The sequence below is a fragment of the Teichococcus aerofrigidensis genome, from assembly GCF_054073225.1.
Genome location: NZ_JBSXMU010000022.1, coordinates 1 through 45,837, shown reverse-complemented (window position 1 = coordinate 45,837; position 45,837 = coordinate 1). Strand labels below are relative to the sequence as shown.

The window sequence follows — 45,837 nt, the reverse complement described above, 5'->3', positions numbered from 1 at the left end:
GCCGAGCACCGCGCGCGCATTGGGCAGGGTGCGCTCCAGCCCGACATTGCCGCCCGCCACCGTGACCAGCCGCAGGTCCAGCTCCGGCGAGGCCAGGGCCAGCCAGAGCGCGACGGCATCGTCCGTTCCCGGGTCACAGTCGATGAGGACCGCGCGGCTCACCGCCGGCCCCCGGGCGAGGTCGGCGCGATGGCGCCGGGGCGCCGGCCGGTCGTGGCGGGAGGCGGCGGGAGGGAAGCCTCGGGCATGGGCGTGGATGGTCCTGCTTCGGAACGGCCGGCTTCGTTGCGGCGGGCGGCGCAGCATGCCAGTTTGCCCCGCCCCGGGCCACCCGGCCCGCCCGCCCGACGCAGCGAGAGACCCGACCGATGCCCCGCCTCCGCGACCTCCTGCTCGCGGCCGCCCTGGCCGCCACGCCCGCCACCGGCGCCTCGGCGCAGGAGCTGCTGCGGATCGGCATGGAATCCGGCCCGACCAGCCTCGACCCGCACTATGCCAGCATCATCACCAACATCGCCTACAGCCGGCATGTCTTCCAGCCGCTGGTGCAGCAGGACCACCGCCAGGCGCTGCGGCCCGCCATCGCCTCCGAATGGCGCGCCGTCGACGACCTGACCTGGGAATTCCGGCTCGACCCACGCGCCCGCTTCCATGACGGCGCGCCGGTGACGGCGGAGGACGTGGCCTTCACCCTGGGCCGCGCCGGCGACGTGCCGAACTCGCCCTCCTCCTTCCGCGTCTACACCCGTCCCATCCAGGCGGTGGAGGCCGTGGACGCGCAGACGATCCGCATCCGCACCGCGCAGCCGACGCCGCTGCTGCCGAACTACCTCTCCCTCGTCATGATCGTCTCGAGGAAGCATGGCGAGGGCGCCACGACGGCCGACTACAATTCCGGCAAGGCGATGATCGGCACCGGCCCCTACCGCCATGTCTCGTGGCAGCCGGGCAGTCCGCTGGTGGTGGAGCGCAGCGCCGGCTTCGCCGGCCCCGCCCCGGCCTGGTCGCGGGTCGAGTTCAGGCCGCTCGCCAATGCCGGCGCGCGCACCGCGGCGCTGAATGCGGGGGATGTCGACCTGATCGAGATCGTCCCGCCCGACCAGTACAGGACCTTCGCCGCCGATGCCCGCTTCACCGTGGCGCAGAGCCCGTCCAACCGCCTGCTCTTCCTGACGCTCGACAGCGACCGCGAGGACAGCCCGCATGTCCGCGCCCGCGACGGCGGCCCGATCGCCAATCCGCTGCGCGACGCCCGCGTGCGCCGTGCCCTGTCGATGGCGATCAACCGGGAAGCGCTGGTGAGCCGCATCCTGCAGGGCCAGGGCCTGCCGGCCGGAGACCTCGGGCCGGAGGGATATTTCGGCACCTCGCCGGATCTGAAGCCGCAGCCCTATGACCTCGAGGGGGCCAGGAGGCTGCTGGCCGAGGCCGGCCATCCGCAGGGCTTCGCCGTGCAGGTGAACGGGCCGAACGACCGCTTCGTCAACGACGAGCAGGTGGTGCAGGCCATCGCGCAGATGTGGACCCGCCTCGGGCTGGTGGCGACGGTCGAGACGCGGCCGCGCGGGGTCTGGCTCTCCGAGGCGGCGCAGCTCCGGTACTCGGTGAACCTCGCCGGCTTCTCGCCCAATCCCGAGGTGCTCGGCATGCTGGAGACGCAGATCCACAGCTGGAACACCACGCTGGGCCTCGGCACCGCCAATCGCGGCCGCTTCAGCAACACCGACATCGACGGGCTGATCCAGAAGGCGCGGCAGACGATGGACAATGCCGAGCGCGAGCGGCTGACACAGCAGGCGACGCGCGCCGCCATCCGCGACCAGACGGCGCTGATCCCGCTCTACTTCCAGGTCAATACCTGGGCGATGCGGAAGGGCGTCACCTACGAGGCGCGCACGGACGAGATGACCCTCGCGACCAGCGTCGGTCTGGCGCGCTGAGAGACGGGCGGAGCGGCCCCGGCCGGCGCTCGCCGCCCGGCCGCAACCCCGGCGGCCGGCTCGTGTTGCCAAGCGGTCCCGCCGGGCGGTCTCGCCGGGCGGGACCGCGGAAAGGGGAGCGAGGATCATGACCCAGGGCAGTGCCGCGGCGCGCGGCGAGGAGGGCGTGGCGCCCACCGGGCTCGCGCGCTGGCGCATGGTGGGGCCGGGCGTCGTCGTCGCCGTCACCGGGGTGGGCGCCGGCGACCTGGTCGCGACGCTGATCGCCGGCAACCGCTTCGGCTACACGCTGCTCTGGGCGGCCGTGCTCGGCTGCGTCGTCAAGATCGCCATGGCCGAGGGCGTGGGGCGCTGGCACCTCGCCACCGGGCGCACGCTGTTCGAGGGCTGGCGCGACCTCGGCGCCTGGACCTCGGTCTATTTCCTGCTCTACGTCGTGATCTGGGGCTTCGTCTACGGCGCCACGGCGATGTCCTCCACCGGCCTCGCCCTGGCGGCGCTGTTTCCCGTCCTCGATATACGCGGCTGGGCCATCGTCTCCGGCCTGCTCGGCTTCCTCTTCGTGGCGCTCAACCGGTATGCGGTGTTCGAGCGGGTGATGAAGTTCTTCATCGCCCTGATGTTCGTCACCGTGGTCTCGCTCGCCGTGCTGGTCGCCCCGAACATCCCGAACGCGCTCTCCGGCCTGATCCCGCGGTTGCCCGAGGGCGCGGCGATCTACACGCTGGGGCTGATCGGCGGGGTCGGCGGCACCATCACCCTCGCCTCCTATGGCTACTGGGTGAACGCGAAGGGCTGGCGGACGCCGGGCTGGATCCCGATGATGCGCTTCGACAACCAGATCGGCTACATCACCACCGGCATCTTCGTCGTCGCCATGATGATCGTCGGCGCCGAACTGCTCTACAACAGCGGCATCGCGCTGCGCGGCGGTGACCGCGGCCTGCTCGACCTCGACGACGTGCTGCGCGAGCGCCTCGGCCCCTTCGTGGCCACGATGTTCCTGATCGGCTTCGCCGCCACCACCTTCTCCTCCATCCTGGGCGTCTGGCACGGCGTCAGCGTGCTCTTCGCGGACTTCGTGGCGCGGGTGCGCGGCCAGAACCCGGAGGAGGCCGAGCTGGAGCGGAGCTGGGCCTTCCGCGCCTACCTCTTCTGGCTGACCTTCCCGCCCATCTCGCTGCTCTTTCTCGACCGTCCCTTCGCCCTGGTCATCGCCTTCGGCGCGCTCGGCGCCCTCTTCATGCCCTTCCTGGCGCTCACGCTGCTCTGGCTGCTGAACTCGCACCGCGTCCCGCAGGCCTGGCGCAACGGCTGGCTGAGCAATGGCCTGCTGCTGCTGTCCGCCATCCTGTTCCTGATCCTCGCGGGCACGGAGATCGTGAACTTCCTCACCTGATCCCGGCATGCTCGCGGATCGTCGCCTCGTCTGGTAATATGACCAATGAGGTTCGGGCTCCTGCGGGAGGGGTCGCGAAGTCAGCGAGGGAGCCGAGCGAGATGGATGCGGGGAACGGAACCAAGCCGGTGCAGGGCATCGCCCTCTCTCCCCTGGCCCCACCCGCCAACCTGACGGCGGAACTGGTCCGCCGGCTGGCCGCCGAGATCCGCGCCGGACACCTGCGGCCCGGGGATCGGCTGCCGACCGAACAGGCGCTGATGCGCCAGGCCGGCGTCTCCCGCACCGTGGTCCGCGAGGCCGTCGCGGCATTGCGGGCGGAGGGGCTGGTGCTGACCCGCCAGGGCGTCGGCGCTTTCGTCGCCGACCCTTCCACGCGTGGCCAGGTGCGCATCGATCCGGGCGAGATGCGCTCCCTCACCGACATCCTGCAGGTGATCGAGCTGCGCATCGCCATCGAGACGGAGGCCGCGGGCCTCGCCGCCGAGCGGCGGGACAGGGAAGCGATGGAGCGCCTGACCGCCGCTGCGGCCGCATTCGACCGCGCGGTGGAGGCGGGCGAGGGTGCCGTGCGCCAGGACCTCGACTTCCACCGGGCCGTCTTCGCCGCCACCGGCAACAGCTTCTTTCCCCGCTTCCTGGAATTCCTCGGCCCCATGCTCATCCCGCGCCAGACGGTGCGGCCCCAGCTGGAGGATGCCGAGGCCCGCACCGCCTATCTGCAGCGGGTCCAGGAGGAACATGAGCGCATCACGGCCGCGATCGTCGCCGGCAAGGCCGCCGAGGCGCGCACGGCGATGCGCCGCCACCTGACCGCCAGCCGCGACCGCTATGCCAAGCTCGCGGGCCAGCTCGCCGCCGCCGCGGGCTGAGGCGCGGACCGTCAGTCGCGCGGAATGACCGGCAGGTCGGCCAGATAGGCCAGGAGGCTGCGGCCCAGCGCCTCCACATCCTCAATGGTGGTGAATTCATCCGGCGCCCGCGGCAATTGCCCGCGTCGTGACAGCCCACCCATCAGGATCTCTTCCAGGCCCGCCTGCTGGACGAAGCCCAGGGGCGAGGGGGCGAGGCTGCCCCAGCGCCGGAAAGCCTCCTGCCGGAAGCCGAAGCCCCATCCCAGCGCCTGCTGCCAGCGGCCGGCATGGGCGCCGCGATCGGGTTCGGCCACCGGTTCCATGTGTCGCAACACCCGCCCGGTCAGCGTCACGCCCGCCGGCGCATCGCGCAGCGCCGCGCTCAGCTCCGCCAGGGCGGCATGATGGCCCTCCTCCGCGGTGAAGCGGCGCAGCACCGTGATCGTGCAGGATGGCAGGCCGCCGCGCCGGCCCTCGCTGGCGCGCACGGAAACGATGCGCAGGCTGGGCCGCAGCAGCGGCTCGCCTTCCCGCTCGGGCGGGGCGGGAATGGTGGAGCGCCGGGCGGCGACCTCCTCGCGCAGCGCCATCAGCCGGCCGAGCACCGGCCCCCCCGCCTCGGCCGGGGAACCGCCAAGGGCCTGCCCAGGGGCCTGCCCAGGGGCCTTCCCTGGGGCCTGTTCAGGGCTGATGCGGATCTCGTACTCCAGCGCGCCCAGGGCGCCCGCCCAGATCTGCGGCGCCGCGAGACCATCCAGGGCGAGCAGGTGCCCTTCCAGCAGGCCCTGCCCCGCCATGTGCCGCAGCCCGGCATGGCGCTGCTCCCCGTGATCGGCGGTGAAGGCGAGCACGAGGTCGTGGCGCAGCCCGAGGCCCACGGCATCGGCCGCCCGCAGCGCCGCCCAGAGCGCGGCGATGGCGCCTTTGCAACGGGTGGTGCCAAGACCGTAGAGCCGGTTCCCTTGCCGCGTCAGGGCCAGGGGCTCCCGCGTCCAGCCCGTGCCGGCCGCCGCGGTGTCCATGGGCAGGTGGATGGTGCAGGCGGGATGCCCGGTCCGCCGCGCGCCGAGCAGGCTGATGACGGGGCCACGCGGGCAGAGCGCCTCCGGCGTCTCCACCCGGCGCAGCCCGAACCCCAGGGGAGCGAAGAGGTCGCGCAGGGTGTCGCAGAAGAGCTCGCAGCCTCGGTCCGCCGCCGGCGCGGTGTCCACGGCGACCAGGCGCGAGAGCATGTCGATCCAGCCGGTGGCGCCGAGCAGGGGCGCGGCGAGACTCAGGCGGTCGATGCTCCTGTCGTTGGTCAGGATGTCGGTAGTGTCATCCCAGGGCATCCAGGCCGCCCCATTCCCTGCTCGCGGAAAGGCGGCCTGCATCCCCGATGGTGGCGGCGGGCCCTCCCGGACCCTGCCTTATCAAAGGTCAGGAGATCGCAGCAGTCACGCTGCCTTGCTCGCACGGGAACTTGACCAACCGACGCGAAGACCGAAGCTTCGCCAATTACCGGGGATAGGGGCGCCGGCTCCGTTCTATGCCGCCCGGTCGATGGGGAACGAAACGATTCCCCCCCGTCATCGGCTCGACGCGGATATGCGGCTCGTCCGCGTCCGGACGCCGCGCGGCCTCGGCGAAGCGGCCGGCGGCATGACCCGCCACCTCGAACTGCGTCTCGCGCCCGAGGATGCGGATGCGGCCGATGTCATCCCGCTGCACCTGGCCGCGGCGGCACAGGAGGGGCAGGATCCAGCGCGGATCGGCGCGATTGTCGCGGCCGACATTGATGCGGAACCAGACGCCCTCGCCGAGCGGCGCGGCGCCGCGCTCCCGCGCCGGGCGGCGCGGCGCCGCCGGGTGACGCTCGCACTGGCGCCACGCCCTCGCAGGACGCGGCCCCTCCCGCAGCGCCGCCGGCCGCCACGCCGCCACCACAGACCAGTCCAGCGGAGCCCGGTGGCAGGCCGGGCTGACGCGCCATGGCGAGCAAAGCCAGCCTGCGGGGTCTCGACGGTCTGAACTTCTTCATGGCGAATGTTCAGACCGGCTTCGGCCCCTTCGTCGCCGTCTATCTCACCACGCAGGCCTGGACCGAGGTCGAGATCGGCTTCGCGCTCAGCCTCGGCACGCTGACCACCATGCTCAGCCAGGTCCCCGCCGGGGCCCTGGTCGATGCCACCCGGCACAAGCGGCGCGCGGCGGCGCTGGCGCTGCTGGGCATCGCCGCCTCCGCGGTGCTGCTCGCCGCCTGGCCGGCCACGCTGCCGGTGCTGCTGTCCGAGATCCTGCACGGGGTGGCGAGTTGCGTGCTGACGCCGGCGATCGCCGCCATCAGCCTCGCATTGGTCGGCCGACAGGCGCTGGGCGAGCGGCTCGGGCGCAATGCCCGCTTCGCCTCGCTCGGCGGCGCCGTCGCGGCGGGCGGCATGGGGCTGATCGGCACCTATCTCTCCAGCGCCGCGGTCTTCTGGATGACCGCGGCGCTGACCGTGCCCAGCCTGATCTCCCTCGCCTTCATCCGGGAGCGGGACATGGCGGCCGCCATCGCCGCCGCGCAGTCCAGCAGCGGCGAGCGCTCGCGGATCTGGCCCCTGCTGCAGCAGCGCGGCGTCTTCATCTTCGCCGCCTGCGCCATGCTCTTCACGCTCTCCAACGCCGCCATGCTGCCGCTCGCCGGCAGCATGGCCACCCGGCACGCCGGCGACGAGGCCAACCTGATCATCGCGGCGAGCATCGTGGTGCCGCAGCTCGTGGTGGCCGCGATCTCGCCCTGGGTCGGCCGGGTGGCGGAGCTGCGGGGCCGGCGGATCGTGCTGATCATCGGCTTCGCCATGCTGCCCCTGCGCGGCCTCCTGCTGGCGCTGGTCGATCAGCCGGCCGGCCTGGTCTTCATCCAGGCGCTGGACGGCATCAGCGCCGCCGCGCTCGGCGTCATGCTGCCGCTGATCGCCTCCGACCTGACGCGCGGCACCAACCACTTCAATCTCTGCATGGGCATCTTCGGCCTGGCCGTCGGGGTCGGCGGGACGCTGAGCACGACGATGGCCGGCCTGGTGGCGGTCTGGATCGGGTCGGGCGCGGCTTTCGCTCTGCTGGCGGTGATCGGCCTGCTCTGCACCCTCCTCGCCTGGCTCGCCATGCCCGAGACCCGCGAGGAAATTCCGGCCGGAGCCGTGGCGGCCGGCTGAGGGGGGGGCGGATCGCCCGCCCCCGCCCGCTCACTTCTCCTTCTGGTTCTTCAGCAGGTTGCCCTGCTCCCCCGGACCCGTCGTCTTGTCGCCCGGGCGCGTGGTCTCCGCGTCCTTGGTGCTGTGGCCGGTCATCATCCCGGTCAACTTGCCGAGCTTCGGCGCATCCTTGGGCGGTGTCTTCGGATCGTCGGCCATGCCGGTGCTCCTTCCTACGGTGACCGGGGATCAACCGGCACGGCACAGGCAGGGTTGCCTCAGCCCTCCCGGCGAGGGTCCAGGATGTCGTCCACCACGTCGCCCAGCAGGTTCAGCCCCAGCACCGCCAGGGCCAGGGCCACGCCCGGCACCGCGGCCATGTACCAGTGGGTGCGGAGCGCCTCGCGCCCGGCGCCGATCATCGAGCCCCAGCTCACCAGGTTGGGATCGGAGAGGCCGAGGAAGGAGAGCCCCGCCTCGGTCAGCATGGCGGTGGCCATCAGCACCGAGGCGGTGACCAGGATCGGCGACAGGGCGTTCGGCAGCACATGGGCCAGCAGCAGGCGGCTGCTGGAGGCGCCGCAGCAGAGCGCGGCATCGACGAAGTCGCGCGCCCGCACCGCCATGACCTCGGCCCGCGCCAGCCGGGCGATGCCCGGCCAGGAGGTGAGGCCGATCGCCAGGATGACATGGCCGATGGACGGTCCCAGCACCGCCACCACGGCGATGGCGAAGAGGAAGGGCGGCATGGTCTGGAACACCTCGGTCAGCCGCATCAGCAGCATCTCCGCCCGGCCGCCGAGGAAGCCGGCGAGCGCACCGACCGCCGTGCCGATGGTGAGCGACACCGCCGCCGCCGAGAGCCCCACCAGCAGCGAGACGCGGGCGCCGTGGAAGATGCCGCTCGCCAGGTCGCGCCCCATCAGGTCGGTGCCGAGCCAGTAGTCCGGGTCCTGGCCGGGCCAGAGGCTGGGCGTGGCGACCATGTCCAGCGGGTCGTCGGGGTAGAGCCAGGGCGCGGCCAGCGCCATGGCGCCGAGCCCCAGCACCAGCAGCAGGCCGATCAGCCCGTGCGGGGTGAGCAGCAGCCTCCACCCTCGGCTCATGCCGCGCGCACCCGCGGGTCGGCCAGGCCATAGAGCAGATCGACCAGGAAGTTCACCAGCACCACCGTGACCGAGCTGGCCAGCACGATGCCGAGCAGCAGGTTGAGGTCGCGCCGCAGGATGGCGTCGAAGGCGAGGCGCCCGAGGCCAGGCCAGGAGAAGACCGTCTCCACCAGCACGCCGCCGCCGATCAGCGCGCCGGCCTGCAGCCCCACCATGGTCAGCACCGGCAGCAGGGCGTTGCGGCCGGCATGCACCGCATCGACCTGCCAGGGCGAGAGGCCCTTGGCGCGGGCGGTGCGGACATAGTCCTGCTTCAGCGCCGTGAGCATCGAGGCGCGCATCAGCCGGGCATAGAGCGCGGCGTAGAAGAGCGAGAGGGTGCAGACCGGCAGCACCATGTGCCGCGCCGTGTCCAGCGCCAGGGCGAGGCCCGACAGATCGGCGCCGGGGTCGCGCATGCCGCCCACCGGCAGCCACTGCAGCCGGACGCCGAACAGCACGATGCCCATCAGCCCGACCCAGAAGAGCGGCGTCGCATAGGCCAGCAGCACGCCGGCCGAGATGATCCCGTCGAGCCAGCTTCCCGCGCGCCGCGCGGCAAGGCCGCCGAGCAGCATGCCGCTGCCGGAGGCGAGCAGGATGGCGGGCACCATCAGCAGCAGCGTCGCCGGCAGGCGCTCCAGGATCAGCGTCAGCACCGGCAGGCCGAGGCGGTGGGAATGGCCGAGATCGCCGGTGACGACATTGCCGAGATAGTGCAGGAACTGCATCCAGACGGGCTGGTCGAGGCCGAAGCGGGCGCGCAGCTCCGCCATCATCTCCGGCGTCGCCGCGCCCTGTTCGCCGGCCAGCACATCGGCCAGATCGCCGGGCGCCGCCTGCATCAGCAGGAAGTTCACCAGCACCACCCCGAACAGCACCGGCACCGCCTGCACCAGCCGCCGTGCGGCCAGCCAGGCCACGCCGCCCGCCATGCCGCTCAGCCCTCCAGCCAGGCGTGCTTGAGGGAGGAGTAGGCGGCGTCCGGCCCCGTGGCCACGTCGCGCAGGGTCTTGGCGTGCACGGTGAAGAAGTGCAGCTCGATCAGCGGCAGGTTGGGCAGGTCAGTCGCCGCCAGCGCCTGCATCTCGCGGAACAGGCGGGCGCGCTCGGCCGGGTCCACGGCGCGCTGCGCCGCCTCGATCACCTGGTCCATCTCCGGATTGCTGTAGCCCGAGGCATTGGTCCAGGGCGTGCCCTTGTTGATCGCCTTCGACCAGAACAGCCGCTGCACGCCGATCTGAGGATCGGAGAAGGACGAGGCCCAGGAGCTGGAGATGTCGAACTCGTAGTCCGTGAAGACACGGCGCAGGTAGCTCGGCGTGTCCTGGCTGCGCAGTGTCAGGTCGATACCGACGCGGCGCAGCGCCTGCCGCACATACTCGCCCGTGCGGCGGTAGTCATCGCCATAGGGCAGGTAGTCGTGGCTGAGGGCGAAGCGCATGCCGTCCGCGCCACGACGGAAGCCGGCCTCGTCCAGCAGCGCCTCGGCCTTCTTCACGTCGAAGGGATACTTCGGCACGTCCGGATTGTGGAACCGCGTCAGGCTGGACGGCACCGTCGAGACCGCCGGCTTGCCGAAGCCGTGCCAGACGGTCTTGGCGATGATGTCGCGATTGATGGCATGGGCGATCGCCTGCCGCACCCGGCGGTCCTGGAGCTCCGGCTTGCGCAGGTTGAACTCGAGGAACAGCCAGGGCGAGATCCATTCGTAGCCCCGTGTCTCGACGGCGAGGCCGGGCAGGGCGCGCAGCCGCGCCACGTCGCTCAGCGGCACCGGGCTGTAGGGGGCGTACTGCGCCTGCCCGGTCTCCAGCAGGGCCGCGCGCGCCGCCGCGTCGGGGACGATGCGGAAGACGATGCGGTCGAGATAGGGCTTGCCCTCATCCCAGTAGTCCGGGTTGCGCTCCAGGATGATGTGCTCGCCGCGCACCCATTCCCGGAAGCGGAAGGGGCCGGTGCCGACCGGCTTCAGGTTGGCCGGGTTGGCCAGGGCATCGCCGCCCGCATAGATGTGCCTGGGCAGGATCTGCGCCTCATAGGCGTTGAGCGCGCTCAGGATCACCGGCGAGGGTTGCCGCAGGCGCAGCGTGACGGTCAGCGGGTCCGGCGTCTCGACGGCCTCGACGGCGGCGAAGGTGGCGCGACCGCGCGGATGGATCTTCCGCCAGATCTCCTCCAGCGAGAACTTGACGTCCTCCGCGGTGAAGTCCTGGCCGTCATGCCACTTCACGCCCGGCCGCAGGCGGAAGGTGAGCGAGAGACCGTCCGCCGCCAGCGTCCAGCTCTGCGCCAGGCAGGGCTTCAGCGACATGTCCCAGTCGTAGGTGAAGAGGCCGTCGAAGATATTGGTCGAGACCACGCCGGTCGGCGCGCCCGCGTTCAGCGCCGAGACCAGGATCGGCGGCTCGGGCTGCACGATGGCGGTCAGCGTGCCACCGCGGCGCGGCGTGGCGGCGGGCTGGGCGAGCGCCATACGGGAGGGAATTCCAAGGGTGGCGGCGCCCAGGCCGGCGAGCAGGAGGCGGCGGGACATGGCGGGAGGGATCATGGCTTCTGCTCCGCGAGCGGCGAGGGGGGCGGACTATATTCAACGGAATCCGGTCGTCAAACCGCGAAACGCGCATGTCTGGACGCCGAAGCGGCACCTGCACCGATAATTAGCGAGTGAAAATGGTAATAGGGTTTGCAAACCCTATTCGATTGTGTTGAATATGCCCCGTGTTCACCGGGCGGGTCACGCCGCCCCGCGGGGATTTGACCCATGCAGCTTGCACCGCGTCACCAAACGCTAAAGCGCCTTCCATGCTCCGCCTGCGGCGGGACGGGACGGCAGCAGACCTGCCGAATGCGTTGTCGGCGCTGAGCGCCGCCGCATCCCCCTCCCCATCGCAGGAGCCGCCACGACCGGCGGCCGGAGATATCCCATGATCGCTTCCCGTCCCGTCGATGTCGGCGGCCGCTTCGTCGGTGTCGTCGTCGCGTCCCATGACGCCTGGTTCTTCAAGGCCATCGATCCGATCGTCGACGATCTCGATGGCGGCCGCTTCGCCAGCCCCGCCGAGGCGGGCCGGGTGGCCCGGCTGGTGATCGAGCGCCAGCAGAGGGCCCGTCTGGTCCGGGCCCTGCCGGCTCGCCACGCCGCCTGACGGCCTCGCTTCGACGAAGGGCCCTTGGCGAAAGGCTCTTTTCCCGGCGGGGGCGGCGCGTGCAGGATATCGGCACGCCAGTCCTCGCCGCGCTTTCCGCCGAGGAGATGACATGAAACGACGTACCCTGCTGCAGACCGCGGGAGGGGTGGCCCTGGCCGGCCTTTCCGCGCCCGCCCTCCATGCCGAGGGGCGCTGGCCCAACCGGCCGCTCCGCATGATCGTGCCCTACACCCCCGGCGCGGCCACCGACGCCATGGCGCGGCTCGCCGCCCAGAAGCTGCAGGAGCGCCTGGGGGTCGGCGTCGTGGTGGAGAACCGCTCGGGCGGCAGCGGCACGCTGGGGGCCGGGCTGGTCCTGCAGGCCCCGGCCGATGGCTATACCATCATGGGATCGGCCTCGATCCATCCCGTGGCGCGGCAGGTGATGAAGGCGGTGCCCTACGATCCGGTCGCCGATTTCCAGCCGATCGCCCGCACGGCGCGCGGACCCTGCGTGCTGGTGCAGGACAGGCGGTTGCCGCAGCAGACCCTGGCCGAGACCATCGCCGCCGCCCGGGCCGAGCCGGCGCGGTGGAGCTTCGCCACCTCCTCCCTCGGCGCCGCCGGGCACCTCGCCTCGATCGAGTTCAACCGCCTCGCGGGCACTAGCATCGAGATCGTGCCCTATCGCGGTTCGGCCCCGGCGCTGACCGATGTCGCCGCCGGCAATGTCCAGCTGATGTTCGATCCGGCCCTGGCCACGCTGCCGCTGATCCGCGACGGGCAGGTGCGCGGCCTTGGCATCGCGACGCCGGCGCGCACCGAGCTGGCGCCCGAATTGCCGACCCTGGCGGAATCGGGGCTGCCCGGCTTCACCTTCTATTCCTGGTACGGGGTCTGGGCGCCGCGTGGCGTCCCGCGCGAGATCGCCCTGCAGCTCAACGCCGCCATCCTCGATGGCATGCATGAGCCGGAGACGGTCCGGCGCCTCGCCGGCCAGGGGTTCGAGCCGGTGCGGGAATCCATCGACGAGGTGGAGCGCTTCATCGCGGCCGATGTGGCGCGCAGCGCCGAGCTGCTGCGGATTGCCAATTTCGAGCCCGTGTAGTCCTCTGCGGACCCTGCTTCCAGGCCCTCCCCTTCAGGAACCTTCGCATGCCCGTTCAGGCCACCGCCGCCGTCGACCCCGCCGACCATGAGAAGGTCCGCGACTGGTTCCGTGAACTGGCCGAGCATGTGCGCGCGGTGGACTTCGCCGCGGCGCGCCACCTCTTCGCCGAGGACTTCCTCGCCTTCGGCACCTTCACCGATTTCGTCAGCGGCCAGGCGGAAACCGAGGCGAACCAGTGGCGCAGGGTGTGGGGCACGATCGACGGCTTCACCTACCGGCTCGACGGGGTGCGGTCGATCGTCTCGCCGGACCGTCTCTTCGCCATCGGCCTGGGCATCTGGGATTCCACCGGATACCACCCCGACGGCACGCCGTTCGAACGACCCGGCCGCACCACCGTCTCCCTGGCGCGGGAGACGGTGGACGCGCCCTGGGTGGCGACGCATACCCATATGTCGCTCTTCCGCGGCACGCCCGATGTATCGCATGGCGACAGGCCGGCGAAGAGCTGAGGCGCATCCGGCAGGGAGGCCCGCATGACGCGCCCCGCCACTCTGGCCATCCACGCCGCCGCGCCGCCGCGCGCGGCGGGATCGCCGGTCACGCCGCCGCTGGTCGCCGCCACCAGCTTCCACACCGATCCTGACGCGGTGGGCTTCTCCGCCCAGGATCTCGGTGAATCCGCGCCGCATTTCTACACGCGCTGGGGCAATCCGACCGTGGCGCTGCTGGAACAGCGCCTGGCCGCGCTGGAAGGCGGGGAGGCGGGGCTCGCCTTCGCCAGCGGCATGGCGGCCGCGACCGGCCTGTTCCTGCACCGGCTGCAGCCGGGCGCGCATCTGCTGCTCAGCGATGTCTGCTACGCCGGCGTCGCCGAATTCGCGCTCGATACGCTGGCGCGCTACGGCGTGGCGGTCAGCAGCGTGGACATGTCGGACCTCGACGCCGTGGCGGCGGCGATGCGGCCGCAGACCCGGCTGCTGCATGCCGAGGTGCCGGCCAACCCGATCCTGCGCCTGGCCGACATCGCGGCGCTGGCGGAGATCGCGCATCGCGGCGGCGCCGAGCTGTCGGTCGATTCCACCATGGCGACGCCGATCGCCACGCGGCCCCTCGCCCTCGGCGCCGACTGGGTGATCCATTCCCTGACCAAGTATGCCTGCGGCCATGGCGACGCGCTGGGCGGCGCGGTGATCGGCCGCGCCGCGCCGGTCGATGCGCTCCGCAAGGACGCCCTGATCCATTACGGCGGCGCCATCAGCCCCTTCGCCGCTTGGCTGATCCTGCGCGGGCTGGAGACGCTGCCGGCCCGCATGGCGCTGCATGAGAGCAATGCCCGCGCGGTCGCGCAGTTCCTGGAGGGGCATCCCCGCATCGGCAAGGTCTACTGGCCCGGGCTGGGGAGCCATCCGCAGCACGCGCTGGCGCGGCGGCAGATGCGCAATTTCTCAGGCATGGTCAGCTTCACCGCGCCGCAGGACAAGGCCCTGGCGCGGCGCTTCGCGGAACGGCTGCGCGTCGTCACCTACGCGGTCTCGCTCGGCAAGACGCAGAGCCTGCTCTTCCATATTCCCAGCGAGGACATCCTGCGCTCCTCCTTCCGGCTGGAGGGCGCGCGGGCCGAGGCCTACCGCGCCTGGACGGGAAGCGGCACCTTCCGCCTCTCGGTGGGACTCGAGGATTCCGCGGATCTGATCGAGGACCTGGCGCGGGCGCTGGAAGGCTAAGGAAGCGAGGCCGCGGCGCCCGACCCTTTCACCCGGCCCGCAGCCTCTCCTTCAGCGCCGCCACCACCTCGCGCCGCGCCGCGTTCGCCTGGGTCAGCAGCGCCGTCTGCCCGATGAAGCCGTGCGGCATGCCCTCATAGACGGTGAGCCTGTGCTCGACGCCCGCCTCCTGCAGGCGGTTGGCGAGATTCAGGCTGTCGTCCAGCAGGGGATCGAGCGCGGCGGCCTGCAGCAGCAGCGGCGGCAGTCCGGCGAGCCGCGCGTGCAGCGGCGCGGCGCCGGCATCCCGCCGCAGCGCCGGATCGGGGAGGTATCGCGACCAGAACCAGTCCAGCTTGGCGGTGGACAGGCCGAAGCGGCCGTCGCCACGCTCCCGGTGCGAGGGCGTGTCGTGCTCCGCCGAGAGCATGCCATAGACGAGGATGCCGAGCCTCGGCCCGGCCTCGCCGGCGTCGCGCAGCCGCAGCAGGGCGTTGAGCGCCAGGTTGCCGCCGGCGGAATCGTCGCCGACGGCGAGCCGGCTGCCGTCGATGCCGAAACCGCCGGCCGCGTCGCGCAGCCAGCGCAGCGCCGCCAGCACCTGCCCGATGGCGGTGGGATAGGGATGCTCCGGCGCCAGCGCGTATTCGAGACCGACGACGACGACGCCCGCCTCGTCGGCGATCTCGCGCTTCCAGCGGTCGAGGCTGTCGAGATCGCCCACCGCGAAACCGCCGCCATGGATGTGCAGATAGGCCGGCAGCGGCCCGTCCTGGCGCGGGCGGTAGAGGCGCAGTCGCAAGGGCGGGCTGGTGCCGTCCAGCCGGTGCTCGACGGTCTCCACGGCCGGCCCGCCCTGGTTCAGGAACCGCTGATAGGCCCGCGTCGCCGCGCGCGCCTCCGCGATCGGCTGGGTCAGCACATCGCCGTTGCTGACGCCGGCCTCCTTCAGGCGGCCCTGGGCGACGGCCAGCTCCGCATCGGGCTTCAGGACGGGTGCGATCATCGGCATCTCCCTGGATCTGCGCCGCGTGAGGGAATCCGGCTTACACCGCGCCTTCGGCGCTGCCCAGGAGGGGCGGCGCGCGGAAGGGTTCGTCCCAGGCGAAAGGCTCGCGGATGGCCTCGGCGAGATGGTCGATCAGCCGCCGCACCTTGAGCGGCAGGGCGGGGGTGGGTGGCCAGACCAGCTGGATGTCGTCCGACACCGGCGTCCAGCCGGGGATATGGACCGGGATGAGCCGCCCCTGCCGCACCCGGTCGGCGACCAGGAAGGTGGGCAGGACGATCAGCCCGAGGCCGGCGCAGGCCGCGTCCATCAGCGCCTCGCCCGTATTGGCCGTGAGCCGGCCGCGCAGCACCAGGGAGCGCTCCTCGCCCTCCGGCGCCGCGCTGCGGGCGAAGCGCCAGAGGTGGCCGGCGGCGATATTGGCGTAGCCCAGGCAGGAGTGCTGGGCGAGCGCCTCCAGCCGGTCCGGCAGGCCGTGCTGCGCCGCGTAATCGGGACTGCAGCAGAGCGCCCGGTGGCTGCGGCCGAGGCGGCGGCTGCGCAGCGCGGAATCCACCAGCCTGCCGGTGCGGAGCGCCAGGTCGTGGCCGCCGCCCAGAAGATCGACATGCCGGTCGTCGAGATCGAGGGCGATCTCGACATGCGGCCATTGCCGCATGAAGCCGGCGATCACGGGGCCGAGGCTCAGGGCGCCGCCGCCGAAGCTGAGCGGGGCGGCCAGACGGATTAGCCCGCGCAGGGCGCCCGACTGCGCCATCACGTCGTCGGCGACGGTGTCGAGCTGCGCCAGCACCGCGCGCGCCCGTTCCGCCAGCAGGGCGCCGGTCTCGGTGGGCGTCATCTGGCGCGGCGCCCGGTTCAGCAACTTGGTCGAGAGCTGCAACTCGAGCTGCGCGATGCGTTTGCTCACCACGGATTTGGCGAGGCCGAGACGGGCGGCGGCGGCGGTGACGGTGCCGCTGTCCACCACCTGCAGGAAGGTTGCCAGGGCTTCGATATCCGGCCGCATCGTTTCCATCTAACGAACGATGGGTTTCCCATCAACCGCTTGAGTGCGACGCCGCGCGAACGCACCTTGGGACCACAGCGAGAAAGGGTTCTCCCGCATGAGCAAGATCCTGGTCCTTTACTACTCCTCATACGGCCATATCGAGACCATGGCGCAGGCCGTGGCCGAGGGTGCCCGCCAGGTGGCGGGGACCGAGGTGGTGATCAAGCGCGTGCCGGAGACGGCGCCGGAGGAGGTCGCGAAGGCGGCCCACTTCAAGCTCGACCAGGCGGCGCCGATCGCGACCGTGGCCGAGCTGCCGGACTATGACGCCATCATCCTCGGCACGCCCACCCGCTTCGGCCGCATGGCCTCGCAGATGGCGAGCTTCCTCGACCAGACCGGCGGGCTGTGGTTCCAGGACAAGCTGGTGGGCAAGGTCGGCTCGGTCTTCACCTCCACCGCCAGCCAGCATGGCGGGCAGGAGACCACGCTGGTCTCCAACATGGTCAACCTGCTGCACTACGGCATGGTCGTGGTCGGGTTGCCCTACAGCGAGAAGCGGCTGACCGACATCACCGCGGTGAACGGCGGCACGCCCTACGGCGCCACCACCATCGCCAATGGCGACGGCTCGCGCCAGCCGAGCGAGGCCGAGCTGGAGATGGCGAAGTTCCAGGGCCGCCACGTCGCCGAGGTGACCAACGCGCTGGTGAAGGGCCGCGCCGGATAGCCGGCCCGTCCGGGGGCGCAGCCGCGTCCCCGGAACCTCAGGACAGGAGGACTGCCATGCAGCTCCACGGGATCCATCACCTGACCGCCGTCTCGGCCGATGCGCCGGGCAACCACGACTTCTACACCCGCGTGCTGGGCATGCGCCTGGTGAAGAAGACGGTGAACCAGGACGACACCAGCGCCTATCATCTCTTCTACGCCGATGGCATTGCCTCGCCCGGCAGCGACCTCACCTTCTTCGACTGGCCGGCCCCGCCCGAGCGGCGCGGCACCGGCAGCATCGTCCGGACCGCGCTGCGCGTCTCCGGCGAGGCGGCCCTGCGGGCCTGGGCGAAGCGGCTCGAGGCGGCGGGCGTGCGCGCCGGGCCGCTGGGCGAGTTCGACGGCCGGCTGCGGATCGAGTTCGAGGACCCGGAGGGCCAACGGCTCACCCTGCTGGACGATGGCGGCGCCGGGGAGGCCCACCCCTGGGCGAAGAGCCCGGTGCCGGCGGCGGAGCAGATCCGTGGCCTCGGCCCGATCACCATCAGCGTGCCGGACCTGCGGCGCTCCGAGCCCTTCCTGACGGAGGTGCTGCAGATGCGGCGCGGCCGCGCCTACCGGACCGGGGACACCCAGCCGGTGGAGGTGCAGGTCTTCGAGATGGGCGAGGGCGGCCCCGCGGCGGAGCTTCACGTCCGCGTCGAGCCGCACCTGCCGCGCGCGACGCCGGGAGCCGGCGGGGTGCATCACGTCGCCTTCCGGGTGCGTGACGAGGAATATGGCTACTGGGTCGATCGCTACACCAAGCTCGGCCTGCGCTCCTCGGGGCCGGTGGACCGCTTCTGGTTCCGCAGCCTCTACGTGCGTGAGCCCTCGGGCATTCTCTATGAGCTGGCGACGGACGGTCCGGGCTTCGCGACCGACGAGCCGATGGACCGGCTGGGCGAGACCCTCTCCCTGCCGCCCTTCCTGGAGTCGCAGCGCGCCGCCATCGAGCGGGGGCTGAAGCCGCTATGAGCGGCGGGACGGGGCTGCTGGCCGGCGGCACGGGGCCGCATGCCAACCGGCCGGTGGCCCTGGCCGGAGCTCCCCTGGCCAGCGCCGCCGCGGCGCTGATCCTGGTGCACGGGCGCGGCGGCGGGCCGGAGGACATGCTGGCATTGGGGCGGGAGCTGGCGCCGCCGGGCATGGCGCTGCTGGCGCCGGAGGCGGCGGGCCACAGCTGGTATCCCCACCGCTTCATCGAGCCCACGGCGCGCAACGAGCCCTGGCTCTCCTCGGCGCTCTCGGTCCTGGCGGACGTGCTGCCGCGGACGGGCCTGCCACCGGAGAAGGTGGCGGTCCTGGGCTTCTCCCAGGGAGCCTGCCTGGCGCTGGAATTCCTCGCCCGCCGCCGGGCCCCGCTCGGCGCCGCCATCGGCTTCAGCGGCGGGCTGATCGGCGACCGGCTCGGCCCGGTGCCGAGCGAGGAGGCGCTGGCCGGAATGCCGGTCCTGCTTGGCTGCAGCCGGCTCGATCCGCATATCCCGGAGCGCCGGGTGCTGGAGACGGAGGCGCATCTGCGGGGCCTGGGCGCCGCCGTGACCACGCGCCTCTATCCCGGCGGCTTCCACGGGGTGAACCAGGAGGAGGCGGCGCTGGCCCGGACCCTGCTCGCGACGCTCACCGCCGGCTGAGCCGGCCCTCAGCGCCCATGCCCGGCGAACCTGTCCGCCCAGGCCGGCAGGGCGCCGGGATAGGGCAGGGCGGCGGCGGCATGGACGCCGCGGGCGATGGCGCGGGCCATCACCGCCGTCGCCACCTGGCCCAGCACGGTGAGATTGCCCGCCGGGCGCGCCCCCGTGGCGGCCGCGAAGACCGTGTCGCCGTCATTCGGCCCATGGGCCGGCAGCAGGGCGCGCGCCAGCCCGTCATCCGCCATGACGGCCAGCCGGTGCAGCTGCGCCTTGGTGAGCGTGGCATCGGTGACGATGGCGCCGATGGTCGTGGCCGTGCCGGTGCCGCCCTTCAGCCGTGGCGCCAGCTGGCCCGGGGAGAGGCGCGGCGGCAGGCCCAGCCCGCCGAACTCGTCACCCTGCTCGAAGGGCGCGGCCCAGAACCAGGGGCCGTCGCCCACCAGCGGATTGCCCACCGCGTTCACCGCGACGATGGCGCCGACCCGTGTGCCGTCGGGCGCGAGGGCGCTGGCCGAGCCGAGCCCGCCCTTGACGGTGGCCGTGGTCGCGCCGGTGCCGGCTCCCACCGTGCCCAGCGCGAAGGCGCCGGGCCGCGCCGCGCGCGCCGCCTGGTAGCCCATCTCCAGATAGGGGCTGAGCCGGCCCCAGTCCTTGTCGCCGCCATTGACGAGGTCGAAGAGGATGGCCTGCGGCGCCAGCGGGATGAGGGCGCCGGCGAAGCGCTGGCCACGCCCGGCCTCGCGCAGCGCCGCCTGCACGCCGCCCGCCGCGTCCAGCCCGAAGGTCGAGCCGCCGGAGAGGACGAAGCCGTCCACCCGCTCCATCGAGGCCTCCGTGCTCAGCAGCGCCACGTCGCGCGAGCCGGGCGCGCCGCCGGAGACGCGGGCCGCGGCGACCGCCGGCTCGTCGAACAGGATGGCGGTGACGCCGGAGCCGAGGCGCAGGTCGGTGGCATGGCCGACGCTCACGCCCGGGATGTCGGTCAGCAGGTTCAGGGCGCACATGCGGCGAGGATGCCCGAGGCCACCCGCCCCGCCAAGCCGGCGCGCAGGCCTGCCGGAACCCTGGCTTGAGCGGTTTGCGGCGCGCGGCTTCTTCGCTAAAGCAGGGCGAGCATAGGCCGGAGGATTCATCATGCCGCTCGATCACACCGCACGGGGCGTCTATCCCATCGCGCCCACGCCCTTCGATGCCGGGGGCCGCATCGACTACGCCTCCGTGGACCGCATGACCGACTTCTATCGCGAGGTCGGCAGCACCGGCATGACGGTGCTCGGCGTGATGGGCGAGGCGCCGAAGCTGGACGGCGCCGAGGGGCTGGAACTGGCCACCCGCTTCGTGCGGCGCGCCGAGGGCCTGCCGGTGATCGTCGGTGTCTCCGCGCCCGGCTTCGCGGCGATGCGGGGCCTGGCGCGCGGCGCGATGGATGCCGGCGCCGCCGGGGTGATGATCGCGCCTCCCAACACGCTGCGGACCGACGACCAGATCGTCACCTACTACCGCCAGGCGGTGGAGGCGATCGGCGAGGACGTCCCCTTCGTCATCCAGGACTTCCCCCTGACCTTCTCGGTGGTGATGACGCCCGGCGTGATCCGCCGCATCGTGCAGGACAATCCCTCCTGCGTCATGCTGAAGCACGAGGACTGGCCGGGCCTCGAGAAGATCTCGACGCTGCGGGGCTTCCAGGCGGACGGCTCGATGCGTCCGGTCTCGATCCTCTGCGGCAATGGCGGGATGTTCCTCGACTTCGAGGTGGAGCGCGGCGCCGACGGCGCCATGACCGGCTACGCCTTCCCCGACATGCTGGTCGATCTGGTGCGGCTGCAGGCCGAGGGCCAGCGCAACGCGGCGCATGACCTGTTCGACGCCCACCTGCCGCTGCTGCGCTACGAGCAGCAGCCCGGCGTCGGCCTCGGCATCCGCAAGTACCTGATGGCGCGGCGCGGCATCATCGCCTCCGACGCGCAGCGCAAGCCCGGCGCGCCGATCAGTCCGAAGGCGAAGGCCGAGGTCGAGTATCTCCTGGTCCGCCTCGCCCAGACGGATGCGCGCGCCGGCAAGCTGGTCCCGGTCTGAGCCCAAAGGGGGGCGCGGACACCGTGCCCCCCTGCGCCTGTCACAGCCAAGCCACAGTCCGGGCACATCTCTGCCGCGAGGCGCTGATCCCTTCTGCACGTCGGTTGATCCTGTGTTACGCCTGTCATCACGAAATCGCGAGTGATGCTGGGCGAGCCAGGGCGCCGCCGGACAGGAAGGGGAGCAGGCAATGGTCGCAGGCGCGGACTGGTGGCGTGGCGCGGTTCTCTATCAGGTCTATCCGCGCAGCTTCGCCGACAGCAACGGCGACGGGGTGGGCGACCTGCCGGGCATCACCGCCCGGCTGGACCATATCGCCCGCCTGGGCGTGGACGCGGTCTGGATCTGCCCCTTCTACGCCTCGCCGGGGCGGGATTTCGGCTATGACATCGCCGACCATCTGGCCGTCGATCCGCAGTTCGGCACGCTGGCGGATTTCGACGAGCTGCTGCGCCAGGCCCATGCGCGCGGGCTGAAGGTGCTGCTGGATCTGGTGGGCGGCCATACCTCGGACCAGCATCCCTGGTTCCAGCGCAGCCGCGCGCGCCGCGACGCGCCGGAGGCGGACTGGTATGTCTGGGCCGATCCGAGCCCCGACGGCACCCCGCCCAACAACTGGCTGAGCGTGTTCGGCGGCGCCGCCTGGAGCTGGGAACCGCGACGACGGCAGTACTACCTGCATCACTTCCTCTCCTCCCAGCCCGCCCTCAATCTGGCCAATCCGGCGGCGCTCGAGGCGGTGCTGGCGGTGGGTGAGTTCTGGCTCCGGCGCGGGGTGGACGGCTTCCGTCTCGATGCCATCGACTTCCTGGCGCACGACCCGGCGCTGCGCGGCAACCCCGCCCGGCCCCCCGCCGACGGACAGGTGCCCGCCAAGCTCTTCGGCCTGCAGGAGCACCGGCACGACATGATGGATGCATCCATCATGCCGATCCTGCGCCGCATCCGCGCCCTGACCGACCGCTATCCCGGCACCACGACGCTGGGCGAGGTCTCCAGCCAGGACGGCGCCTTCGCCCGCGTCCGCCGCTACAGCGCGGGCGAGGACCATCTCCACATGGCCTATACGCTGCGCCCGCTGCGCGGCGGCTTCGACCACGCGACGGTGCGCGATCTGCTGCGCGAATCGGCCGGGGAGGGCGAGGAGGGCTGGCCCTGCTGGTCCTTCTCCAACCACGATGTCGAGCGCGCCGTCAGCCGCTGGAATCCCGACCGGCCGGCGGCACCCGATCCGCGCTTCGCCCGGCTGCTCGCCGCGCTGCTGCTGTCCCTGCGCGGCAGTGTCTGCCTCTACCAGGGCGAGGAGCTGGGCCTGACCGAGGCGGAGCTGACCCTGGAGCAGCTCCGCGACCCCTTCGGCCTGTCCTACTGGCCGGAATTCCGTGGCCGCGACGGCAGCCGCACGCCCATGCCCTGGCGGGCGGCGGCGCCGCAGGCCGGCTTCACCACCGGCCAGCCCTGGCTGCCGGTGCCGGCCGGGCACCATGCCCTGGCGGTCGACCGGCAGGAGGCCGAGGAGGGCAGCCTTCTGCGGGTCTGGCGGCGCCTGCTGCGCCTGCGCCGCGCGCATCCGGCGCTGGTGCGCGGCAGCCTGCGGCCGCTCGACCTGCCGCGGCCCCTGGCGGGGCTGGTGCGGGATTATGCCGGGCAGCGCATCCTGGCCCTGTTCAACCTCTCCGGCGAAGCCGCCTCGACGGTGCTGCCGATGCCGGGCGGGGCGAGGATGCTGCCGGAGGCGGCGGGCCTCGGTGGCCGCATCCAGGGCGATACCGCCCTGCTGGCGCCCTTCGGCGTGGTGCTGGCGGAGCTGGAGACCAGCGACCGGACCGTGCCGCGGCGGGCGGCGCGCCTGATCCGCGCCTGAAGGTCGGCTCAGCCCGCGTCGGCTCAGGCGGTCGGTCGCAGCATCTCGAAGAGATGCGTGACCTCGGCATAGTCGCCGCGATAGCCGCAACGGGCGACCGGCTGCGCGGCGGCCGTGTCGAACCGGCCGTCCCGGAGGTACTCCCGGCGGATATGCACGCCCACCACCTGACCGATCGCCATGAAGCCGTCGAGCAGGCGGCCCTCGACATCCCGCAGCTGCAGCACCTGCAGCAGCTTGCATTCCAGCGCCGCCGGGGCGAGGGCGACGCGTGGCGGGGCCACCCGGCTCGAGGGCGCGGCCTCCAGCCCGGCGCGGATCATCTCGTTCTCGCCGGGCGGCAGGGGGGCGCAGGTCTCGTTCATCGCCCCGGCCAGGGCGCGGCTGGCGAAGTTGCAGACGAACTCGCCGGTGGCCTCGACATTGCGGAGGCTGTCCTTGCGGCCCTCGCTACCGAAGGCCACCACCGGCGGATTGGTGTGGAAGCCGTTGAAAAAGCTGTAGGGGGCGAGATTGACCCGGCCCTCGGCATCGACCGTGCTGATCCAGCCGATCGGCCGCGGCGCCAGGATCGCCTTGAATGGGTCGTGCGGCAGGCCGTGGCCCTGGCGCGGGTCGTAGAAGTAGGTGTCGTCCATGGCATCGGCTCCTTCCGGCGGGGTCGTCCGGGCGCAGCAAGCCAGGGGATCGGCGGCCTGTCGAGGACCTCCGCCTTGTCGGGCGGGCCGGCAGGGTGTTTCCTGGCGGCCCCGGCCCCTCGGGCCGACCGCCCCCGGAGACAGGAGCCTTCATGGACCGTCGCAGCCTTCTCGCCGGTGCCGCAGCCACCGCCGTCGCGGCCTCCCTGCCGCGCCCGGCCTTGAGCCAGCCCGCCTCGGCGCGGTTGCTGAGATATGTTCCCCAGGCCGACCTGACGGTCACCGATCCGGTGCTGACCACCGCCTATATCACCCGCACGCACGGGCTGATGATCTACGACCAGCTCTACGGGCTCGACGCGCAGCTGCGCCCGCAGCCGCAGATGGTCGAGGGGCACAGCGTCGAGGAGGACGGGCGCCGCTGGACCTTCCGCCTGCGCGAGGGGCTGCTGTTCCACGATGGCGAGCCGGTGCGCGGCCGCGACTGCGTCGCCTCGATCCGGCGCTGGGCGCAGCGGGATTCGCTCGGCCAGGCGCTGATGGCGCGCACCGACGAGATGTCGGCGCCCGACGACCGCAGCTTCGTCATCCGCCTCAAGCGCCCCTATGGCGCCATGCTCGACACCCTGGCCAAGGTCGGCCCGCCGGCCCTGCTGATCATGCCGGAGCGGCTGGCCAGCGCCGATGCCAGCACCGCCGTCACCGAGATCGTCGGCTCCGGGCCCTTCCGATGGAAGGCGGATGAGCGCGTCGTCGGCGCCCGTGTGGTCTATGAGCGGTTCGATCGCTACCGCCCGCGCGAGGCGGGCACCCCGTCCTGGGCGGCGGGGCCGAAGCGGGTGCATTTCGACCGGGTGGAATGGCACGTCATGCCCGATCCCGGCACCGCCACCTCCGCCCTGACGAATGGCGAGGTGGACTGGTGGGAGAACCCGACCAACGACCTGCTGCCGATCCTGGAGCGCAACCGCAACATCCGCACCCAGGTCTCGACACCGCTCGGCACGCTTGGCACCGGCATCTTCAACCATTTGCATCCGCCCTTCGACAAGCCGGCGGTGCGCCGCGCCGTGCTGGGCGCCATCAACCAGCAGGACTTCATGATCGCCGCCGCCGGGACCGACCCGGCGCTGTGGCGCGCGCCGGTCGGTGTCTTCACGCCCGAGACGCCGATGGCGACGCGCGCTTCGCTCGATGTCTTCGGTACGCCGCCGGGGCTGGAGCGCTCCCGCAAGGCCCTGGCCGAGGGAGGCTACAACGGCGAGCGCGTGGTGCTGATGGCGCCGTCGGACCAGCCGGTGCTGGCCGCGCTGGGCGAGGTCTGCAACGACCTGCTGAAGCGCCTCGGCATGAACGTGCAGTTCGAGGTGATGGACTGGGGCACCCTGGTGCAGCGCCGGGCCAGCAAGGCGCCGCCGGGCCAGGGCGGATGGTCGATGTTCAACACCACCTGGTCCGGGCTCGACATGATCAATCCGGTCGTGACGCAGGTGCTGCGCGCCGGGGGCGCGCGCGGCTATTTCGGCTGGCCCGACATCCCGCGCCTGGAGGAGCTGCGCGAAGCGTGGCTGGAGGCGCCCGACCTCGCCGCGCAGCAGGGCATCGCCAGGGAGATCCAGGCCGTGACGATGCGTGAGGTTCCCTTCCTGCCGCTCGGCCAGTACTTCTACAAGACGGCCTATCGCAGTCATCTGACCGACCTGGTCGAAGGCCTTTTCGTCTTCTGGAACATCCGGCGCGCCTGACCTCGCGCCACAGGAATCCCGCCATGCCCGTACTCGACCATATCCGCCGCTATCAGGATGAGTTGACCGCCATCCGCCAGGATCTGCACCGGCATCCGGAGCTGGGCATGGAGGAGCGGCGCACGGCGGAGATCGTGGCGCGCAAGCTGGAGGAGTATGGCGTCGACGAGGTGCATCGCGGTGTCGGCGGCACCGGCGTGGTCGGCGTGCTGCGGGCGGGGCAGGGGAACCGGGCGGTGGGGCTGCGCGCCGACATGGACGCCCTGCCGATGCAGGAACTGACCGGCCTGCCCTATGCCAGCGAGGCGCCGGGCCGCATGCATGCCTGCGGCCATGACGGCCACACCGCCATGCTGCTGGGTGCCGCGAAGTACCTGGCCGAGACGCGCGACTTCCACGGCACGGTCAACCTGATCTTCCAGCCGGGCGAGGAGGGCTGCGGCGGCGCTCTGGCGATGCTGCAGGACGGGCTGCTGGACCGCTTCCCCTGCGACACCCTCTACGGCATGCACAACGCGACCGGCCTGGATGTCGGCCGCTACGCGATCGGTTCCGGCCCCTTCATGGCGGGCGGCGCCTTCTTCGACATCACCGTGCACGGCAAGGGCTCGCACGGCGCGCGTCCCGAAGCCAGCATCGATCCCGTGCTGACCGCCTGCCATATCGCGACGGCGCTGCAATCCATCGTCGCGCGCAACCTCTCCCCGCGCGACACGGCGGTGGTGAGCGTCACCCGGGTGACGGGTGGCGATGCCTACAACGTGATCCCGCAGAGCGCCGTGCTTTCCGGCACCGCCCGCTTCTTCCGGCAGGAGGTGGCCGAGCAGATCCAGGCCGCGATGCGCCGCGTGGCGGAAGGTGTCGCGACCGGCTTCGGCGCCCGGGCGGAGCTCGACTTCCGGCTGATCTTCGCGCCCCTCAACAACGACCCGGAGGCGACGACGGCGCTGGCCGATGCGGCCGCGGAGCTGGTGGGCGAGGAGGCTGTCAAGCGCGACCGCGACCCGGTGATGGGTTCGGAGGATTTCAGCTTCATGCTGGAGAAGGCGCCGGGCGCCTATATTCATGTCGGCAACGGCCCGGGGGCGGCGGCGCACAATCCGCACTACAACTTCAACGACGAGGCGATCCCCTACGGCGCCTCGCTCTATGCACGGATCGTCGAGCGCAGCCTGCGCGGCTGAGGTGGAGCCCGCGCCGGGCCTTCCATCGGATCGGGTTCCGCCTCAGCGCAGCCCGACGATCCGGAGCGCCTTGTCGAGCAGGCTGGCGGGGCTGAAGCCGTGCACCTCCCACGCCTCGCCGTTGCGATCGACGGCGAAGCGCCGTTGCGGCGGTTCTCCCAGCCCCCAGAAGTCCAGGATGGCGTGGGGCGAGGAGAGCCCGACATCCAGCAGGAAGGGCCCGGCGCTGCCGGCGCGCCTCTCGCCCGTCCCGGCATGCAGCGGCACCCCATGCTCCATGGCGGGGATGCTGTGGATCTCCACCAGCGGGCGGTCCTCCCCCCTGCCCCAGGCGCGGTAGGTCTCGCCCGGTCGCGCCTCCTGGAGGGTGGGGTGCCCGATCTCCAGCCCGTGCAGATCGAGCCACTGCTTCAGCACCTCCTCCGCATTGCCCGGGCGGACCGTGGCATCGGCTTCGCCCTGCCAGACCGAGACACGGGGCCAGGGGCCCTGGTGCCGCGAGGCGGCGCGCACCGAGTCGCCCCGCTCGCCGGCACTGCGTTGCGGTGCCTGGAACATGGCCTCGAAAGCCTGGGGCACCGTGCTGGCCGCACCATAGGGCAGGCCGGCGAGGATCGCCCCGCCCGAGAAGACCTCCGGGTAGGTGGCCAGCATGACCGAGGTCATCGCGCCGCCCGCGGAAAGGCCCGCGATGAAGACCCGCCGCGGATCCAGCCCGTCATGCTCCAGCATCCAGCCGATCATTTGTCGGATGGAGAGGGCCTCCCCCGAATCGCGCCGGGTGTCCTCGGGCTCGAACCAGTTGAAGCAGAGATTGCCGTTGTTCTCCCGCCGCTGCTCCGGCATCAGCAGGCCGAAGCCGACCTGGCCGGCAAGGTCGGACCAGCCGCAGCCGTGGTCGAAGCCGGCCGCGCTCTGGGTGCATCCGTGCAGGGCCACGACCAGGGGCGCGCCGCGGGGCAGGTCCGGCGGCAGGAAGCGCAGCATCCGCAAGGCGCCGGGATTGCCGCCGAAGGCCGTGACCTCGGTGAGACGATCGGCCGTGGCTTCGGTGCCGGCCGGGTCCCGGAGCGGCGCCTCCGAGTTTCCTGTCATCAGCCGGGTCCAGCGTTGCCGCAGCCGTATCATTTCATCCAGGCCATGCAGGACGTCCGGCATCGTCGCTCCCGTGCGGGTGGTGGCGGGTTACATGTGGGGGGCGCGCATCATGTTGCAATGCAGCATACTCCACGCTGAAACCGATGCCTTGGTATTAAACTTCTGCAACAAGGCTCTTTGAGCCGAGGTTGACAGCCGCGGACCAGCGCCGGTTAGCTGCGACGCAGCACAGTCAGGAGGCTTCCATGCCCCAGTCCAGGACCATCCTCACGATCTGCGGCAGCCTGCGGAGCGGGTCCTACAACGCCGCGCTGGCGCGTGCCCTGCCGGCCCTGGCGCCGGAGGGCCTGCGGATCGTCGCCTCGCCCGGCCTGGACGAGATCCCGTCCTACAATGCGGATGTCCAGGGGGCGGGCTTTCCGGCTCCGGTCACCGCCCTGGGCGAGGCGGTGCGCCAGGCCGATGGCGTGATCTTCGTGACGCCGGAATACAACTACTCGGTGCCCGGCGTGCTGAAGAACGCCATAGACTGGCTCTCCCGCCTGCAGCCCGCGCCCTTCGCGGGCAAGCCCGTGGCCATTCAGTCCGCCTCGATGAGCGTGCTCGGCGGGGTGCGGGCGCAGTATCATCTGCGCCAGGTCCTGGTCTTCCTGGACGCGCTGGTGCTCAACAAGCCCGAGATCATGGTGGCCTCGGCCCAGGCGAAGTTCTCCGCCGAGGGAGAGCTGACCGACGCGGCGACGCGGGATTTCGTCAAGGCGCAGCTCGCCGCCTTCGCGGGCTTCGTCGACCGGTTCGGCGGCCGCTAAGCCCCGGGCTGGCTCGGAGCGCGGCAGGGATGGTACAAGGCCGTGGCCGCGCCGGCCCGGCCCGGCCGCCCCGACGCGAGTGAGCCCGATGCGCCCCTTCCGCCCTTTCCGCCCTTCGCGCTCCTGGGCGCTGGCGCTGCTGCTGGCCCTGTCGGCCGCGGCGCATCCCGTCCGCGCCGCCGGGCTGGTCTATGTGCTGAACTCCGGGGACGCCACCATCCAGGTGCTGGATGCCGAGACGCGGGCGGAGCGGCGCCGTATCCCCGTCCTGCGGGAGGTGCACCATCTTTCCCTGACGCCGGACGGCCGGTTGCTGATGGTGGGCGACTCCGGCGCGAACGAGATGCTGTTCATCGATCCGGGCACCGGCGAGGTGCTGCGGCGCGAGGCCCTGTCCAATCCCTATCATCTGGGCTTCAGCCCGGACGGGCAGATCCTGACCATCACCAGCCTGCGCCGCGATCAGGTGGACATCTACCGCTGGACTGGCGAGGCGCTGGAGCTGGTGAAGCGGCTGAACATGCCCGACATGCCGAGCCACCTCGCCTACAGCCCGGACGGCAAGGTGGTCTATGTGACGCTCCAGGGCACCGGCAATATCGCCGCGGTCAGCCTGGAGACGCTGGAGCCGCTCTGGAGCCTGGATGTCGGGCCGGAGCCCGCCGGCATCATCTGGCACAACGGCCGGCTGCTGGTCGGCATCATGGGCAGCGACCACATCGCCGTGATCGATCCCGAGACACGGAGCGTCGAGCGCACCATCACCATCGCGCGGGGTGCCCATGCGCTGTTCCCGGCGCCGAATGGCGGCCCGATCTACGTCACCAGCCGGGTGGACAGCCGCATCACCCTCCTCGATCCGCAGACGCTGGCGGTGACGCGGAGCTGGAAGATCCCGGGTGGGCCGGACTGCATCAGCATCGATCCGCAGGGGCGGCTCTGGGTGACGCTGCGCTGGCAGGGCCGCATCGGCATCGTCGACCCGGAAACCGGCCGGATGGAGACGCAGCGCGTGGGCCGCTCGCCGCATGGCATCCTCTATGCGGGCAGCGGCGGCACGGCGGGCGACAGGCCGGCCGCCCCCACCCCGTGACCCCGCCCGTCATGCCCGGCCGCCGGTCGCTGCTGGCGGCGCTGGGAATGGCCGCCGGCCCCGCCGCCCGCCCCGCCGCCGGACAGTCCCTGGCGCGGCCCGCCCTGCCGCAGTGCCGCGCCGGCACCCTCTACCTGACGATCGACACGGGATGGGGGCGCGAGGCCGAGATGATCGCCGCGGCGATGCGCCGCCACGAGGTCCGTGCCACCCTCTTCCTGGCCCATGAGCCGGATTTTCGCGGCGATCGGACGCTGGGGCCGGGCTGGGCCGGATTCTGGCGGGCGCGGGTCGCCGAGGGCCATGCCTTCGCCAGCCATACCTGGCGCCACTGGTATCTCGGCACCGACCCCGGGCCCGGCCTGGTGCGTTACGCGTCGCGCCGGGGCGAGGGCAGCGAGACGCTGGATCAGGCCGGGTTCTGCGCCGAGCTGGCGCGGCCGATGGATGCGCTGCGCGCCATCGCGCCCGAGGCGCGCATCCTGCCGCTCTGGCGCGCCCCCGGCGGCCGTACCTCCCCCAACGCGCTCCGCCTCGCGGCCGCCTGCGGACTGCGGCACCAGGGGTGGACGGCGCGGGGCTTCCTCGGCGACGAGCTGGACAGCGCCCGCAGCCCGAATGCCGCGCTGCTGGCCCAGGCCCTGAGGCAGATCCGCGACGGCGAGGTCCTGCTGATGCATTGGGGGGTCCGCAGCCGGCGGGAGCCCTTCGGCCAGGTCTTCGAGGATCTGCTGACGGGGCTGCTGGCCCGGGGCTTCTGCTTCGCGCCGCTGCCGCCGCAGGGTATATGACAGCGTCACCGGAGCGAGGGGAGGGCGGGGCATGCTGGATGCGCTGCGGGATGCCTGGGATGGCCTGAACGGCTGGATCTTCGAGACCCTCGTGCAGCCCGCGCTCTATGCCGCGGGCCTGATGGAATGGGCCGAGGACGCCTTCGACTGGATCAACTTCGCCCTCTTCGGCCTGCTCCAGGTGGTGATCATCTACGCGGTCTGTCGCCCGCTGGAGGCCTGGCAACCCGTGGAGCCACGCGCCGACCGCCGCAGCATCCGCACCGATATCCTCTACACCCTGCTGACGCGGCTGGGCCTGCTGCCGCTGATCGCCTTCGTCGCCTTCTCGTCGCTCGGCGCCCGGCTGTCCGGCCTGGTGGCCGAGAGCGGCTGGGTGCCGCCGACGCTGGAGACGCTGTTCCCCATCCTGCGCGAATGGCCGCTGCTGGCGCTCGGCGTCTACATCGTCGTGCTGGACTTCGGGGAGTACTGGCGGCACCGCTTCCAGCACATGTTCGGCTGGTGGTGGGCGCTGCATGCCATCCATCACGCGCAGCGGCAGATGACCTTCTGGACGGATGATCGCAACCACATCCTGGACGACGTGATCGGCGCCGTCTGGTTCGGCGGCATCGCCCTGCTGATCGGCGTGCCGCCGGGGCAGTTTCCCATCGTCGTCGTGGTGCTGCGCTTGGCGGAGGCGATGAGCCACGCCAATGTCCGCCTCTCCTTCGGCCGGGTCGGCGAGCGTCTGCTGGTCTCGCCGCGCTTCCACCGGCTGCATCACGGCGTGCTGGGCTCGGGCGAGTCGGGCAGGAACTTCGCCGTGCTGCTGCCGGTCTGGGACTGGATCTTCGGCACCGCCGACTTCCGGCGCGATGTTTTCCCGCGCACCGGGGACCCGGATCTGCCGGAGGAGATGGCGACGGGCGGATGGCTGCGGCAACAGGCCGTGGGGCTGCGCCGCATGGGCGCGGCGCTGTTCGGCCGGAGCTGACACCCGCCGGGGCAGGCACCTTTGGCCGAGCGGACCCCCTCAGGCGGAAGGTCCCACCCGGTGCTGGCGCAGGATGCGGCCGGTCGCCGCGTCCACCTCCGCCAGGCTGACCTCATAGCCCCAGAGCGAGGCCAGCAGCTCCAGCGTCACCCGTGCGTCGTTCTCCACCAGCAGATGGCCCGACTGGGTGCGGTGCTCCAGCATCAGCCGCCGGTCGCCGCCGAGGTCGACATCCACGACCAGGATCTCGGGCGCCATGCGGCCGATCTCGTAGGTGCCGGCGAGGGAGCGGCGGATCTGGCGATAGCCCTCCTCGTCATGGATGGCATCGACCGTCAGATGCGGGCGGGCATGCTCGTCACGCAGGCGGAACAGCCGGAAGTCGCGGATGACCTTGGGCGAGAGGTACTGCAGCAGGAAGCTCTCGTCCCGGTATTCGGACCAGGCGTGGCGCAGGGTGCCGAAGGGGTCCCGGTTGCCGGCGAAGTCGGGGAACCAGCGCCGGTCCTCCGCCGTCGGCTCGGTACAGATGCGCTCGATGTCGCGCATCACCGCGAAGCCCAGCGCATAGGGATTGAAGCCGCCGAAGCGCGGATCGTCGAAATCCGGCTGCGTCAGCACATTGGCGTGGGAGGACAGGAACTCCAGGAAATGCCCGTCATGGATCCGGCCCTGCTGATGGAACCGGTTCATGATGTAGTAGTGCGTCCAGGTGGCGCAGCCCTCGTTCATCACCTTGGTCTGGCGCTGCGGGTGGAAGTACTGCGAGATCAGCCGGACGATGCGCAGGATCTCCCGCTGCCAGGGCGCCAGGCGGGGGCCGAACTTCTCCAGGAAGTAGAGCAGGCTCTCCTCTGGCAGGCGCAGCCGCCGCTGCCGCTCGGCGACCGGGTCGGCCGCGGCGGGGGCAGCGCCGGTCTGCGGCAGGGTGCGCCAGAGATCGTTGAAGACCCGCTCGTCATGCTCCCGGCGCTCGCGCTCGCGCTTCTCCTCCGCCTTGAGGTCGAGCGGCTTGCCGGCGGTCGGGTGATGCACGCCCTGCGCCGAGAGGGCATGGGCGGCATCCAGGATCCGCTCCACCGCGGCGCGGCCGTGGCGTTCCTCGCAGCGGGCGATGAAGCCGCGGGCGAATTCCAGATAGTCCAGGATGCCGGAGGGATCGGTCCATTCCTGGAACAGCCGGTTGTTCCGGAAGAAGTGGTTGTGGCCGAAGGCGGCGTGGGAGATGACCAGCGCCTGCATCGTGGCGCTGTTCTCCTCCATCAGATAGCTGATGCAGGGCCTGCTGTTGATGACGATCTCATAGGCCAGGCCCTGCAGGCCCTTCCGGTACAGGCCCTCGTGCTGCATGAAACGCTTGCCGAAGGACCAGTGCTGGTACATCAGCGGCATGCCGTTCGAGGCATAGGCATCGAGCATCTGCTCGGCGGTAATGACCTCGATCCGGTTCGGATGGACCGAGAGGCCAAGCTCCTTCTCGGCGATCTCCTCGGCGGCGTCATGAATGCGGCGCAGCGTGCCGAAATCCCAGTCCGCGCCCTCGAACAGCAGCCCATCCCCGCTCATGGCGCGCGCTCCCTCGCCCGGGCCTCGCCGCGCGAGAAGAGGCTGCGGAAGACCGGGAAGATGTCGCGCTGTTCCGAGACGCGGCGCAGCGCCAGCCGCTCGGCCCGCGCCGCCAGCCCGGCATAGCCGCGCCAGAGGTCGCTGGTGCGGTGCAGCAGCGCCTCGGGCGTGCCGATCTCGATATAGGCGTAGTGCTGCACGGCCGGCAGGATCTCGGCCTCCAGCAGGGCGACGGCGTGGCCCGTGTCGCTCGGATGGTTGTCGCCGTCCGAGGCCTGGGCGCCGTAGATATTCCATTCCGTGGCCGGGTAGCGCTCGCGCTGGATACGGATCATCTCCGTCAGCGCCGAGGAGACCACCGTACCGCCGGTGCGCGGATCGTGGAAGAAGGCATCCTCGTCCACCTCCTGCGCCGTCTCGGTGTGGCGGATGAAGACCAGGTCGACGCGCTTGTAGCGCCGCTCCAGGAAGACGTTCAGCAGCAGGAAGAAGCGCTTGGCCATCTCCTTCATCGGCTCGGTCATCGAGCCGGACACGTCCATCAGGCAGAACATCACCGCCTTGGAGGAGGGGCGGGGCACCTGCTCGAAATTGCGGTAGCGGATGTCGATCGGGTCGATGAAGGGCACCCGGCCACGCCGCCGCATCACCTCCTCCAGCTCCAGCCTGGCCGCTTCCAGTCGGGCGGGATCGGCGCCGCTCGCCTCCAGGGTCTCGATCTCCGCCTCCAGCGCCTCCGCCTCAGCCGGCTTTGGGCGGCGCAGCCCGATGCGGCGGGCGAGCGACTGGCGCATGGTGCGGCCGAGGTCGAGCTGGGCCGGATTGCCGGAGACGGTGAAGCCGGCGCGGGACGGGGCGGGCTTCTCCATGTCCTTGATCTGGCGCTTCACCAGATCGGGCAGTTCGAGATCGTCGAAGAACAGGTCGAGGAACTCGTCACGGGTCAGCAGGAAGCGGAAGCTGTCCTCGCCATCGCCCTGGCCGGCGCCGGGACCGCTGCCACCACCCCCGCCGCCGCCGCCCGGCGGGCGGGGGATGCGGTCGCCGGTGGAAAAACTCTTGTTGCCGGGCAGGACATGCTCGCGCGCGCCGCCGCTGAAGACCGTGTGGAAGCCTGGCTCGGCCAGCGTCCTGGCCGGAACGGTCACCGCCTCGCCGCGCCCGTCCTCGCCCTTGCCCGCATCCCGCAGCGAGCGCGCGGCGATAGCCGCCTGGGCCGCGCGGGTCACGGCCGCCTTGGCCCGGTTGAGCACGCGGACCCGGTTCTCGAGGCTCTTGCCGTGGGGGTTGGGCCGTCGGTCGATGATGTCCAAGTCGGACGCCTCCCTCTGGTGGCCTCAGGCCGACTGCTTCACGCGCATGTACCATTCGACCAGGCGGCGGACCTGGCGCTCGGTATAGCCGCGCGCGACCATCCGGCTGACGAATTCGTCATGCTTCCGCTCGGTGTCCCCATCCTTCTTGGAGCCGAAGGAGATCACCGGCAGCAGATCCTCCACCTGGCTGAACATGCGCTTCTCGATCACCTCCCGCAGCTTCTCATAGGAGGTCCAGGACGGGTTGCGGCCGCCATGGTTGGCGCGGGCGCGCAGCGCGAACTTGACCACCTCGTTGCGGAAGTCCTTCGGATTGGCGATCCCGGCGGGCTTCTCGATCTTGGTCAGCTCCTGGTTCAGCAGGTCGCGGCTCATCAGCTGACCGGTGTCGGGGTCCTTGAAGTCCTGGTCCTCGATCCAGGCATCCGCGTAATCCACGTAGCGGTCGAAGAGGTTCTGGCCGTAGTCGTGGTAGCTTTCCAGATAGGCCTTCTGGATCTCGTGACCGATGAACTCGGCGTAGCGCGGCGCCAGCTCGCCCTTGATGAAGGCGAGGTACTGCCGCTCCACATCATCGGGGAACTGCTCGCGCTTCACCGCCTGCTCCAGCACATACATCAGGTGCACCGGATCGGCCGAGACCTCGGAGGGATCGTGGTTGAAGGCGGCCGAGAGCACCTTGAAGGCGAAGCGGGTGGAGATGCCCTCCATGCCCTCGTCCACGCCCGCGGCGTCGCGGTACTCCTGCATGGTACGCGCCTTGGGGTCGGTCTCCTTGATGTTCTCGCCGTCATAGACACGCAGCTTGGCGAAGATGGTGCTGTTCTCGTGCGGCTTCAGGCGCGAGAGGACGGAGAAGCGGGACAGCATCTCCAGCGTGTGCGGGGCGCAGGGCGCGCGGGCCAGCTCGGAGCCGCGGATCAGCTTGTCGTAGATCCGCGCCTCCTCGGTCGCGCGCAGGCAGTACGGCACCTTGACGACGCAGACGCGGTCGATGAAGGCCTCGTTGGTGCGGTTGTTCTTGAAGCTCTGCCACTCGGCCTCGTTGGAATGAGCGAGCACGATGCCGGTGAAGGGAATGGAGCCGATGCTTTCCGTGCCGACGTAGTTGTTCTCCTGCGTCGCCGTCAGCAGCGGGTGCAGCATCTTGATCGGCGCCTTGAACATCTCGACGAATTCGAGGAGCCCCTGATTCGCCCGGTTCAGGCCGCCGGAATAGGCATAGGCGTCCGAGTCGTTCTGGCTGAACTGCTCCAGCTTGCGGATATCGACCTTGCCGACGAGGGAGGAGATGTCCTGGTTGTTCTCGTCGCCAGGCTCGACCTTGGCGATGGCGATCTGCCGCAGGCGGGAGGGGTAGAGCTTGACCACGCGGAAACGCGAGATGTCGCCGTCGAACTCGTCGAGCCGCTTGATCGCCCAGGGCGAGGCGATGCCCGAGAGGCGGCGGCGCGGGATGCCGTAATCGCCCTCCAGCATGGCGCCCATGCGCTCGGGGTCGAAGAGGCCGAGCGGGCTCTCGAAGACCGGGCTGAGCGCGTGGCCGGCCTTCAGCACATAGATCGGCTGCTCCTCCATCAGCGCCTTCAGCCGCTCGCCCAGCGAGGACTTGCCGCCGCCGACCGGGCCGAGCAGGTAGAGGATCTGCTTGCGCTCCTCCAGCCCCTGCGCGGCATGGCGGAAATACGCCACGATACGCTCGATCGTGTCCTCCATGCCGTGGAACTCGCTGAAGGCCGGGTAGAGCCGCATGGTCCGGTTCATGAAGATGCGGCCGAGCCGCGCGTCGCGCGCGGTGTCGACGAGCTGCGGCTCGCCGATGGCCTTCAGCATCCGCTCGGGCGCCGAGGCATAGAGGCTGGGGTCGTCACGGCACGCTTTCAGCCACTCCGCCAGGGACATGTCCTGCTCGCGGCGGTCCGCTTGCAGGGAGGCGTGGAGGCGGAAGAGGTCGTCAGCATGTCCCATTTGTCTCGCTCCTACCTTCGCGGTGGTCCGGGCGGCGGTGGTCTTGATCGCGCCGCCCGTCAGCGTGCTCGTTCAGCGTTTCCGGGAGCCGGGCGGCGACGCCGCCTCGCCTCCGATTCCTCCGGCCTCCGGCCCTGGCATGGCCCTCGCGTCCCGTCTCCGCCGGCGGCGCCTTCGCGCCGGGAGGGGAAGACCCGGGCCGGCTTCCGCAGTGCAGCGTAATCCGCAAATCTGTCATGCTGCACACGAAAAGGTGTAATTCGGCAAAATTCGTTCAACCTGTGCCTTCGGCACCACGCCGGCCGGGCGGCGTACCGAACCCTGGAAAAGAATCTGGGTCGGAAATGGAATGCCGCAAGCGCGCGGCGCCCCTGACCAGCCAATACGGCCTCTTGGGCCGGCCGGCCGGCCGCCATCCTCACCCCTGGCGGGGTGCTCGCGGAATGGGATGTCCGTGCCGCATGAAGCCTTCAATCGCATCACTCGAGAGGCATCCGGCGGTTCGGCGGGATCGCCGGTCCCGCACGGGACGCCATCGGCGGAAAGCGTGCCATGAGATTCCCATGGGCGCGACAGATGTTACATCGTCGTGGCAGAAAGCCGGGACATCATCCCGGAAACGCACGATCGAACGGGAGGAAGGGAGAGAGGATGCAGGAGCAGGACACGCCATTGCTGGTCCGGCGCCAGGGCGCCGTCGTCCGGCTGGTGCTGAACCGTCCGGCGCGGCGCAACGCGCTGAGCGCGGACCTCATCGCCCGGCTGCGCGAGGCGCTGGAGTCGCTGCGGCGGGATGCGGGCGCGCGCATCGTCGTGGTCAGCGGCGCGGGTGGCCATTTCTGCGCCGGGCTGGATCTGGGCGAGGTGGGGGCGGCGGAGGCCACCGACGCCAAGCTGGCGGCGCAGCTCGAACGCAACCGCAGCATCGGCGCCTGCTTCGAGGCGCTCGCCGCCCTGCCGCAGGTGGTCATCGCCCAGGTGGAAGGCTCGGTCTATGCGGGAGGCCTGGGCTTCGTCTGCGCCGCCGACATCGCCCTGGCCGACGCCTCCGCCCGCTTCGCCGCGCCCGAGGTGCGGCGTGGCCTGGTGCCGGGACAGATCCTGCCCTGGCTGGTGCGCCGCATGGGCCGGAGCGCCGCCACGCGCCTGGTGTTGCAGGCGGGCGTCCTCGATGCCGGCGCCGCGGCGCGGGCGGGGCTGGTGCATGAGGCGGTAGAGGATGCCGCCGCGCTCGACCGGCGCGTGGCCGAGGTGATCGCGGAGCTGCTGCAGGGCGCGCCCGGGGCGCTGGCGGAGACCAAGCGGCTGATCGCCGCCCTGGGCCCGGTCTCCCCCCCGGCCTATGCGGAGACCGCGGCGCAGGCCTTCGCCCGCGCCGCGGCCGGGGAGGCCGAGGAGGGCATCGCCGCCTTCCGCGAGAAGCGCCCGCCCGCCTGGACGCGGGGCTGAGCCGCGGCGGCAGCGGGGGAGGGACGGTTTGCCGGCCACCGGCCGCCCCTATATCGCGTCGCACAATGCCCCTGCTCCCCGCTCCCGGCTCCGAGACGCTCATGCCCTGTCCATCGCCACACCTGCCGCGACCGGCGCGGCGGCACGCCTTCCCGACGGACGGCGCCGCGCGGCGGCCGACGTGACGGCGAGCGGTCAGGAGAGGGCCGAGGCGCGCCTCGGCCAGGGGATGGACGGCGCCATGGTCCTGGTCTTCGCCCTGGCCTGCGGCGCCATGGTGGCCAACCTCTACTACGCCCAGGCGCTGATCGGGCTGATCGGTCCGGCCCTGAGGCTGCCCGACAGCCTCGCCGGCCTCACCGTCACCGTGACGCAGCTGGGCTATGGCGCCGGGCTGCTCCTGCTGGCCTCGCTCGGCGACCTGGTGGAGAATCGCCGGCTGATCCTGCTCACCGTGGGCGGCACCGGCCTGGGGCTGGCGGGCATCGCCGTATCGGGCTCGGCCGCCGGTTTCCTCGCCGCCTCCTTCGTGGTGGGCTTCTGCGCCGTGGGCGCGCAGGTGCTGATCCCGCTCGCCGCGCACCTCGCCGAGGAGCGGAACCGGGGCCGGGTCATCGGCAATATCATGGGCGGGCTGATCGGCGGCATCATGCTGGCCCGGCCGGCGGCCAATATGGCGGCGGCCGGCTTCGGCTGGCGCGCCATCTTCTGGTTCTCGGCCGGACTGATGCTGGTGATCCTGGCGATGCTCTGGCGCATCCTGCCGCGTCGGTCTCCGCGCAGCGGCCTGCACTATGGCCAGATCCTGGTCTCGACGCTGCATCTGCTGGCCCGGCAGCGGGTGCTGCAGCGCCGGGCCGCCTATCAGGGCCTGGTCTTCGCCATGTTCAACCTGTTCTGGACGGCCGTGCCGCTGCTCCTGGCCGGGCGCTTCGGCCTGGACCAGCGCGGCATCGCCCTCTTCGCCCTGGCCGGGGCGGGGGGCGCGCTCGCCGCGCCACTGGCCGGGCGGCTGGCCGACCGGGGCCTGGTCTGGCAGGCCACCGGCCTCGCCCTGCTGGGGCTGCTGCTGGGCTTCCTGGCCGCCGGCTGGATGGCGGCGGCCGGCTGGCTGCTGGGCCTGGCCGTCGTCGCCGTGCTGCTCGATGCCGCGACCCAGACCAATCAGGTGGCCGGCCAGCGGGTGATCTACAGCCTGGCCGCCGAGGCGCGGAGCCGGCTGAACGCCGGCTACATGACGGTGGTGTTCCTTTGCGGCGCGGCGGGCTCCTGGCTCGGCGCCTTCACCTTCACCCATGGCGGCTGGTGGGCGACCGTGCTGACCGGTGCCGGCCTTGCCGTGATGGCGCTGCTGATCTTCGCCACGGAGCGGCGGCCCCGGTAGCGGGGCCCGGTAGCGAGAGCCCGGTAGCGGGGCCCCGGCTTCCGGGCGCCCTTTCCCGCGGGCGCGATCCGCGTCAGCATGGCGGCGGCGTCCTCCGCCCGGCGGGCCTGGCCCACGGGACCGGCACGACTGCCACACCCGGCCGCGACGGCGCGGCCCCCCAAGGATTGCGCGCGATGGGCGATACCCCCAGGATCATGCTGCTGACCGGCGCCAGCCGCGGCATCGGCCATGCCACGGTCAAGCGGTTCCAGAGCGAGGGCTGGCGCATCCTCAGCGTCTCGCGGCAGCCCTTCTCGGAGGAATGTCGCTGGCCGGGCGCGCGCTGGGGCCATATCCAGGCCGACCTGTCCAACCCCGACCAGGTGCAGGCGCTGATCGCCGAGGTGCGCGAGCGCCTGCCGGGCGGCCGGCTGCATGCCCTGGTCAACAATGCCGGCATTTCCCCCAAGGGGCCGGGCGGCGCGCGGCTTGGCGCGCTGGACAGCGACCATGCCGTCTGGACCTCGGTCTTCAACGTCAACCTCTTCTCCACCGCCGCCCTGGCCCGCGGGCTCTTCCCGGAGCTGAAGGCGGCCGGTGGCAGCATCGTCAACGTCACCTCCATCGTCGGCTCCCGCGTGCATCCCTTCGCCGGCGCGGCCTATGCCTGCTCGAAGGCGGCGCTGGCGGCGCTGACGCGGGAGATGGCGCATGAATTCGGCGCCCATGGCATCCGGGTGAACGCCATCGCGCCCGGCGAGATCGACACCGCGATCCTTTCCCCGGGCACCGAGGAGATCGTCGAGCGGCAGATCCCGATGCGCCGCCTCGGCCGGGCGGAGGAGGTGGCCGAGACCATCCTCTTCCTCTGCTCCGCCGCCTCCTCCTACGTGAACGGGGCGGAGATCCACATCAACGGCGGCCAGCACGTCTGAGCCACGCAGGCGGAAGGTCGCGCATGCTCAAGGGACTCCATCCCTATCTGACGCCGGAGCTGCTGCGGGTCCTGGCCGCCATGGGCCATGGCGACACGCTGGTCCTGGCCGACGCCAACTTCCCCGCCGCCGCCCGGGCGCGCCGCCTGCTGCGCTTCCCCGGCCTCGAGGCCGATGCCGTGCTGCGCGCCATCCTGACCGTCCTGCCGATCGACGACTTCATCGACGACCCGGTGCGGGTCATGGCCGTGGTGGGCGATCCGGCGGCGCGGCCCGAGGCGGTCCAGGCCTTCGCCGCCGTCCTGGCCGAGGCCGGCGCGCCGCCGCCCGTGGCCATCGAGCGCTTCGCCTTCTACGAGCAGGCGGGCGCGGCCTTCGCCATCCTGCAGACCGGCGAGCGGCGGCTCTACGGCAACATCCTGCTGACCAAGGGCGTCATCGCGCCATGAGCGGCTGGGTCGATGCCCACCACCATGTCTGGCGCCTGTCGCGCGGCGGCTATGGCTGGCTGCGGCCCGAGCTGCCGATCCATCGCGACTACGGGCTGGAGGATCTGCGGCCTCAGCTCGGCCCCGTCGACACCACCGTGCTGGTCCAGGCCGATGCCACCGAGGCCGAGACCGCCTTCCTGCTGGAGGTGGCGCGCGGCTCCGGCGGGCTGGTGCGCGGCGTGGTGGGCTGGACCGACCTTGCCGCGCCCGGGGCGCCGGCGCGCATCGCCGCCCTGGCCGCCGATCCGTGGCTGAAAGGGCTGCGGCCGATGCTGCAGGACCTCCCAGAGGCCGACTGGATCCTGCGGCCGGAGGTGCGGCCCGGGCTGGAGGCGATGGCGCGGCACGGGCTGCGCCTGGACCTGCTGTTGCGCGCCGACCAGCTCGGCCTCGTGCCGGTCCTGGCACGGCGCCACCCGGATCTGCCGATGGTGATCGACCATGGCGCCAAGCCACCGATCCGCGAGGGATGCTGGCATCCCTGGGCCAGCCGGCTGGCCGCCGCCGCCGCCATGCCCTCGGTCCATTGCAAGCTCTCCGGGCTGGTGACCGAGGCCGCGCCGGCCTGGACGGAGCAGGAGCTGGAGCCCTGGGCCCGGCATATGCTGGCCTGCTTCGGGCCGGAGCGGATGATCTGGGGCAGCGACTGGCCGGTGCTGGAACTGGCGGGGAGCTATCCCGCCTGGCAGGACGTCACCTCCAGGCTGCTGGCGCGATGCACCGGGGCCGAGCGCGCCGCCGTGCTGGGCGGCAACGCGCGCCGCTTCTACGGCCTGGGCTGACACGGCCGGGCCGTGTGGCCGGCGAGGTCCCCCCTCTGGCCAGCCGGCCCGATCCGGCCCACCCTGCGCGCTCCCGCCCCGCCGATGGAGGCCCCGCGCCGCGCCATGACCGCTCCCGCTTCCCCTGCCCCGGTCGCCCTGCCTGAACTGCTGCGGCTGGGTGCCGTGCCCCTGGCACGGATGATCCGCGCGCGCGAGATCTCCGCGGTCGAGCTGATGCGCGCCTGCCTCGGCCATGTCGCGGCGGTGAACCCGGTCTGCAACGCCATCGTCTCGCTGCGCCCGGAAGAGGAGCTGCTGGCCGAGGCCGAGGCGGCCGACCGTGCCGTGGCGGCGGGGACGGCGGTGGGGCCGCTGCACGGCCTGCCGCAGGCGATCAAGGACCTGGCGGCCACCCGCGGGCTGCGGACCACCCTGGGCTCGCCGCTCTACCGCGACCAGGTGCCCCAGCAGGACGCCATCTTCGTCGCGCGCATGCGGGCCGCCGGCGCGATCCTCATCGGCAAGACCAACGTGCCGGAGTTCGGCTACGGCTCCAACACCTACAATCCGGTCTTCGGCGTGACGCGCAACGCCTACGACCCCTCGCGCATCGCCGGCGGCTCGAGCGGCGGCGCCGCGGTGGCCCTGGCCCTGCGCATGCTCCCGGTGGCCGATGGCAGCGACATGGGCGGCTCCCTCCGCAACCCGGCCGCCTACAACAACGTCTTCGGCTTCCGTCCCTCGCAGGGCCGCGTGCCGGCCGAGAATGCCGACCCGTTCTACACCCAGATGTCCACCGACGGGCCGATGGCGCGCAGCATCGCGGATCTCGCCATGCTGCTCTCGGTGCAGGCGGGGCGCGACGAGCGCGTGCCGCTCTCGCTGGAGGATCCCGGCTTCCGCTTCGAGGACCGGCTGGACTTCGACCCCGCCGGCCGCCGCCTCGCCTGGCTGGGCGATCTCGGCGGCCACCTGCCGTTCGAGGCGGGCATCCTCGAGCTCTGCGAGCGGGCCTGCGCGCGCTTCACGGCGCTCGGCGCCAGGGTCGAGGCGGCCCGGCCCGACTTCGACCCGGAGCGGCTGTGGCGCGCCTGGGTGGTGCTGCGCCAGCACAGCATCGGCGGCAAGCAGCGCGGCCTGATCGAGGACCCAGCGACGCGCGACCTGGTGAAGCCGGAGGCACGCTGGGAGATCGAGGGAAGCCTGCGCCTGTCCGCGAACGACGTCTACGACGCCGGCGTGGCGCGCGGCGCCTGGTACCAGGCGCTGCAGGCCCTGTTCCACCACCATGATTTCCTGCTGCTGCCGACGGCCCAGGTCTGGCCCTTCGATGCCGGGGAGCACTGGCCGAAGGCCATCGCGGGCCGCGCCATGGACAGCTATCACCGCTGGATGGAAGTGGTGGTCGGCGCCACCATGGCCGGCTGCCCCGCGATCAGCGTGCCTGCCGGCTTCTCGCCCGAGGGCCTGCCGATGGGCCTGCAGATCATCGGCCGGCCGCGCGACGATCTCGGCGTGCTGCGGATGGCGGCGGCCTATGAGACGCTCTGCCCCGAGCTGACCCGCCTGCCGCCGATGATCGCCGGATGAGCGTCCGGCGGGGGAGGGGCCTGCCGGTTCCTTGTGCCGCGGCGCCGAACGTGCTGGAAACGCTGGAAAGCCTTCCCCGAAGCCTCGGCCAGGAGCGGAACCGATGAACAGCCCGACCCCGACCGGACGCCCTTCCCCCGAGCCCCGCGCGCCGGCGGATGCGATGCCGCGGCTGGTCGGCGACATCGGCGGCACCAATGCCCGCTTCGCGCTCTGCGGCCCGGATGGACAGGTGCGGGAGGAGCGCAAGCTGCCGGTCGCCGACCATCCTGGGCTGATCGAGGCGGCCGAGGCCTATCTGGCGGGGCGCAAGGTGCGGGATGCCGTCTTCGCCGTGGCGACGCCGGTGCTGGGCGATACCGTCGCCTTCACCAACAGCGCCTGGCGTTTCTCGATCCGCGCGGCGCGGGAGCGGCTCGGCCTGCGCGACCTCGCCGTCATCAACGACTTCGTCGCCCAGGCCACCGCCATCCCGGCGCTCGGCGGCGAGGATCTCCGCGCGCTGAAGCCGGGCGAGGCGAAGGCCGGGCGGCCGAGGCTGGTGATCGGCCCCGGCACCGGCCTCGGCGTCGCCTTCCTGCTGCCCGACGGCCCGGCCTCCGGTGGCCGGGGATGGCGCGTGGCGCCGAGCGAGGCGGGCCACGCCTCCTTCGCGCCGCAGGACGCGCTGCAGGCCGAGCTGCTGCGGCGGCTGCGGGAGATCCATGGCGGCCATGTCTCGGCCGAGCGGCTGGTCTCCGGGCCCGGCCTGTTGCAGACGGCGCGGTCATTGGCGGAGATCCGCGGCGCCGCCATCCGCTACGAGACGCCGCGCGATGTCTCGGACCGCGCCGCCGCCGGCGACTGTCCGACCTCGGCCGAGGCGGTGCGGCTGTTCTGCTTCCTGCTGGGCTCGGTGGCCGGCAACTACGCTCTGACCCTGCTGACCGAGGGCGGCGTGCATGTCACGGGCGGGCTCTGCCGCAACCTCGGCCCCCTGCTCGACAGGGAGGAGCTGATCCGCGGCTTCACCGCGAAGGGTCGTTTCTCGGGCTATCTGGAAACCATCCCGATCGGGCAGGTGTTGCGCCCGCATACCGGGCTGCTGGGCGCCGCCCTGCATCGCCACGTCTAGATCAGGGAGCGCGCCGATGCCGGGCAGCGAGACCGGAGGCGAGGAGAAGGGGGTCCGCCTCGTCTTCGACGGGCACGCCATCGAGGCACGGGCGGGCCTTTCCCTGCTGCAGGCCTGGATCGGCGCCGGGCTGCCCCTGACGGAGAATGTCGGCTGCCTCGGCCAGGGCGTCTGCGGCGCGTGCCGGGTGCTGGTGCGGCGGACGGGCGAGCGCATCGCCGGCACCGCCCTGGCCTGCGAGGTGGTGGCCGAGGAGGGGATGCAGGTCGCCTTCATCGATCATTTCCCGGCCCGGCGGCCGCATGCCTACGACCTCGAGGCGCTGGGCGACAGCTGGTCCATCCCCGAGCAGATCGATCGCGTCTTTCCCGAGGCGCGGCACTGCCGCCATTGCAGCGGCTGCGACCGCGCCTGCCCCAAGGGGATCGAGGTGCAGCGGATGGTCAACCTGGCCGCCGAGGGCCAGGTCTTCGCGGCGGCCGGGCTCTTCGACCACTGCGTCATGTGCAACCTCTGCGTCGCCGCCTGCCCGGAGCATATCGACCCCGCGCATCTCGGCCAGTTCGCCCGCCGGATGAGCGCCGCCCTGACCCTGCGCCCGGCCGACCTGATGCAGCGGCTGCACGAGATCGAGGGCGGCGGCCAGCGGATCGACCCGGACGCGCCCGGGGCCCAGCCACCCGCAGCCCCGCCGACATGAGCGGCGGCCTGCCCTATGACGAGGCGATGCGGGCCTGGGCCGCCGCGGCCCCGGCGCCGGAGCGGGCCTGCCCCCTCGCCGTGCCGGAACTGCTGAAGGGCTTCCATCCCGATCATCGCCCCGGCGGGCTGGTGCCGCTGCGCGCCGGTCCGGATGCCGGGGCGACCGTGCCGCCCGAGCTGGCCGCGCTGCTCGAGGCGGATTCCCTGCTGGAGGACATCGACATCGCCGGGGCGCCGATCCTCGATGCCGACGTGCTGGTGCTCGGCGGCGGCGGGGCCGGGTGCGTCGCCGCGCTGACGGCGGCGCGGGCCGGCGCGCGGGTGCTGCTGGCCACCAAGCTCCGCATGGGCGATGGCAACACAGTGATGGCCGAGGGCGGCATCCAGGCGGCCGTGGGCGCCGAGGACAGTCTGCAGCGGCATTTCGAGGATACGCTGCGCGCCGGCCATTTCGCCGCCGACCGGGCGCTGGTCGCGGCCCTGGTGGGCGACGGGCCGGATTGCATCCGCTGGCTGATCCGCCAGGGCATGGGCTTCGACCTGACCGACGAGCGGCAGCGCATGGGCGGCACGCTGCTGCGCCGGAAGCCCGGCGGCGCCACGGCGGCGCGGCTGCTCTCCTACCGCGACTTCACCGGGCTCGAGATGATGCGGGCGCTGCGCGAGGCGGTGCTGCTGACCCCCGGCATCGCCCTGCTGGACCGCCATCCGGCGCTGGAGCTGCTGACCGACGACCGGGGCCGCTGCGGCGGCGCCGTCCTGCAGGATCTGGAGCAGGGGCGGCTGGTGCTGGCCCGCGCCGGCGCCACCATCCTGGCCACGGGCGGCGCCGGCCGGCTGCATCTCGCCGGCTTCCCGACCTCCAACCACTATGGCGCCACGGCGGACGGGCTGGTGCTCGCCTATCGCGCCGGGGCGCGCCTGCGCGAGGCGGACAGCTTCCAGTTCCACCCGACCGGCATCGCCTGGCCGCCGCACATGGAGGGCGCCCTGGTCAGCGAGGCGGCGCGCTCGGCGGGGGCGCGGCTGGTGAATGCGCGGGGCGAGCGTTTCGTCGCCGAGCTGGCGCCGCGCGACGTGGTGGCTTCCGCCATGCTGCGCGAACTGGCCGAGGGGCGCGGCGTCGTGCGCGACGGCCGGCACGGCCTCTTCCTCGATACGCCCAGCCTGGAGCGGGAGCAGCCGGGCATCCTAAGCCAGCGCCTGCTGACCCTGTCGCACCTCGCGCGTCGCGCCGGCTTCGATCCGGCGCGAGAGCCGTTCCTGGTGCGGCCGACGCTGCACTACCAGAATGGTGGCGTGGCGATCGACAGCGCCGGCCGGACCGCCCTGCCGGGCCTGCTGGCGGCGGGCGAGGTGACGGGCGGGCTGCATGGCCGCAACCGCATGATGGGCAATGCGCTGCTGGAGCTGGTCGCCTTCGGGCGCCGCGCCGGGGCGGCGGCCGCCGCCGGGGCGCCGG

The 45,837-nt window shown here is 71.9% G+C and carries 43 protein-coding genes; 28 read left to right on the top strand and 15 right to left on the bottom strand.

The features are described from left to right. Positions 1-306 (bottom strand): nucleoside hydrolase (locus ACVMLK_RS07485; RefSeq protein WP_457486037.1); only part of this gene is annotated, 306 nt, incomplete at its 3' end. A gap of 62 nt (positions 307-368) precedes the next feature. Here ACVMLK_RS07485 and ACVMLK_RS07480 point away from each other — a divergent pair. From ACVMLK_RS07480 to ACVMLK_RS07470, 3 genes are all read left to right on the top strand, one after another. Continuing rightward, entirely contained in the window at positions 369-1,940 is a 1,572-nt protein-coding gene (locus tag ACVMLK_RS07480; RefSeq protein ID WP_457486036.1) for an ABC transporter substrate-binding protein, read from the top strand. Between the two features lie 127 nt (positions 1,941-2,067). Beyond that, a complete protein-coding gene (locus ACVMLK_RS07475; protein ID WP_198364739.1) occupies positions 2,068-3,339 on the top strand; it encodes an Nramp family divalent metal transporter in 1,272 nt (423 codons plus the stop codon). Between the two features lie 101 nt (positions 3,340-3,440). After that, positions 3,441-4,211, top strand: coding sequence for a FadR/GntR family transcriptional regulator (locus ACVMLK_RS07470; protein ID WP_198364738.1), 771 nt, complete (start codon positions 3,441-3,443; stop codon positions 4,209-4,211). Positions 4,212-4,222: 11 nt separating this feature from the next. On the opposite strand, the gene ACVMLK_RS07465 is transcribed toward ACVMLK_RS07470, so the two are convergent. After that, positions 4,223-5,524, bottom strand: a complete 1,302-nt coding sequence (locus ACVMLK_RS07465) for a M20/M25/M40 family metallo-hydrolase (protein ID WP_457486035.1) — start codon at positions 5,522-5,524, stop codon at positions 4,223-4,225. A gap of 166 nt (positions 5,525-5,690) precedes the next feature. Then, the gene (locus tag ACVMLK_RS07460) at positions 5,691-6,116 is read right to left on the bottom strand and encodes a DbpA RNA binding domain-containing protein (RefSeq protein WP_457486034.1); all 426 of its coding nucleotides are present in this window, start codon (positions 6,114-6,116) and stop codon (positions 5,691-5,693) included. 47 nt (positions 6,117-6,163) lie between these two features. Between ACVMLK_RS07460 and ACVMLK_RS07455 the strand changes: the two genes are divergently transcribed. After that, the gene (locus ACVMLK_RS07455) at positions 6,164-7,372 is read left to right on the top strand and encodes an MFS transporter (protein WP_198366787.1); all 1,209 of its coding nucleotides are present in this window, start codon (positions 6,164-6,166) and stop codon (positions 7,370-7,372) included. Positions 7,373-7,402: 30 nt separating this feature from the next. Here the strand turns inward: ACVMLK_RS07455 and ACVMLK_RS07450 are convergent, their stop codons facing one another. The 4 genes from ACVMLK_RS07450 to ACVMLK_RS07435 are packed head-to-tail and all read right to left on the bottom strand — an operon-like array spanning position 7,403 to position 11,035. After that, complete coding sequence (locus ACVMLK_RS07450; RefSeq protein ID WP_457486033.1) at positions 7,403-7,570, bottom strand: hypothetical protein; 168 nt, start codon at positions 7,568-7,570, stop codon at positions 7,403-7,405. Between the two features lie 59 nt (positions 7,571-7,629). Beyond that, positions 7,630-8,457 (bottom strand): ABC transporter permease, encoded by an 828-nt coding sequence (locus tag ACVMLK_RS07445; protein ID WP_457486032.1) that lies wholly within the window; start codon positions 8,455-8,457, stop codon positions 7,630-7,632. Then, positions 8,454-9,434 (bottom strand): ABC transporter permease, encoded by a 981-nt coding sequence (locus ACVMLK_RS07440; RefSeq protein WP_198366784.1) that lies wholly within the window; start codon positions 9,432-9,434, stop codon positions 8,454-8,456. Before ACVMLK_RS07440 ends, ACVMLK_RS07445 begins: the two co-directional genes overlap by 4 nt. 5 nt (positions 9,435-9,439) lie before the next feature. After that, complete coding sequence (locus ACVMLK_RS07435) at positions 9,440-11,035, bottom strand: ABC transporter substrate-binding protein (RefSeq protein WP_457486031.1); 1,596 nt, start codon at positions 11,033-11,035, stop codon at positions 9,440-9,442. 391 nt (positions 11,036-11,426) lie between these two features. Between ACVMLK_RS07435 and ACVMLK_RS07430 the strand changes: the two genes are divergently transcribed. The 4 genes from ACVMLK_RS07430 (at position 11,427) to ACVMLK_RS07415 (ending at position 14,468) form a co-directional block, all read left to right on the top strand. After that, positions 11,427-11,648, top strand: coding sequence for a hypothetical protein (locus ACVMLK_RS07430; RefSeq protein ID WP_198366782.1), 222 nt, complete (start codon positions 11,427-11,429; stop codon positions 11,646-11,648). A gap of 112 nt (positions 11,649-11,760) precedes the next feature. Then, positions 11,761-12,738 (top strand): Bug family tripartite tricarboxylate transporter substrate binding protein, encoded by a 978-nt coding sequence (locus ACVMLK_RS07425; protein ID WP_198366781.1) that lies wholly within the window; start codon positions 11,761-11,763, stop codon positions 12,736-12,738. 47 nt (positions 12,739-12,785) lie between these two features. Beyond that, complete coding sequence (locus ACVMLK_RS07420; RefSeq protein WP_457486030.1) at positions 12,786-13,253, top strand: YybH family protein; 468 nt, start codon at positions 12,786-12,788, stop codon at positions 13,251-13,253. Positions 13,254-13,277: 24 nt separating this feature from the next. After that, on the top strand, positions 13,278-14,468 hold the full coding sequence (locus ACVMLK_RS07415) for a trans-sulfuration enzyme family protein (protein ID WP_198366779.1): 1,191 nt from the start codon (positions 13,278-13,280) through the stop codon (positions 14,466-14,468). A 28-nt stretch (positions 14,469-14,496) separates the two neighbouring features. Here ACVMLK_RS07415 and ACVMLK_RS07410 read toward each other — a convergent pair whose 3' ends face one another. Continuing rightward, positions 14,497-15,453: an alpha/beta hydrolase gene (locus ACVMLK_RS07410; RefSeq protein ID WP_457486029.1), complete on the bottom strand. Its 957-nt coding sequence runs from the start codon at positions 15,451-15,453 to the stop codon at positions 14,497-14,499. A gap of 40 nt (positions 15,454-15,493) precedes the next feature. Next, the gene (locus tag ACVMLK_RS07405; protein WP_457486028.1) at positions 15,494-16,465 is read right to left on the bottom strand and encodes a LysR family transcriptional regulator; all 972 of its coding nucleotides are present in this window, start codon (positions 16,463-16,465) and stop codon (positions 15,494-15,496) included. 97 nt (positions 16,466-16,562) lie between these two features. Here ACVMLK_RS07405 and wrbA point away from each other — a divergent pair, with 97 nt between their 5' ends. The 3 genes from wrbA to ACVMLK_RS07390 are packed head-to-tail and all read left to right on the top strand — an operon-like array spanning position 16,563 to position 18,837. Further along, positions 16,563-17,177 carry an NAD(P)H:quinone oxidoreductase gene (wrbA, locus tag ACVMLK_RS07400; protein ID WP_198366776.1) on the top strand — a complete coding sequence of 205 codons (615 nt, stop codon included), beginning with the start codon at positions 16,563-16,565 and terminating at the stop codon, positions 17,175-17,177. 56 nt (positions 17,178-17,233) lie between these two features. Beyond that, positions 17,234-18,178: a ring-cleaving dioxygenase gene (locus tag ACVMLK_RS07395; RefSeq protein WP_457486027.1), complete on the top strand. Its 945-nt coding sequence runs from the start codon at positions 17,234-17,236 to the stop codon at positions 18,176-18,178. Beyond that, entirely contained in the window at positions 18,175-18,837 is a 663-nt protein-coding gene (locus ACVMLK_RS07390; RefSeq protein WP_457486026.1) for an alpha/beta hydrolase, read from the top strand. The genes ACVMLK_RS07395 and ACVMLK_RS07390 overlap by 4 nt, the downstream gene beginning before the upstream one ends. 8 nt (positions 18,838-18,845) lie before the next feature. Here ACVMLK_RS07390 and ACVMLK_RS07385 read toward each other — a convergent pair whose 3' ends face one another. Next, positions 18,846-19,841: a P1 family peptidase gene (locus ACVMLK_RS07385; RefSeq protein ID WP_198366773.1), complete on the bottom strand. Its 996-nt coding sequence runs from the start codon at positions 19,839-19,841 to the stop codon at positions 18,846-18,848. A gap of 130 nt (positions 19,842-19,971) precedes the next feature. Here ACVMLK_RS07385 and ACVMLK_RS07380 point away from each other — a divergent pair, with 130 nt between their 5' ends. After that, the gene (locus ACVMLK_RS07380; RefSeq protein ID WP_457486025.1) at positions 19,972-20,913 is read left to right on the top strand and encodes a dihydrodipicolinate synthase family protein; all 942 of its coding nucleotides are present in this window, start codon (positions 19,972-19,974) and stop codon (positions 20,911-20,913) included. A 190-nt stretch (positions 20,914-21,103) separates the two neighbouring features. Next, complete coding sequence (locus tag ACVMLK_RS07375) at positions 21,104-22,777, top strand: alpha-amylase family glycosyl hydrolase (protein WP_457486024.1); 1,674 nt, start codon at positions 21,104-21,106, stop codon at positions 22,775-22,777. A 23-nt stretch (positions 22,778-22,800) separates the two neighbouring features. Here the strand turns inward: ACVMLK_RS07375 and ACVMLK_RS07370 are convergent, their stop codons facing one another. Continuing rightward, positions 22,801-23,415 (bottom strand): flavin reductase family protein, encoded by a 615-nt coding sequence (locus ACVMLK_RS07370; RefSeq protein WP_422924952.1) that lies wholly within the window; start codon positions 23,413-23,415, stop codon positions 22,801-22,803. A 152-nt stretch (positions 23,416-23,567) separates the two neighbouring features. Here ACVMLK_RS07370 and ACVMLK_RS07365 point away from each other — a divergent pair, with 152 nt between their 5' ends. Both ACVMLK_RS07365 and ACVMLK_RS07360 read left to right on the top strand, forming a co-directional pair. Further along, complete coding sequence (locus ACVMLK_RS07365; protein ID WP_457486023.1) at positions 23,568-25,160, top strand: ABC transporter substrate-binding protein; 1,593 nt, start codon at positions 23,568-23,570, stop codon at positions 25,158-25,160. 23 nt (positions 25,161-25,183) lie between these two features. Continuing rightward, positions 25,184-26,344, top strand: a complete 1,161-nt coding sequence (locus tag ACVMLK_RS07360) for a M20 aminoacylase family protein (RefSeq protein WP_198366768.1) — start codon at positions 25,184-25,186, stop codon at positions 26,342-26,344. A gap of 42 nt (positions 26,345-26,386) precedes the next feature. On the opposite strand, the gene ACVMLK_RS07355 is transcribed toward ACVMLK_RS07360, so the two are convergent. Further along, a complete protein-coding gene (locus tag ACVMLK_RS07355) occupies positions 26,387-27,502 on the bottom strand; it encodes an extracellular catalytic domain type 1 short-chain-length polyhydroxyalkanoate depolymerase (RefSeq protein WP_457486022.1) in 1,116 nt (371 codons plus the stop codon). A 185-nt stretch (positions 27,503-27,687) separates the two neighbouring features. On the opposite strand from ACVMLK_RS07355, the gene ACVMLK_RS07350 reads away from it, so the two are divergent. The 4 genes from ACVMLK_RS07350 (at position 27,688) to ACVMLK_RS07335 (ending at position 31,114) form a co-directional block, all read left to right on the top strand. Then, positions 27,688-28,251 (top strand): NADPH-dependent FMN reductase, encoded by a 564-nt coding sequence (locus ACVMLK_RS07350; protein ID WP_198366766.1) that lies wholly within the window; start codon positions 27,688-27,690, stop codon positions 28,249-28,251. An 88-nt stretch (positions 28,252-28,339) separates the two neighbouring features. Beyond that, positions 28,340-29,344, top strand: a complete 1,005-nt coding sequence (locus ACVMLK_RS07345) for a YncE family protein (protein WP_422924945.1) — start codon at positions 28,340-28,342, stop codon at positions 29,342-29,344. Further along, positions 29,341-30,135 (top strand): polysaccharide deacetylase family protein, encoded by a 795-nt coding sequence (locus ACVMLK_RS07340; protein WP_457486021.1) that lies wholly within the window; start codon positions 29,341-29,343, stop codon positions 30,133-30,135. Before ACVMLK_RS07345 ends, ACVMLK_RS07340 begins: the two co-directional genes overlap by 4 nt. A gap of 31 nt (positions 30,136-30,166) precedes the next feature. After that, the gene (locus ACVMLK_RS07335) at positions 30,167-31,114 is read left to right on the top strand and encodes a sterol desaturase family protein (RefSeq protein WP_198366763.1); all 948 of its coding nucleotides are present in this window, start codon (positions 30,167-30,169) and stop codon (positions 31,112-31,114) included. A 39-nt stretch (positions 31,115-31,153) separates the two neighbouring features. On the opposite strand, the gene ACVMLK_RS07330 is transcribed toward ACVMLK_RS07335, so the two are convergent. The 3 genes from ACVMLK_RS07330 to ACVMLK_RS07320 are packed head-to-tail and all read right to left on the bottom strand — an operon-like array spanning position 31,154 to position 35,964. Next, entirely contained in the window at positions 31,154-32,680 is a 1,527-nt protein-coding gene (locus tag ACVMLK_RS07330; protein WP_198366762.1) for a SpoVR family protein, read from the bottom strand. Then, on the bottom strand, positions 32,677-33,993 hold the full coding sequence (locus ACVMLK_RS07325; RefSeq protein ID WP_457486020.1) for a YeaH/YhbH family protein: 1,317 nt from the start codon (positions 33,991-33,993) through the stop codon (positions 32,677-32,679). The genes ACVMLK_RS07330 and ACVMLK_RS07325 overlap by 4 nt, the downstream gene beginning before the upstream one ends. 24 nt (positions 33,994-34,017) lie before the next feature. Further along, complete coding sequence (locus ACVMLK_RS07320) at positions 34,018-35,964, bottom strand: PrkA family serine protein kinase (protein WP_198366760.1); 1,947 nt, start codon at positions 35,962-35,964, stop codon at positions 34,018-34,020. Between the two features lie 651 nt (positions 35,965-36,615). Here ACVMLK_RS07320 and ACVMLK_RS07315 point away from each other — a divergent pair. The 9 genes from ACVMLK_RS07315 to ACVMLK_RS07275 all read left to right on the top strand — a co-directional run. Then, positions 36,616-37,413 carry an enoyl-CoA hydratase-related protein gene (locus ACVMLK_RS07315; RefSeq protein ID WP_422924936.1) on the top strand — a complete coding sequence of 266 codons (798 nt, stop codon included), beginning with the start codon at positions 36,616-36,618 and terminating at the stop codon, positions 37,411-37,413. Positions 37,414-37,594: 181 nt separating this feature from the next. Continuing rightward, positions 37,595-38,797, top strand: a complete 1,203-nt coding sequence (locus ACVMLK_RS07310) for an MFS transporter (protein ID WP_370592005.1) — start codon at positions 37,595-37,597, stop codon at positions 38,795-38,797. Positions 38,798-38,973: 176 nt separating this feature from the next. Beyond that, a complete protein-coding gene (locus ACVMLK_RS07305; protein WP_198366758.1) occupies positions 38,974-39,714 on the top strand; it encodes an SDR family NAD(P)-dependent oxidoreductase in 741 nt (246 codons plus the stop codon). A 23-nt stretch (positions 39,715-39,737) separates the two neighbouring features. Further along, on the top strand, positions 39,738-40,163 hold the full coding sequence (locus tag ACVMLK_RS07300) for an RbsD/FucU family protein (RefSeq protein ID WP_198366757.1): 426 nt from the start codon (positions 39,738-39,740) through the stop codon (positions 40,161-40,163). Continuing rightward, positions 40,160-40,987 carry an amidohydrolase family protein gene (locus tag ACVMLK_RS07295; protein WP_457486019.1) on the top strand — a complete coding sequence of 276 codons (828 nt, stop codon included), beginning with the start codon at positions 40,160-40,162 and terminating at the stop codon, positions 40,985-40,987. Before ACVMLK_RS07300 ends, ACVMLK_RS07295 begins: the two co-directional genes overlap by 4 nt. A 105-nt stretch (positions 40,988-41,092) precedes the next feature. Beyond that, entirely contained in the window at positions 41,093-42,559 is a 1,467-nt protein-coding gene (locus ACVMLK_RS07290) for an amidase (protein WP_457486018.1), read from the top strand. 103 nt (positions 42,560-42,662) lie between these two features. Further along, positions 42,663-43,673, top strand: coding sequence for a glucokinase (glk, locus tag ACVMLK_RS07285; protein ID WP_457486017.1), 1,011 nt, complete (start codon positions 42,663-42,665; stop codon positions 43,671-43,673). A gap of 16 nt (positions 43,674-43,689) precedes the next feature. After that, the gene (locus ACVMLK_RS07280) at positions 43,690-44,373 is read left to right on the top strand and encodes a 4Fe-4S dicluster domain-containing protein (protein ID WP_457486016.1); all 684 of its coding nucleotides are present in this window, start codon (positions 43,690-43,692) and stop codon (positions 44,371-44,373) included. Then, the coding region (locus ACVMLK_RS07275) for an FAD-binding protein (protein WP_457486015.1) at positions 44,370-45,837 on the top strand (1,468 nt) is incomplete at its 3' end. The genes ACVMLK_RS07280 and ACVMLK_RS07275, both read left to right, overlap by 4 nt.

What these genes read in the sequence shown, in the direction of transcription:
- ACVMLK_RS07480 (WP_457486036.1), top strand. Translation starts at nt 369, where the DNA reads ATGCCCCGCCTCCGCGACCTCCTGCTCGCGGCCGCCCTGGCCGCCACG.
- ACVMLK_RS07475 (WP_198364739.1), top strand. Translation starts at nt 2,068, where the DNA reads ATGACCCAGGGCAGTGCCGCGGCGCGCGGCGAGGAGGGCGTGGCGCCC.
- ACVMLK_RS07470 (WP_198364738.1), top strand. Translation starts at nt 3,441, where the DNA reads ATGGATGCGGGGAACGGAACCAAGCCGGTGCAGGGCATCGCCCTCTCT.
- ACVMLK_RS07465 (WP_457486035.1), bottom strand. Translation starts at nt 5,524, where the DNA reads ATGCCCTGGGATGACACTACCGACATCCTGACCAACGACAGGAGCATC.
- ACVMLK_RS07455 (WP_198366787.1), top strand. Translation starts at nt 6,164, where the DNA reads ATGGCGAGCAAAGCCAGCCTGCGGGGTCTCGACGGTCTGAACTTCTTC.
- ACVMLK_RS07450 (WP_457486033.1), bottom strand. Translation starts at nt 7,570, where the DNA reads ATGGCCGACGATCCGAAGACACCGCCCAAGGATGCGCCGAAGCTCGGC.
- ACVMLK_RS07445 (WP_457486032.1), bottom strand. Translation starts at nt 8,457, where the DNA reads ATGAGCCGAGGGTGGAGGCTGCTGCTCACCCCGCACGGGCTGATCGGC.
- ACVMLK_RS07440 (WP_198366784.1), bottom strand. Translation starts at nt 9,434, where the DNA reads ATGGCGGGCGGCGTGGCCTGGCTGGCCGCACGGCGGCTGGTGCAGGCG.
- ACVMLK_RS07435 (WP_457486031.1), bottom strand. Translation starts at nt 11,035, where the DNA reads ATGTCCCGCCGCCTCCTGCTCGCCGGCCTGGGCGCCGCCACCCTTGGA.
- ACVMLK_RS07430 (WP_198366782.1), top strand. Translation starts at nt 11,427, where the DNA reads ATGATCGCTTCCCGTCCCGTCGATGTCGGCGGCCGCTTCGTCGGTGTC.
- ACVMLK_RS07425 (WP_198366781.1), top strand. Translation starts at nt 11,761, where the DNA reads ATGAAACGACGTACCCTGCTGCAGACCGCGGGAGGGGTGGCCCTGGCC.
- ACVMLK_RS07420 (WP_457486030.1), top strand. Translation starts at nt 12,786, where the DNA reads ATGCCCGTTCAGGCCACCGCCGCCGTCGACCCCGCCGACCATGAGAAG.
- ACVMLK_RS07415 (WP_198366779.1), top strand. Translation starts at nt 13,278, where the DNA reads ATGACGCGCCCCGCCACTCTGGCCATCCACGCCGCCGCGCCGCCGCGC.
- ACVMLK_RS07410 (WP_457486029.1), bottom strand. Translation starts at nt 15,453, where the DNA reads ATGATCGCACCCGTCCTGAAGCCCGATGCGGAGCTGGCCGTCGCCCAG.
- ACVMLK_RS07405 (WP_457486028.1), bottom strand. Translation starts at nt 16,465, where the DNA reads ATGCGGCCGGATATCGAAGCCCTGGCAACCTTCCTGCAGGTGGTGGAC.
- wrbA (WP_198366776.1), top strand. Translation starts at nt 16,563, where the DNA reads ATGAGCAAGATCCTGGTCCTTTACTACTCCTCATACGGCCATATCGAG.
- ACVMLK_RS07395 (WP_457486027.1), top strand. Translation starts at nt 17,234, where the DNA reads ATGCAGCTCCACGGGATCCATCACCTGACCGCCGTCTCGGCCGATGCG.
- ACVMLK_RS07390 (WP_457486026.1), top strand. Translation starts at nt 18,175, where the DNA reads ATGAGCGGCGGGACGGGGCTGCTGGCCGGCGGCACGGGGCCGCATGCC.
- ACVMLK_RS07385 (WP_198366773.1), bottom strand. Translation starts at nt 19,841, where the DNA reads ATGTGCGCCCTGAACCTGCTGACCGACATCCCGGGCGTGAGCGTCGGC.
- ACVMLK_RS07380 (WP_457486025.1), top strand. Translation starts at nt 19,972, where the DNA reads ATGCCGCTCGATCACACCGCACGGGGCGTCTATCCCATCGCGCCCACG.
- ACVMLK_RS07375 (WP_457486024.1), top strand. Translation starts at nt 21,104, where the DNA reads ATGGTCGCAGGCGCGGACTGGTGGCGTGGCGCGGTTCTCTATCAGGTC.
- ACVMLK_RS07370 (WP_422924952.1), bottom strand. Translation starts at nt 23,415, where the DNA reads ATGGACGACACCTACTTCTACGACCCGCGCCAGGGCCACGGCCTGCCG.
- ACVMLK_RS07365 (WP_457486023.1), top strand. Translation starts at nt 23,568, where the DNA reads ATGGACCGTCGCAGCCTTCTCGCCGGTGCCGCAGCCACCGCCGTCGCG.
- ACVMLK_RS07360 (WP_198366768.1), top strand. Translation starts at nt 25,184, where the DNA reads ATGCCCGTACTCGACCATATCCGCCGCTATCAGGATGAGTTGACCGCC.
- ACVMLK_RS07355 (WP_457486022.1), bottom strand. Translation starts at nt 27,502, where the DNA reads ATGCCGGACGTCCTGCATGGCCTGGATGAAATGATACGGCTGCGGCAA.
- ACVMLK_RS07350 (WP_198366766.1), top strand. Translation starts at nt 27,688, where the DNA reads ATGCCCCAGTCCAGGACCATCCTCACGATCTGCGGCAGCCTGCGGAGC.
- ACVMLK_RS07345 (WP_422924945.1), top strand. Translation starts at nt 28,340, where the DNA reads ATGCGCCCCTTCCGCCCTTTCCGCCCTTCGCGCTCCTGGGCGCTGGCG.
- ACVMLK_RS07335 (WP_198366763.1), top strand. Translation starts at nt 30,167, where the DNA reads ATGCTGGATGCGCTGCGGGATGCCTGGGATGGCCTGAACGGCTGGATC.
- ACVMLK_RS07330 (WP_198366762.1), bottom strand. Translation starts at nt 32,680, where the DNA reads ATGAGCGGGGATGGGCTGCTGTTCGAGGGCGCGGACTGGGATTTCGGC.
- ACVMLK_RS07320 (WP_198366760.1), bottom strand. Translation starts at nt 35,964, where the DNA reads ATGGGACATGCTGACGACCTCTTCCGCCTCCACGCCTCCCTGCAAGCG.
- ACVMLK_RS07315 (WP_422924936.1), top strand. Translation starts at nt 36,616, where the DNA reads ATGCAGGAGCAGGACACGCCATTGCTGGTCCGGCGCCAGGGCGCCGTC.
- ACVMLK_RS07305 (WP_198366758.1), top strand. Translation starts at nt 38,974, where the DNA reads ATGGGCGATACCCCCAGGATCATGCTGCTGACCGGCGCCAGCCGCGGC.
- ACVMLK_RS07300 (WP_198366757.1), top strand. Translation starts at nt 39,738, where the DNA reads ATGCTCAAGGGACTCCATCCCTATCTGACGCCGGAGCTGCTGCGGGTC.
- ACVMLK_RS07295 (WP_457486019.1), top strand. Translation starts at nt 40,160, where the DNA reads ATGAGCGGCTGGGTCGATGCCCACCACCATGTCTGGCGCCTGTCGCGC.
- ACVMLK_RS07290 (WP_457486018.1), top strand. Translation starts at nt 41,093, where the DNA reads ATGACCGCTCCCGCTTCCCCTGCCCCGGTCGCCCTGCCTGAACTGCTG.
- glk (WP_457486017.1), top strand. Translation starts at nt 42,663, where the DNA reads ATGAACAGCCCGACCCCGACCGGACGCCCTTCCCCCGAGCCCCGCGCG.
- ACVMLK_RS07280 (WP_457486016.1), top strand. Translation starts at nt 43,690, where the DNA reads ATGCCGGGCAGCGAGACCGGAGGCGAGGAGAAGGGGGTCCGCCTCGTC.